At 69.4% G+C, this 41,206-nt stretch carries 44 protein-coding genes; 8 read left to right on the top strand and 36 right to left on the bottom strand.

From position 1 onward, the window contains the following. Positions 1–947: molybdopterin-dependent oxidoreductase (locus RT309_RS01575; protein WP_313354704.1), on the top strand; the 947-nt coding region annotated here is incomplete at its 5' end. Positions 948–964: 17 nt separating this feature from the next. On the opposite strand, the gene rocD is transcribed toward RT309_RS01575, so the two are convergent. From rocD to RT309_RS01590, 3 genes are all read right to left on the bottom strand, one after another. Next, entirely contained in the window at positions 965–2,188 is a 1,224-nt protein-coding gene (rocD, locus tag RT309_RS01580; RefSeq protein ID WP_313354706.1) for an ornithine--oxo-acid transaminase, read from the bottom strand. Between the two features lie 11 nt (positions 2,189–2,199). Beyond that, positions 2,200–3,096 (bottom strand): dimethylargininase, encoded by an 897-nt coding sequence (ddaH, locus tag RT309_RS01585; RefSeq protein ID WP_396654394.1) that lies wholly within the window; start codon positions 3,094–3,096, stop codon positions 2,200–2,202. A 171-nt stretch (positions 3,097–3,267) separates the two neighbouring features. Next, positions 3,268–3,828, bottom strand: coding sequence for an acyl-CoA thioesterase (locus tag RT309_RS01590; RefSeq protein WP_313354707.1), 561 nt, complete (start codon positions 3,826–3,828; stop codon positions 3,268–3,270). A gap of 120 nt (positions 3,829–3,948) precedes the next feature. Between RT309_RS01590 and RT309_RS01595 the strand changes: the two genes are divergently transcribed. Next, positions 3,949–4,458 carry a GNAT family N-acetyltransferase gene (locus RT309_RS01595; protein WP_313354709.1) on the top strand — a complete coding sequence of 170 codons (510 nt, stop codon included), beginning with the start codon at positions 3,949–3,951 and terminating at the stop codon, positions 4,456–4,458. Between the two features lie 129 nt (positions 4,459–4,587). On the opposite strand, the gene pntB is transcribed toward RT309_RS01595, so the two are convergent. Continuing rightward, entirely contained in the window at positions 4,588–5,988 is a 1,401-nt protein-coding gene (gene pntB, locus RT309_RS01600; RefSeq protein WP_313354711.1) for a Re/Si-specific NAD(P)(+) transhydrogenase subunit beta, read from the bottom strand. Next, on the bottom strand, positions 5,985–7,538 hold the full coding sequence (locus tag RT309_RS01605; RefSeq protein ID WP_313354713.1) for a Re/Si-specific NAD(P)(+) transhydrogenase subunit alpha: 1,554 nt from the start codon (positions 7,536–7,538) through the stop codon (positions 5,985–5,987). The genes pntB and RT309_RS01605 overlap by 4 nt, the downstream gene beginning before the upstream one ends. 157 nt (positions 7,539–7,695) lie before the next feature. Here RT309_RS01605 and coaE point away from each other — a divergent pair, with 157 nt between their 5' ends. Further along, positions 7,696–8,304, top strand: coding sequence for a dephospho-CoA kinase (coaE, locus tag RT309_RS01610; protein ID WP_313354715.1), 609 nt, complete (start codon positions 7,696–7,698; stop codon positions 8,302–8,304). Between the two features lie 48 nt (positions 8,305–8,352). On the opposite strand, the gene RT309_RS01615 is transcribed toward coaE, so the two are convergent. Genes RT309_RS01615 through RT309_RS01655 form a run of 9 tightly spaced genes read right to left on the bottom strand, consistent with a single transcriptional unit; the run spans position 8,353 to position 15,792 of the window. Continuing rightward, positions 8,353–9,552 (bottom strand): acyl-CoA dehydrogenase family protein, encoded by a 1,200-nt coding sequence (locus RT309_RS01615; protein ID WP_313354716.1) that lies wholly within the window; start codon positions 9,550–9,552, stop codon positions 8,353–8,355. Next, a complete protein-coding gene (locus RT309_RS01620; RefSeq protein ID WP_313354718.1) occupies positions 9,552–10,556 on the bottom strand; it encodes an NADPH:quinone oxidoreductase family protein in 1,005 nt (334 codons plus the stop codon). Before RT309_RS01620 ends, RT309_RS01615 begins: the two co-directional genes overlap by 1 nt. A 1-nt stretch (position 10,557) precedes the next feature. Further along, positions 10,558–10,962, bottom strand: a complete 405-nt coding sequence (locus tag RT309_RS01625; protein WP_313354720.1) for a MaoC/PaaZ C-terminal domain-containing protein — start codon at positions 10,960–10,962, stop codon at positions 10,558–10,560. Next, positions 10,959–11,408: a MaoC family dehydratase N-terminal domain-containing protein gene (locus RT309_RS01630; RefSeq protein ID WP_313354722.1), complete on the bottom strand. Its 450-nt coding sequence runs from the start codon at positions 11,406–11,408 to the stop codon at positions 10,959–10,961. The genes RT309_RS01625 and RT309_RS01630 overlap by 4 nt, the downstream gene beginning before the upstream one ends. Before the next feature lie 14 nt (positions 11,409–11,422). Beyond that, complete coding sequence (locus RT309_RS01635; protein WP_313354724.1) at positions 11,423–12,208, bottom strand: SDR family oxidoreductase; 786 nt, start codon at positions 12,206–12,208, stop codon at positions 11,423–11,425. Then, a complete protein-coding gene (locus tag RT309_RS01640; protein ID WP_313354726.1) occupies positions 12,201–13,079 on the bottom strand; it encodes an SDR family oxidoreductase in 879 nt (292 codons plus the stop codon). The genes RT309_RS01635 and RT309_RS01640 overlap by 8 nt, the downstream gene beginning before the upstream one ends. Before the next feature lie 36 nt (positions 13,080–13,115). Then, the gene (locus RT309_RS01645; RefSeq protein WP_313354728.1) at positions 13,116–14,201 is read right to left on the bottom strand and encodes a nitronate monooxygenase family protein; all 1,086 of its coding nucleotides are present in this window, start codon (positions 14,199–14,201) and stop codon (positions 13,116–13,118) included. After that, positions 14,198–14,956, bottom strand: coding sequence for a CoA-transferase (locus tag RT309_RS01650; RefSeq protein ID WP_313354729.1), 759 nt, complete (start codon positions 14,954–14,956; stop codon positions 14,198–14,200). Before RT309_RS01650 ends, RT309_RS01645 begins: the two co-directional genes overlap by 4 nt. Beyond that, positions 14,953–15,792 carry a CoA-transferase gene (locus tag RT309_RS01655; protein WP_313354731.1) on the bottom strand — a complete coding sequence of 280 codons (840 nt, stop codon included), beginning with the start codon at positions 15,790–15,792 and terminating at the stop codon, positions 14,953–14,955. The genes RT309_RS01650 and RT309_RS01655 overlap by 4 nt, the downstream gene beginning before the upstream one ends. A 141-nt stretch (positions 15,793–15,933) precedes the next feature. On the opposite strand from RT309_RS01655, the gene RT309_RS01660 reads away from it, so the two are divergent. Both RT309_RS01660 and RT309_RS01665 read left to right on the top strand, forming a co-directional pair. After that, a complete protein-coding gene (locus tag RT309_RS01660; protein ID WP_313354733.1) occupies positions 15,934–16,542 on the top strand; it encodes a TetR/AcrR family transcriptional regulator in 609 nt (202 codons plus the stop codon). Further along, the gene (locus RT309_RS01665) at positions 16,539–17,585 is read left to right on the top strand and encodes a phosphotransferase family protein (RefSeq protein ID WP_313354734.1); all 1,047 of its coding nucleotides are present in this window, start codon (positions 16,539–16,541) and stop codon (positions 17,583–17,585) included. The genes RT309_RS01660 and RT309_RS01665 overlap by 4 nt, the downstream gene beginning before the upstream one ends. 13 nt (positions 17,586–17,598) lie before the next feature. Here the strand turns inward: RT309_RS01665 and RT309_RS01670 are convergent, their stop codons facing one another. Continuing rightward, a complete protein-coding gene (locus tag RT309_RS01670) occupies positions 17,599–18,654 on the bottom strand; it encodes an MBL fold metallo-hydrolase (protein WP_313354736.1) in 1,056 nt (351 codons plus the stop codon). After that, complete coding sequence (locus RT309_RS01675) at positions 18,651–19,061, bottom strand: thioesterase family protein (RefSeq protein ID WP_313354738.1); 411 nt, start codon at positions 19,059–19,061, stop codon at positions 18,651–18,653. The genes RT309_RS01670 and RT309_RS01675 overlap by 4 nt, the downstream gene beginning before the upstream one ends. An 87-nt stretch (positions 19,062–19,148) precedes the next feature. Between RT309_RS01675 and RT309_RS01680 the strand changes: the two genes are divergently transcribed. Together RT309_RS01680 and RT309_RS01685 are read left to right on the top strand one after the other, a co-directional pair. Further along, the gene (locus RT309_RS01680; RefSeq protein WP_313354740.1) at positions 19,149–20,072 is read left to right on the top strand and encodes an SDR family NAD(P)-dependent oxidoreductase; all 924 of its coding nucleotides are present in this window, start codon (positions 19,149–19,151) and stop codon (positions 20,070–20,072) included. A gap of 5 nt (positions 20,073–20,077) precedes the next feature. Next, positions 20,078–20,686, top strand: coding sequence for a TetR/AcrR family transcriptional regulator (locus tag RT309_RS01685; RefSeq protein WP_313354742.1), 609 nt, complete (start codon positions 20,078–20,080; stop codon positions 20,684–20,686). 69 nt (positions 20,687–20,755) lie between these two features. Here RT309_RS01685 and RT309_RS01690 read toward each other — a convergent pair whose 3' ends face one another. The 20 genes from RT309_RS01690 to RT309_RS01785 all read right to left on the bottom strand — a co-directional run bounded on the left by RT309_RS01690 (position 20,756) and on the right by RT309_RS01785 (position 40,142). After that, a complete protein-coding gene (locus RT309_RS01690) occupies positions 20,756–22,417 on the bottom strand; it encodes a class I adenylate-forming enzyme family protein (RefSeq protein WP_313354744.1) in 1,662 nt (553 codons plus the stop codon). Then, entirely contained in the window at positions 22,414–23,133 is a 720-nt protein-coding gene (locus RT309_RS01695; RefSeq protein ID WP_313354745.1) for an ATP-binding cassette domain-containing protein, read from the bottom strand. Before RT309_RS01695 ends, RT309_RS01690 begins: the two co-directional genes overlap by 4 nt. Continuing rightward, on the bottom strand, positions 23,130–23,921 hold the full coding sequence (locus RT309_RS01700; protein ID WP_313354746.1) for an ATP-binding cassette domain-containing protein: 792 nt from the start codon (positions 23,919–23,921) through the stop codon (positions 23,130–23,132). The genes RT309_RS01695 and RT309_RS01700 overlap by 4 nt, the downstream gene beginning before the upstream one ends. After that, complete coding sequence (locus RT309_RS01705; protein ID WP_313354748.1) at positions 23,918–24,928, bottom strand: branched-chain amino acid ABC transporter permease; 1,011 nt, start codon at positions 24,926–24,928, stop codon at positions 23,918–23,920. Before RT309_RS01705 ends, RT309_RS01700 begins: the two co-directional genes overlap by 4 nt. A gap of 17 nt (positions 24,929–24,945) precedes the next feature. After that, positions 24,946–25,821, bottom strand: a complete 876-nt coding sequence (locus RT309_RS01710; protein WP_313354750.1) for a branched-chain amino acid ABC transporter permease — start codon at positions 25,819–25,821, stop codon at positions 24,946–24,948. Position 25,822: 1 nt separating this feature from the next. Then, positions 25,823–27,040: an ABC transporter substrate-binding protein gene (locus tag RT309_RS01715; protein WP_313354751.1), complete on the bottom strand. Its 1,218-nt coding sequence runs from the start codon at positions 27,038–27,040 to the stop codon at positions 25,823–25,825. Between the two features lie 247 nt (positions 27,041–27,287). Then, a complete protein-coding gene (locus tag RT309_RS01720; protein WP_313354753.1) occupies positions 27,288–28,142 on the bottom strand; it encodes an SDR family NAD(P)-dependent oxidoreductase in 855 nt (284 codons plus the stop codon). Positions 28,143–28,186: 44 nt separating this feature from the next. Then, complete coding sequence (locus RT309_RS01725; RefSeq protein ID WP_313354755.1) at positions 28,187–29,191, bottom strand: transketolase C-terminal domain-containing protein; 1,005 nt, start codon at positions 29,189–29,191, stop codon at positions 28,187–28,189. 5 nt (positions 29,192–29,196) lie between these two features. Next, complete coding sequence (locus RT309_RS01730; RefSeq protein WP_313354757.1) at positions 29,197–30,048, bottom strand: transketolase; 852 nt, start codon at positions 30,046–30,048, stop codon at positions 29,197–29,199. Next, on the bottom strand, positions 30,045–30,797 hold the full coding sequence (locus tag RT309_RS01735) for an SDR family oxidoreductase (RefSeq protein ID WP_313354758.1): 753 nt from the start codon (positions 30,795–30,797) through the stop codon (positions 30,045–30,047). The genes RT309_RS01730 and RT309_RS01735 overlap by 4 nt, the downstream gene beginning before the upstream one ends. A gap of 5 nt (positions 30,798–30,802) precedes the next feature. Beyond that, positions 30,803–32,296 carry a TRAP transporter large permease subunit gene (locus RT309_RS01740; RefSeq protein ID WP_313354760.1) on the bottom strand — a complete coding sequence of 498 codons (1,494 nt, stop codon included), beginning with the start codon at positions 32,294–32,296 and terminating at the stop codon, positions 30,803–30,805. Positions 32,297–32,306: 10 nt separating this feature from the next. Further along, positions 32,307–32,882 carry a TRAP transporter small permease gene (locus tag RT309_RS01745; protein WP_313354762.1) on the bottom strand — a complete coding sequence of 192 codons (576 nt, stop codon included), beginning with the start codon at positions 32,880–32,882 and terminating at the stop codon, positions 32,307–32,309. Between the two features lie 38 nt (positions 32,883–32,920). After that, entirely contained in the window at positions 32,921–34,210 is a 1,290-nt protein-coding gene (locus tag RT309_RS01750) for a hypothetical protein (protein ID WP_313354764.1), read from the bottom strand. A 303-nt stretch (positions 34,211–34,513) separates the two neighbouring features. Continuing rightward, a complete protein-coding gene (locus RT309_RS01755; protein WP_313354766.1) occupies positions 34,514–35,257 on the bottom strand; it encodes a CoA-transferase in 744 nt (247 codons plus the stop codon). Further along, positions 35,254–35,979, bottom strand: a complete 726-nt coding sequence (locus RT309_RS01760; RefSeq protein ID WP_313354768.1) for a CoA-transferase — start codon at positions 35,977–35,979, stop codon at positions 35,254–35,256. Before RT309_RS01760 ends, RT309_RS01755 begins: the two co-directional genes overlap by 4 nt. Beyond that, the gene (locus RT309_RS01765) at positions 35,934–36,713 is read right to left on the bottom strand and encodes an enoyl-CoA hydratase family protein (protein WP_313354770.1); all 780 of its coding nucleotides are present in this window, start codon (positions 36,711–36,713) and stop codon (positions 35,934–35,936) included. The genes RT309_RS01760 and RT309_RS01765 overlap by 46 nt, the downstream gene beginning before the upstream one ends. A gap of 10 nt (positions 36,714–36,723) precedes the next feature. Beyond that, positions 36,724–37,548 carry a TIM barrel protein gene (locus RT309_RS01770; protein WP_313354772.1) on the bottom strand — a complete coding sequence of 275 codons (825 nt, stop codon included), beginning with the start codon at positions 37,546–37,548 and terminating at the stop codon, positions 36,724–36,726. A 1-nt stretch (position 37,549) separates the two neighbouring features. Beyond that, complete coding sequence (locus RT309_RS01775; RefSeq protein ID WP_313354773.1) at positions 37,550–38,467, bottom strand: NAD-dependent epimerase/dehydratase family protein; 918 nt, start codon at positions 38,465–38,467, stop codon at positions 37,550–37,552. Next, the gene (locus tag RT309_RS01780; RefSeq protein ID WP_313354774.1) at positions 38,464–39,243 is read right to left on the bottom strand and encodes a MaoC/PaaZ C-terminal domain-containing protein; all 780 of its coding nucleotides are present in this window, start codon (positions 39,241–39,243) and stop codon (positions 38,464–38,466) included. Before RT309_RS01780 ends, RT309_RS01775 begins: the two co-directional genes overlap by 4 nt. Next, positions 39,240–40,142: an SDR family oxidoreductase gene (locus tag RT309_RS01785; protein ID WP_313354776.1), complete on the bottom strand. Its 903-nt coding sequence runs from the start codon at positions 40,140–40,142 to the stop codon at positions 39,240–39,242. Before RT309_RS01785 ends, RT309_RS01780 begins: the two co-directional genes overlap by 4 nt. Positions 40,143–40,254: 112 nt before the next feature. Between RT309_RS01785 and RT309_RS01790 the strand changes: the two genes are divergently transcribed. Further along, positions 40,255–41,206, top strand: a 952-nt coding sequence (locus tag RT309_RS01790) for a nitronate monooxygenase (protein ID WP_313354778.1), incomplete at its 3' end; no start/stop codon positions are given.

Here is a 41,206-nt window from a genome sequence, read left to right on the forward strand (position 1 = left end):
TCCGCCTGCCGCACCCGGCGACGCCGGCGCCGGCCGTGCCGCCGGGCGCCGCTCTCGAGGTGCCGGGCCTGACGCCCCTGATCACCCCGAATCCCGACTTCTACCGCATCGACACCGCACTCATCGTGCCGGCTGTCGACCCGGCCGACTGGCGGCTGCGCATCCACGGCATGGTCACCGACGAGGTCACCCTGACCTGGGATGAGCTGCTCGCGCTGCCGCTGACCGAGCGTGCGGTGACGCTGTCGTGCGTGTCGAACCCGGTCGGCGGCGACCTGGTCGGCACGGCCGTCTGGCTGGGGTACCCGATCCGGGAGCTGCTGCAGCGCGCCGGTGTCGACGCCGACGCCGACATGGTGCTGTCGACCTCGGCCGACGGGTTCACCGCGGGCACTCCTCTCGAGGCGCTCACCGACGATCGGGACGCCCTGCTCGCGATCGGCATGAACGGCGAACCGCTGCCGCAGGCTCACGGCTTCCCCGTGCGCATGGTCGTGCCCGGCCTGTACGGCTACGTGTCGGCGACGAAGTGGGTCACCGACCTCGAGGTGACGCGCTTCGACCGGGCACGCGCCTACTGGACGGATCGCGGCTGGTCGGAGCGCGGGCCGATCAAGCTGCAGTCCCGCATCGATGTTCCGCGAGCGGGCCGTGCCGTCGATGCCGGCGATGCGGTGATCGCCGGCATCGCCTGGCAGCCGGGCACCGGAGTCTCCGGGGTCGAGGTGCAGATCGACGACGGCCCGTGGGAACGCGCCGAGCTGGCATCCGCCCTCTCCGACGACACCTGGGTGCAGTGGCGCATGCCCTGGCGCGCCGAGACGGGCGAGCACAGCATCCGCTGCCGTGCGATCGCCGCCGACGGCACCGTCCAGACCGATGCCGAGGCGCCGCCCGCGCCCGACGGCGCGAGCGGCCGGCACACGATCATCGCGACCGTCTCCTGACGGGTGCGGGCGAGGTGTCAGCCCGCGAGCACGAGGCGCAGCTGCTCGACGGCCCAGTCGAGCTCGGTCGCCCGGATCACCAGCGGCGGCGCGATGCGGATCGTCTGACCGTGCGTGTCCTTGACGAGCACGCCCCGCTCGCGCAGCTTCTCGGCGACCTCGCGACCGGTGCCGAAGGCCGGGTCGATGTCGACGCCCGCCCACAGCCCGGCGATGCGCACCGCGGTGACGCCGTGGCCGATGAGCGGCTCGAGGTCGGTCGTCAGGTGAGCCCCCAGCTTGCGGGCCCGCTCCTGGAAATCGCCGGTGCTCAGCATCTCGACGACCTTCCGGCCGACCGCCGCCGCCAGCGGGTTGCCGCCGAAGGTCGAGCCGTGCTCGCCGGGGCGGATGACGCCCAGCACGTCGCGATCGCCGACGACGGCCGAGACGGGCAGGATGCCACCGCCGAGGGCCTTGCCGAGCAGATACAAGTCGGGAACGACGCCCTCGCGGTCGCACGCGAAGGTCTCGCCGACCCGGCCGAGTCCCGACTGGATCTCGTCGGCGATGAACAGCACGTTCTTCTCGTCGCAGATCTCGCGCACCCGGCGCAGGTAGCCTTCGGGCGGGATGATCACGCCGCCCTCGCCCTGGATCGGCTCGATGAGCACCGCGGCGGTGTCATCGGTGATCGCGGCGGCGATGGCATCCGCATCCCCGTACGGCACCGCGTCGAAGCCGGGCGTATACGGTCCGAAGTCGTCACGTGCCTGCTCGTCGTCGCTGAAGCTGATGATCGTGGTCGTGCGGCCGTGGAAGTTTCCGGCCGCGACGATGATGCGCGCCCTGCCCTCGGCGATGCCCTTGACCCGGTAACCCCATGCGCGCGCGACCTTGATGCCGGTCTCGACCGCTTCGGCGCCGGTGTTCATCGGCAGTACGAGGTCTTTGCCGCACAGTTCGGCGAGCGCGGCGGCGAACGGCTCGAGCTGGTCGTTCATGAAGGCGCGGCTGGTGAGCGTGACGCGGCCCAGCTGTGCGACGAGCGCCTCGACGATCGCCGGATGCCGGTGGCCGAAGTTCACGGCCGAGTATGCGGCGAGCAGGTCGAGGTAGCGCTTGCCGTCGGCATCCGTCACCCACACGCCGTCGCCCTCGGCGACGACGACGGGCAGCGGGTGGTAGTTCTCGGCGACGTGGGGCTCGGGGCTCGCTGCTGAGCCGACCTGGGCCCCTGAGCCTGCCGAAGGGCGATCCATCACGCCGCTCATCATGCACCCCGCAGTTCGAGAGTGCAGCACTTGATGCCGCCGCCGCCGAGCAGCAGCTCGGACAGGTCGACCGTGATCGGGTTGTAGCCGCGCTCGCGCAGCTGCTTCTCGAAGCCCTTCGCCCGCGGCGAGATGATCACGTTGCAGCCGTCGCTGGCGGAGTTCAGGCCGAACACCGCGCCGTCCTCGTCGCTGACGAGGATCGCATCCGGGAAGCGCTCCTCGAGGATCGCGCGGCTGGCCTCGTCGAACGCTCCGGGCAGGTACGCGATGTTCGCGCGCTCGGGCCCGCCGTTCTCGACGCCCTGCACCGGGTCGAGCACCGCGATCGCGGTGTCGAGGTGGTAGAAGCGCGGGTCGACGAGGTTGAGCGAGACGACCTCGCGGCCGAAGACCTCGCCCACTTCGCGGTGGCTGTCGCCGGTCGAGCGGAAGCCGGTCCCGGCCAGGATCACGTCGCCGACGAGCAGGAAGTCACCCTCACCCTCGTTGACCTCCTCAGGCATGACGGTGTCGAATCCGTTCGCGCGGAACCAGTCGGCGAAGGCGGGCGCCTCGCCCTGGCGCTCGACGAAGCGGAACTCGGGCACGTAGGCGCGGCCCCCGATCACGAACCCGCCGTTCGCGGTGTAGACCATGTCGGGGTAGCCGGCGAGCGGCTCGATGAGCTCGACCTCGTGGCCGAGCTCGACGTACAGGTCATACAGCTTCTGCCACTGCGCGACGGCGTTGGCGGTGTCGGTGGGGCGCGCCGGCTCCATCCACGGGTTGATGGAGTAGTTGACCGTGAAGTGCTCAGGCCTGCACATCAGGTAACGGCGGTGGTGCGCGGTGCGGGTGGCCACATCACTGGGCCCCTGAGCCTGTCGAAGGGTGGCGGTTTCAGGCGTGGACATGAGTGCTCCTCAGGAAGGTGCGGCGGACGCTGTCCAGGGGCCTGGCGGAAGTTCGACCCGCTCCTCGACGGGAGCACGGGGAAGATGCGATACAGGCACGCCACCTCCATTTTTGCATCCGGATGCTGGATGCCGCCACCCTGCCCGCCCGAATCGGCGCGACCGGCCCCGTCAGCGCCAGACGCTGGGCGCGGGCTTCTTCGTCGAGGGCAGCGCCGAGGCCGACGCCCAGTCGTGGATCCACGGCTCGACCTCCGGCAGGCCGGCAGGCTTTCCGACGGCCGCGAACAGCTCCTCGTTGCTGACGATGCCGCCTCCGCGGCGCAGCATCCGGGACCTCACGATCACCCGCGCGTACACCTCGCCGTCCACCACGGCTCGGTGCTCGAGGAAGACCGCTTTGTCGTCGTGGCCGACGAAGCGCGACTCGACGTCGAAACGCTGCCACAGCTCCAGCGACTTGCGGAAGGTGACCGTCTCGCTCGAGACGACCGCGTACCAGCCGCGCGAGTTCATCGCGTCGAACAGCCCGGTGCGGATCAGCAGATCCCAGCGCCCGAGGTCGAACAGCGACAGGTAGCGGCCATTGTTCATGTGCCGGAGGATGTCGATGTCGGTGGGCAGCGTCGTGAGCCGGATGCGGCTGACCGCCGACGGCTCGAGCGCGCCGCCGCGTCGCGCGCGCAGCCGGGCCCGGAGGATGACGAGGAGGGTGCGCCAGATCACATTCACAAGGGGCGATAGTAGTGATCCACGATGGATCGCCCAACTTCATTGGCTGATCACCACATGCTCGCGTCTGCGTCGCGGGCCGATTTCATCTCCGCGACAGCGGCGCGTAGAGTCACGCACATGAGCACCGAAGCCCATACCGAGATCATCGTCCGTCCCGTCCGCGATGTCGATGCGGAGGCTCTGGGCCGCGTGCATGCGCAGTGCTGGCACGAGACCTACGACCACCTGATCAGCAAGGCCGCCCTTGAGCGCATCTCACCTCGCCGCATGGCCGAGCTGTGGACCAACTGGGCCCGCCAGGGTGACGACTTCCGCATGAGCGCAGCTCTCGTCGACGGTGAGATCGTCGGCTTCGTGGGCTCGGGTCCCGCCCGCGACAAAGACGCCCCCGCTCTGCGCGAGTTGTACTTCATCTACCTGCTCGACGCGTACCACGGCACCGGCATCGGGCAGAAGCTCTTCGATGCCGCCGTCTACGAGAGCGAGCCGTGCTACCTGTGGGTGGCCGACGACAACCCCCGCGCGCATCGGTTCTACCAGCGCAACGGGTTCGCCCTCGATGGCGAGAGCCACACCGAGCCGTTCCTGGGTGAGAAGCTCACCGAGGTCCGCTTCGTCAGGCCCTGACGGCCTCGTCTCCTTCGCCGAGACCCCTGGTTCGCGCCGAGACCCCCAGCTGTGGACGCTCACAGCTGGGGGTCTCGGCGACTACCGGGGGTGTCGGCAGAACGGACTCCGGAAGGTGTCGCGTCCGTGTCAGAGGGCGCGGATGATGTCCTCCACCCGCTCCTTCGCGTCGCCGAACAGCATCTGCGCGTTGTCGCGGAAGAACAGCGGGTTCTGCACCCCCGCATAGCCGGCCGCCATCGAGCGTTTGAACACGATGACGTTCTCGGCCTCCCAGACGTGCAGCACGGGCATCCCGGCGATCGGGCTTCCCGGGTCCTCCGCCGCGGCCGGGTTCACCGTGTCGTTCGCGCCGATCACGAGCACGGCGGAGGTCGAGGCGAAGTCGTCGTTGATCTCGTCCATGCCGAGCACGATGTCGTACGGCACCTTCGCCTCGGCCAGCAGCACGTTCATGTGCCCGGGCAGGCGCCCGGCGACGGGGTGGATGCCGAAGCGCACGTCGACTCCGCGTTCGCGCAGCCGGGCGACGAGGTCTGCGACGGGGTACTGCGCCTGCGCGACGGCCATGCCGTATCCGGGGGTGATGATGACGCTCGTGGCCGTCGAGAGCATCGACGCGGCGGCTCCTGCGGTGATCTCCCGGTGTTCGCCGTGCTCGTCGTCGGAGGAGGCGGATGCCACGATCCCGAACCCTCCGGCGATGACCGACAGGAACGAGCGGTTCATCGCCCGGCACATGATGTACGACAGGTACGCACCCGACGATCCGACCAGGGCACCGGTGACGATGAGCAGGTCGTTGTTCAGCAGGAAGCCGGCGGCAGCCGCCGCCCATCCCGAGTAGCTGTTCAGCATCGACACGACGACGGGCATGTCACCCCCGCCGATCGAGGCGACCAGGTGCCAGCCGAGCGCGAACGCCAGCGCCGTGACGGCGATGAGCAGCCAGAGCTGCTGATCGACGACGAACCAGACGGTCAGCGCGACGAAGGCGACGAGTGCGCCGACGTTCAGCACGTTCTTGCCGGGCAGCATCAGCGGGCGCGACGACATCTTCGCCGACAGCTTGAGGTACGCCACGATCGACCCGGTGAAGGTCACACCGCCGATGAAGACGCCGATGAACACCTCGGCGTTGTGGATGTCGACGAGCTGCGGCGGGATCGGCGCGTGCGCGAGGTGCCCGTTCCAGCCGACGAGCACGGCGGCCAGGCCGACGAAGCTGTGCAGCAGCGCGATCAGCTCGGGCATCTCGGTCATCTGCACGACCCTGGCGCGCCACAGCCCGATCGCCGCACCGATCAGCACGCCCGCGCCGAGCAGGGCGAGGCCGAGGGCCGCCCCGGGCTCGCCCCAGGCGTCGGCGAGGGTGAGTGCCAGGGTCGCGCCCAGCGCGATCGCCATCCCGGCGATGCCGTAGATCACGCCCGCACGGGCTGATTCGTGCCGGCTGAGACCGGCGAGGCTGAGGATGAAGAGCAGTGCCGCGACGATGTACGCGGCGGCGGCGAAGGCGGCGACGCTCACTTGCCGGCTCCCTTCGTCGCGCCGAGGGTGAACATGCTGAGCATCCGCCGAGTCACCGCGAAGCCTCCGAAGATGTTGATGCTGGCGACCAGCACCGCGATTGCCGCGACGACCTGCACGACGGGGTTGGCGTCGGTGATCTGCAGCATCGCGCCGACGATGATGACGCCGGAGATGGCGTTGGTGACCGACATGAGCGGCGTGTGCAGCGCGTGGTGCACCTTGCCGATGACGTAGAAGCCGATCACGACCGAGAGCATGAGCACGGTGAAGTGCTGCGGCAGCGGTGCGGGCGCGAACGCGTTCACGAGGAACAGCGCGGCGATGCCGGCGACGATGAGACCGGCCTTCTTCCCGGCGGTCATCGGCTTCTTCTCGGGGACGGGTGCGGGTTCGGCCTTCGGAGCGGATGCCGCGGGCGCCGCCGCGACCTGCACCGCAGGCGGTGGCCACGTGATCTGGCCGTCTCGCACGACGGTGACCGAGCGCTGCACGACGTCGTCGAAGTCGATCGTGAGTGCGCCGTCCTTGTTCGGGGTGAGCAGGGCGACGAGGTTGGCGACGTTGGTGCCGTAGAGCTGGGATGCCTGGGTCGCCAGGCGCGATGCCAGGTCGGTGTATCCCAGGATGATCACGCCGTTCTCGGTCACGACCCGTTCGCCGGCGACAGACCCCTCGACGTTGCCGCCCTGGGCGGCCGCCATGTCGACGATGACGCTGCCGGGTGTCATGAGCGCGACGTCTGCGGCGGTGATCAGCCGGGGCGCCGCCCGCCCGGGGATGAGCGCGGTGGTGATGATGATGTCGACGTCGGCGGCCTGCTCGGTGTAGATCTCCGCGGCGCGACGGTCGTAGTCGGCGCTGGTGGCCTTCGCGTACCCGTCGGTCGACTTCTCGACCTGCACGTCGACGGCGAGATACGTGCCGCCGACCGACCGCACCTGGTCGGCGACCTCGGGGCGCGGGTCGGTGGCGCGCACGATCGCGCCGAGGCTGGACGCCGCTCCGATCGCGGCGAGACCCGCGACGCCGGCGCCCGCGACGAGCACCTTCGCCGGAGGAACCTTGCCCGCTGCCGTGACCTGGCCGGTGAAGAAGCGCCCGAACTCGTGCGCCGCCTCGACGACCGCGCGATAGCCGGCGATGTTCGCCATCGAGCTGAGCACGTCCATCGACTGCGCGCGCGAGATGCGCGGCACGGCGTCGAGCGCCAGGGCGGTGATGCCCCGCTGCGCGAGTGACTCGACGAGCTCGGGACGCAGCGCCGGCGAGAGCAGCCCGATGAGGGTGGCGTCGTCGCTGAGGCGGGCGATCTCGGCATCCGTCGGCGGGTTGACCTTCAGCACCACCTCGCTCTCCCAGGCCTCAGCCTGGGAGACCAGTCGCGCACCGGATGCCTGATAGGCGGCATCCGGGTACGCCGAGCGCTCCCCCGCCCCGATCTCGACGACCACCTCGTACCCGAGCGTACTGAGCCTGTGTGCGGTATCCGGGGTCGCGGCGACGCGCGCCTCCTCCGGCCCTTCCCGCACGATTCCGATCCGCGTCATCGCGTTCCTCCTGCCCGACTGCAGCGTCGGTCTCTGCTTCGTTTTGCTCACACTACTGACCAGCTGTGAAGAAACTTCCAGATGTCGCCCTTGCTGGACCTAAAGATCTCCGTTTCTTGCGGACAAGGAAAACCGAGCGGACGTTAGGGTGGGGTGCGTGAAGCTCATCGCCATCACCGGCGGCATCGGCGCGGGGAAGAGCACTGTCTCCCGAGGCCTCGCCGCCCGCGGCGCGTACGTCATCGACGCCGACGTCACTGCTCGGGTGGTACTGGATCCGGCGACTCCGACGGGGCGGCGAGTGCTCGCCGACATCGCGCAGGCGCTGGGCCCGCACGTTCTGCAGGCCGACGGATCGCTGAATCGCGCCCGGGTGGCCGAGCTGATCTTCCACGACGAAGCGGTGCGCCAGCAGTACAACGGCATCGTCCATCCCGCCATCCTGAGCGCCACTGCGGCTGCGATCGATGCCTGCCGCGAGTCCCATGCGCTGGTCGTGCATGAGATCCCGCTGCTCACCGCCGACAGCCCCGCCTTGCCCTGGCGGTACGACCTCATCGTCACCGTCGAGGCGGATGCGGGTGAGCGGCGGCGCAGACTGCAGCGGCATCGCGGGCTGTCCGCCGAGGATGCCGCCGCCCGCGTCGCCGTCCAGGGCGACGAGGAGCGACGAATCGCCATCGCCGACATCATCGTGCGCACCGATGGCACACTCACCGAGACCGACCGCCGGGTAGCGGAGCTCTGGCGTCGGCTCAGCGAGTGAGTCATCGGACATTCGAACGCGGCCACGCCGCGCCCGGCTACGACCGGTTCACCGGTACTTGCGCATCTCCTGGCGGGCGACGGAGCGCAGGTGCACCTCGTCCGGTCCGTCCGCGATGCCGAGAATGCGAGCACTGGCCCACATGCGCGCGATCGGGGTGTCATCCGTGACGCCCATGCCGCCGAACGCCTGGATGGCACGGTTTAGCACCGAGCGGGCGGCACGGGGGCCGACGATCTTGACCGCGGCGATCTCGATCGCCGCACCCTTGGCGCCCACCTCGTCGATCATCCACGCGGCCTTGAGCACGAGCAGGCGGGCCTGCTCGATCTCGAGGCGCGACTCGGCGATCCAGTTCTGCACGACGCCCTGCTCCGACAGCATCCCGCCGAACACCTCGCGCTCGCCCACCCGGCGCACCATCATCTCGAGCCCACGCTCGGCCATGCCGATGCAGCGCATCGCGTGGTGGATGCGGCCGGGGCCCAGACGCGCCTGCGCGATCGCGAAGCCCTTGCCCTCGCCGGCGAGCATGTTGCCGACCGGCACGCGCACGTCGGTGAACTGGATCTCGGCGTGCCCCTGCTGATCGTGGTATCCGAAGATCGGCAGCGAGCGGATGACTTCGACGCCGGGTGTGTCGATCGGCACGAGGATCATCGACTGCTGCTCGTGGGCAGCGGCATCGGGATCGGTCTTGCCCATGAGGATGAGGATCTCGCACCGCGGGTCGGCCGCGCCGGTGGTCCACCACTTGCGCCCGTTGATGACGTATTCGTCGCCGTCGCGCACGATCGACGTCGAGATGTTGCGTGCGTCCGATGAGGCGACGTGGGGCTCGGTCATCGAGAAGCCCGAGCGCATGCGGCCGTCCTTCATCGGCTCGAGCCAGCGCTCCTGCTGCTCGGGCGTGCCGAACATGTGCAGGATCTCCATGTTGCCGGTCGACGGCGCCGAGCAGTTGAGCGCCTCGGGGGCGATGTACGGCGAACGGCCGGTGATCTCGGCGATGTGCGCGTAGTCGAGGTGGGTGAGGCCCGACCAGTCCGGAAGGAAGAGGTTCCACAGACCCTGGGCGCGCGCCTCGACCTTGAGGTCCTCGATGACCTGCGGCACGACGTGGGTGCGCGGGCCGTTGGCCTCGAGCTGCGCCTGATACACGGTCTCAGCCGGGTAGACGTGCTCGTCCATGAAGCGGTTGAGGCGCGCGATGACCTCCTGCGCCTGGGGGCTCGGTGACAGCTGCATCAGTTCTCGTTCCTTTCGATCCGAGCGCCGTCCGCGCGCTCCAGGATGACCTTGCCGAGGGCCCGCCGGCCCATCACGACGTCGAGCGCAGTGGTGGCGTCGGCCAGCGGGTGGACCTCGTTGACGTGGGGCCGAAGGCGCCCCTCCTCGTACCAGCCGAAGAGCCGGTGCATGTTGCGGGCGTTGTCGGCCGGGTTGCGACGCGCCCACGCGCCCCACAGCACGCCGATCAGCGAGCCGGCGCACACGAGCAGGCGGTTCATCCCGACCTTGGGGATGTCGCCTGACGCGTAGCCGATCGTCAGGTGCCGTCCGCCCCAGGCGAGGGCGCGGATCGCCGCGAGGGCGTGATCGCCGCCGACCGGATCGTAGACGACGTCGACGCCGCCGGGAGCGCGCTCCTTCACCATCTGCAGCAGGTCGCCCTCGGAGTAGTCGATCACCTCGTCCGCACCGCGGTCGAGGCAGAGTCGCCGCTTCTCGGGGCTCGACGCCGCGGCGATCACCCGGGCGCCGAGCGCCTTGCCGATCTCGACCGCGGTGAGCCCGACCCCGCCGGACGCGCCGAGCACGAGCAGGGTCTCCCCGGCCTGCAGCCCCGCGCGGTCGACGAGCGCGTGGAACGACGTGCCGTACGTCACCGGGAACCCGGCCGCGTCGACGAACGTCATCGCGTCCGGGATCGGGAAGACCATGTCAGCCGCGACCACAACCTGCTCGGCGTACCCGCCCATGCCGGTGAACGCGAGCACGCGCGTGCCGACCGTCAGACCTGTCACGCCTTCGCCGAGCGCCGCGACGACTCCCGCGACCTCGGACCCGGGCGTGAACGGCAGCGCGGGCTTGGTCTGGTAGGTGCCGGCGACGATGAGGCCGTCGGGGAAGTTGACTCCGGCGGCCCGCGTCTCGACGAGAACCTGTCCCGGGCCGGGCACGAGATCGTCGACCTCGTCCCAGCTCAGGACCTCCGGCCCGCCGAGCTCGTGCACGATGTGCGCGCGCATGTCAGGCCTCCTCGGGGGCGACGAACGTCGCCCAGGCGGTGGCGGCGACGCCGCCGGTCTGGCGCGTGCAGTCGATCTCGACGTCGATCATGGCGACGCCGTCCTTCTCGTACTCCGAGACGACCCGGCCGGTGCACGTCAGCACATCATCCGGCCACACCTGCTCCTTGAAGCGCGTGCGGAACGAGCGGATGTTGTCGGCGCCCAGCCAGTCGGTCGCGTACGTGCCGAGCAGGCCGGCCTGCAGCATCCCGACCGAGAACGGCGACGGGTAGCCCGCGGCCTCCGCGTAGGTCTGATCGTGGTGGATCGGGTTCATGTCGCCCGAGGCCCCCTGATAGCGGACGAAATCCGTACGCGTCTGCGGGGGCAGCGTCCAGGCCGCGGGTGCGGTGCGCTCGCTCATGACTCCTCCTTGGCGGCTCGCGCCGTCTCGACGCCGGTCATCGTGGAGCGCGCGACGAGCACGCCCTCCTCGTCGACGAAGTCCGTGACCATCACCACGAAGGTGAGCGCACCGCCTCGGCGACCCTCCTTCACGTACATGTCCTCGATGCGCGACGTGCACTGCAGGCGCGTGCCCGCGGCGGGCGGCGGCCCGAAGAACTCGTACTGCTGCTCGGCGTGCAGCACGCGCTTGCCGTCGAGCTCGGCCGCCGACCACGGATTGCCCGCGGGCGGCTGCCAGAAGTTCGTCACGGTGAGGAAGGTCGGCGGCGAGACGGGCACCTCGCGTTCGAGGTACGCCGGGTTCGACGACTGCGTCGCACGCGCGAACTCGCGGATCTTGCCGCGCTCCACATCGAGGACGAAGGTCTCGCCCACCGTGCCGACCGCGTTCAGGTTTGCCATGTCATCCCCCGATCTCAGGCGTGCTGGCTGCTGACGGAGACGACCTCGCCCGTCATGTACGAGGCGTAGTCGCTGGCGAGGAAGACCATCACGTTCGCGATCTCCCACGGCTCGGCGGCGCGGCCGAAGGCCTCCTGCGCGCTGAGCTGGGCCAGCAGGTCGTCGCTGGTCACCTTGGCGAGGTGCGCGTGCATCGCGATGCTCGGCGAGACCGCGTTGATGCGGATGCCGTGGGGAGCGACATCCATCGCAGACGCCCGGGTGAGCGCCATCACGCCGGCCTTCGCCGCCGCATAGTGCGCCTGACCTGCCTGCGCGCGCCAGCCGATGACCGACGCGTTGTTGACGATCGCGCCCGATCCCTGGGGGATCATGTGACGCAGCACCGAGCGCGTCGCACGGAACGTGCTGGTGAGCGTGACGTCGAGCACCGACGACCACTGTTCGTCGGTCATCTCCATGACGCTCGCCGTGCCGCCGAGACCGGCGTTGTTGACCAGCACGTCGATGCGGCCGTACCGCTCGGCCGCGCTGTCCATGAGGTGGTCGACCTGGGCCTGGTCGGTCACGTCGCAGGGCACGGTGTACGGGCGCACGCCGAACTCCTGCTCGAGCCGGTCAGCCGCCTCTTCGAGGCGACGCTCGTGACGGTCGCTGATCGTGAGCTTGGCGCCGTTGATCGCGAAGCGCTGGGCCGCGGCGAAGCCGATGCCGGTGCCCGCGGCCGCCGTGATGACGACGGCACGGTCCTGCGTCAGGGCGTTCCCGGGGCCGGGGACGGGGGCGGTCTGCTCAGACAAGGTCCACCATCTCCTCCTGCAGCTCCTCGACGGTCCAGCGGGCGCCCTTGTCGATGATCTTCCCGTAGCTCCACGGCTGGAACTGGCGGATCTCGCCGCCCTTGGCGTAGAACACCTTGCCCGTGGCAGGGCAGCCCTCGGTGAGCAGGTAGGCCACGACCGGCGACACGTTCGCGGGGTGGTAGACGTCGAACGCCTCAGGGTCTTCGGGAACCGCGACGAGCTCCTTGATGCCGGGGACGTTCTCGGTCATGCGGGTGCGCGCGACCGGGGTGATCGCGTTGGCGCGCACGCCGTAGCGCGACAGCTCCTGCGCGATGATCTGCGTGAGCGACGCAATGCCGGCCTTCGCCGCGCCGTAGTTGCTCTGGCCGACCGCCCCGTTGAGCCCCGAGGTGCTCGACACGTTGACGATCGACGCCTTGACGTCGCCGCCCTCCTTCGAACGGTCGCGCCAGTGCGCCCCGAACACCCGGCAGGGGGCGAACGTGCCGCGCAGCTGACCCGTGATCACGTCGTCCCACTCGGCCTCGCTCATGTTCACGAACATGCGGTCGCGCAGGATGCCGGCGTTGTTGACCAGGCCGTGCACCTCACCGAACGCCTCGAGGGTGGCTGCGAGCAGCTTCTCGGCGCCCTCGATCGTCGTCACGTCGTCGGTGCTCGCGATCGCCGTGCCACCCGCGGCGGTGATCTCAGCCGCCACCGCGGTCGCGATCGACTCGTCGCGCCCGCTGCCGTCGGCGGCCGCACCGGTGTCGTTCACGACGACCTTGGCGCCTTCCGCCGCGGCGAGCAGCGCGTGCTCGCGGCCGATGCCTCGTCCGGCTCCGGTCACGACGACCACGCGGCCGTCCAGTTGATTCGTCATTGCTGTCTCCTCGTCGAGTTCGCGCCGGGTGCCCGGCTATGGCTGTGCTGTGGTGCCCGCGGGGGCGTTCAGTCGCGTGAGGACCGTCTCGGCCTCGGCGACGATGCGGTCGATCAGCTCTGCGACGCTGGGGACGTCGTCGATGAGCCCGACCACCTGGCCGGTGGCCATCACACCGAGTTCGGCGTTGCCCTCGAGCAGCGCCGAGCGGTAGAGCATGGGCGCGTTCGCGGCCATGATCACCTGGCTCCACTTGAGCCCCTCGTCCTTGCGCATCGCGAGGCCCTCGCGGATCATGTGGCTCCACGGTGTGCGCGAGATGCGCTGGAACGCGATCGCGTTGCGCGCAGCGCGCAGCATCCGCTGAGGCCCCTTGGTGTTCTCGATCTTGTCGATCGTGCCCGCGCGCAGCACGCGCTGGGGCACTCCGTCGATCTCGAGTGTGACGACGGTGTCGTTCACCGTCTTCGACAGGTAGACGTCCTTGACCGCCTGCGCGACGGGCGAATCCGTCGTCATCATGAAGCGCGTTCCCATCGCGATCCCCTCGGCGCCGTAGGCGAGAGCCGAGACGAGACCACGCCCGTCGAAGTAGCCGCCGGCGGCGATCACGGGGATGTCGACGGCGTCCACGACCTGCGGCAGGAGCAGGCTCGTGGGCACTGCGCCCGTGTGCCCGCCGCCCTCGCCGCCCTGGACGATGACCGCGTCGACGCCCCAGGCCGCGACCTTCTCGGCATGGCGGCGCGCGCCGATCGACGGCATGACCACGAGGCCGGCGTCCTTGAGCTTGTCGATCAGCTCGCGCTTGGGGGCGAGGGCGAACGACGCCACCTTGACGCCGGCGCGGATCAGCAGGTCGACGCGCTTGTCGACGTCCTCCTGATTCGCCCGGATGTTCACACCGAAGTTCTTGTCGGTGTGGTCCTGCACGTAGTCGATCGCCTCGGCGAGCTCCTCGTACGAGAGCATGCCGCCGGCGATGATGCCGAGGCCGCCCGCGCGCGCGGTCGCCGCCGTGAGACGGGCATCGGACACATAGCCCATGCCCGTCTGCACGATGGGGTGCTCCACACCGAAGAGCTCGGTGGCCCTGGTGCGGAGCGCCGGCGATCCGGTCATGCCTTCACCTCGTGATCGCGCAGGTTGCGCGGATCGATGACGGTGCGGATGAGCTCGAGCTCCTCCGCCGTCGGCGTGCGGGTCTCGGGGACCTCGTCGGGGACGATCAGGTCGAAGCCCGTGGCTGCGACGACCTCGTCGACGGTGACACCCGGGTGCACCGACTTCAGGCGCAGGCGGCCGCTCTCGGGCTCGTAGTCGAGCACGGCGAGATCGGTGATGACGTAGCGCAGGTCGTGGTGCTTCGTGACCGACGGGCCCGCGGCGCGCGCGTTGTCGTTGCCGACACCCGAGACCATGTCGACCTTGGGCACGAACACGCGGGTGCTGTGCGAGGGCACCCAGTAGCTCGTCGGGTGGTACACCGAGTTGCCCGGCGCGCCGCGCACGCCCAGCAGCTGCACCTTGGGCTTCGCGTGATCGCCGATCGCCGAGATGTTCGCGTTGCCGAACGGGTCGAGCTGCGTCGGGATCATCGTGATGTGGCGCTTGCCGTTCCAGACGAGCGTGAAGATCTGGTTGAAGGGCAGCCAGGCCTCGACGTCGCCCTCGGCCGGGCCGCCGACGGCCCAGGTGCCGCGCACCGCGGTCGCCTCGCCGTCGGAGATGACGAGGTCGGGCGAGAACGTGTGGCGGGCGAGGCGCACGCCGATCGCGGGGACGATGCCGAACGCGCTCGCGATGACCTCTCCGTTGTCGCGGTACGCGTCGGCGCAGGCCACTGCGCAGATCTCGGCACGGGTGATGTCGCTCATGACTGGGCTCCGTTCGCGGTGGGGGCGGTCTCCGAGAGGTAGCGGTTCAGGAACTCCTGCCACTGCTGCGGGTCCTTGGCTGCCGCGACGTACTCGCGCTGGAACTGCTCGTCGCGCTCGTAGTCGGGGACGCACGAGGTGAAGTGCGCGCCGCCCGGAGCCTCGACGACGCCCGAGACGAGCAGACGGGGGATGCGGATGGTCGCGGGGTGCGCGTTCGCCGCGAGCTCGGCCGTCGGCACGATGCGCTCGGCCGAGACGTACGCGTTCTCGGCGGCCAGGCAGAACAGGTCATCGAAGTAGAGGTCGGGACCGAGGTACTGCGCGTTGCCGTGGATGTCGGCGCGGTTCATGTGCACCAGCGCCGCATCGAGCGGGATGGCGGGCATCGCGACCAGGGTCTCGCCGTCATACGGGTCGACGATCGTCTTGAGATGCGGGTTGACCGTCATCACGTCGGAGCCGAGGCCGGCTCGCGTGGGCAGGTACGGCAGACGGATGCCGGCGGCCTGAAGGCCCCACTGCAGCATCCCCTCGTCGTACTCCTCGACCTCGATCTCGCCGTTCTGCCGCGCAGCGCGGAAGTGCGGGTCGAGCGGGATCGAGTCGAGCGAGACGAAGCCGAAGATGACCTTCTTCACCTTGCCCGCCGCGCACAGCAGACCCACATCAGGGCCTCCGTACGACACGATCGTCAGATCACGCAGATCCGACTTCACGATCTCCTTGATGAGCGACATCGGCTTGCGCCGCGATCCCCATCCACCGATTCCGATGGTCATCCCCGACCGCAGTCGGCTGACCACCTCTGCTTCCGTCATTGTCTTGTCCGACACGTCGATCCTCACCGATCCATTCGCCCGGAGGCCTAGCAAGTGCTTGTTTACAACGAGTGTAGCAAACGCTTGATTGGTTGTATAGTCGAGGTCAGGACACGGCCGCAGAGCGGCCCCGAAACCCCGGAACGGCGGTGCGGAATGGAACGGCAGGATCGCAACGAGCTCATCCTCGAGCACGCCTCGGCGCTGTTCGCCGAGAACGGCATCGCGGGAACGACCGTGCGCGACATCGCCGGTCGCGCCGGCATCCTCTCCGGAAGCCTGTACCACTACTTCCCCTCGAAGGACGCGATCGCCGACCACATCGTGATGCACTATCTCGACGCCCTGATCGCGCGCTACCGCGCGATCCTCGCCGACGGAGACGAGCCGCGCACCGCCCTCACGCGACTGGCGACGGCCTCGATCCGGGTGAGCCGGATGCACGCTCACGCCTCGACCATCTACCAGCGCGAGACCGGATACCTGCGCCAGCTGCCCTCGCACGAGGCGATCCGCGCCGCCGCGCGCACGATCCGCGAGACCTGGGAGAGCGTGCTCGCACGCGGCGCCGCGACGCAGGCCTTCCGCGACGATCTGCCCATCCCCCTGCTCTACGTGCTGATCCGCGACGCGGTCTGGCTGACCCCGCGCGCGGTCATCCCCACGGCGGAGGACGGCCACGACATCGCCGAGGCGATCATCTCGGTCTTCCTCGACGGCATCACCGTGCGCCCCGACGGCACTGACGAAAGGCACTCCCGATGAGCGAGACCGACTCCTCCGCCGACCCCGGCCTGCTCGAGCACGCCGTCTCCGCCTGGTTCGCTGACAACGTCCCCGATGTCAGCGGCGCCGTCGCGTTCGAGCGCATCGCCGGAGGACGCTCCAACCTCACCTACCGCTGCCGCGACGAACACGGCACCACGTGGGTGCTGCGCCGCGCTCCGCTCGGCATGGGCGGCTCACGCTCGCACGACGTGCTGCGCGAGGCGGACGTGCTGACCCGCCTCGCCCCGACCGGTGTGCGCGTCCCCGCCGTGATCGGACGCACCGACGACGCGCGCATCACCGGAGCCCCCTTCTACGTGATGGAGTTCGTCGACGGCATCATCCTGCGCGACCCGGCAGCCGTCGAGGCCGCCGTGCCGCTCGAGCAGCGTCCGGCCTTCGCCCGCTCGCTCATGACGACCCTGGCCGAGCTGCACGCCGTCGATCCCCGAGAGGTCGGGTGGGGCGCCCTCGCCGAGCGCGACGACTACTTCGCCCGGCAGCTGACGCGATGGTCGACGAACTGGGCGGCCGACCGGGTGCGCGTCGTCGACGACATCGGACGCGCGCACGATCGGCTCGTCGAGCGGATGCCGCGACAGGGAGCCCCGGGCATCGTGCACGGCGACTACCGGATCGACAACTGCGTGTACGGGGCCGATGGCGGCATCCGCGCGGTGCTCGACTGGGAGCTGACGACCGTCGGCGACCCGCTCGCCGACGTCGGCCAGCTGCTCACGTACTGGACCGAGCCCGACGACGAGATCCGCGCGCTCGAGAACCCGCCCACCCTGGCGGCGGGCTTCCCCGCTCGCGACGAGCTCGTCGAGATGTACGCGCAGGCGGCGCCGCAGGCCGACGTGTCGAACCTGCGCTTCGCCGTCGCCTACAACTGGTGGAAGGTCGCGTGCATCGTCGAGAACGTCTACACGCGCATGGCCCGGGGCGCCATGGGCGCGAGCGATCGCACGCCCGAGTCGTTCGCGGCGCAGGCCGAGCGGATCGCCGCCCAGGCCTGGCGGCTCGCCCGCGAGCTGTGAGCCGACCTCTGCCCTACCGGCGCTGAGCCCGCTCCGCGCGGTGCGCGTCGATCCGCGCCCGCGAACGGGGGTTCGTCGCATAGTCGCGGTGCAGCTCGGTCTGCCGGAGGGCGGAGTGCAGCCAGAAGCCGGTCATGCCCTCCCAGCCGGCGGTCCAGGTCAGCCGGCGCGCATACTCCCAGACCGTGCGACCGGCATCCTCCTCGAGGAGCGCGGCGAGCTCGGTCGTACGACGCAGGTGATGCCCGATCAGCTGCGCGCGGCGAGCGCCGAGACCGCGGAAGCCGTATTCGTGCCCGGGCAGCACGGTGTGCTCGTCGTAGGGGGCGAGCAGGTCGAGCGAGTCGAAGTAGTCGGCGAGCGGATCGGCGCCGGGCAGCACCCCGATGCCGACACCCGGGAAGATGCGCGGCAGCACGTGATCACCCGAATACAGCAGCCGCCGCTCGTCGTCGACGAGGCAGATGTGGCCGTCGGTGTGACCGGGCGTCGCGATCACGCGAAGTCGATGCCCCGAGAGCTCGAGCACGTCGCCGTCGGCGACCGCGTCATCGGGCCCCGCCGGCGCCACGAGCGCGGGGCGGTCGAACGACGCGAGCAGCTCGTCCCAGCGGTCCGCGGGGACGCCCCACTCGCGCAGCTGCGCACGGTAGACCGCGCTGTCGTATGCCTCCGGCGCGGTCTCCTGCTGCAGCACCGCGTCTTCCACGCCCGAGAAGACCACTCGCGCACCGACCGTGCGCCGCAGCGCGTCGGCCGCGCCGAGGTGGTCCGGGTGGAAGTGCGTCGCGATGACCGTGCGGACGTCGTCGAGGGTGCGGTCGATCACCGCGAGGCCCGATGCGAGAGCATCCAGGCTCTCCGGCGCATCCCACCCCGGGTCGATGAGATGCACGCCGTCGTCGGCGACCAGGGCGTAGCTGAGAGTGTGCGGGATGGTGCCCGCGGGGATCGGCACCGGGATCGCCCAGACATCGGGTGCGACCTGCTCGACGGCCGGCTGGACCCGGGCGTCCCACGCGGCGAGCTGGGCGCGGCTGACGGGGACGAGGCCGGTGTCGTCGGTCATGCGGTGGCCCATTCCTCGAGCTGCGCTCGGAAGTCTGCAGGAATGCGGATCGCGCGCTGCTCGTCGTCCACGAGGACGATCGTCGTCTTCGCACGTGACACGAGCACATCATCGTCGGTGCGCACCATGCGGTAGGCGAGCTGGAACGAACTCGTCCCGATGTGTCCGACGCGCAGCTCGAGGCGGATCTCGTCGAACAGCCGCGCCGCCGCGAGGTACTCGCATTCGGTCGCGCGGGTGACGGTCGTCCAGCCGTGCGCGGCGAGCGCCTGATCCTGGCGATAGCCGTTGCGGTAGAGGAAATCGCTCAGCAGCGCCTCCATCTTCGGGAACCAGCTGGCGTAGTAGAGGATGCCGGCCGGATCGGTGTCGTTGTAGGTCAGGCGGCGGGTGTCCGAGTGCAGCATCTTGCTCCTGTCGACCTTGACGATGTGCCAAGCAAACGCTTGTATGGTAAGCGTAGCGCGATGAGGCCGAGAAACCGAGGAGGACTCATGCACGCAGACGCAGGATCCCTCGACGGCAGAGTCGTGGCCATCACAGGAGCCGGAGGCGGCCTGGGACGAGCGTACGCCCTCGCGGTCGCCGAGTCCGGCGCGCACGTCATCGTGGCAGACCTCGATTCCCGTGCCGCCGATGCGGTCGCCGCAGAGATCGTCGCGGCGGGCGGCGCAGCGACATCCGTCGCCGTCGACATCTCCGCCCCGGGCGCCGGACAGACGATCGTCGATGCCGCGGTCGCGAGCGGCGGGGCACTCCACGGGTTCGTCGCGAACGCCGGCATCCTCACCCCCGGCGCCCTTCTCGAGCAGTCCGACGAGACCGTGCGCAGGGCGATCGAGGTGAACGTCGCAGGCACCGTCGCCACAGTGACCGCGGCAGCGCACGCGATGCGCGACGGCGGCAGCATCGTCGTGATCGTGTCGGGCTCGCTGCTCGGCGCCGAGGACCTCGCGCTGTACGGCACGACGAAGGCCGCGGCGCTGGGGCTCGTGTACGGCCTGTCGCTGGAGCTCGCCGACCGCGGCATCCGCGTCACCGGCCTCGCCCCGCGTGCCCGCACGGGGATGTCGGCGCAGATGGGCGACGCGGGCGAGGACAAGGGCGGGCCCCCGTCCGGCGTGGCACCCGTCGTGACGTACCTGCTCAGCGACGCCGCCCGCGATCTGAGCGGGCACGTGCTCCGGTTCGACGGCATGCGCCTGGCGATCCTCCGCCCTCCGCGCATCGCACGCGAGGTCGTCGCCGACGCCTGGGATGCCGTCGCCGTGGCGGCCGCGATCGACGGGCCGCTGGCCGACGAGGTCGCGCTCTCGCTCCCCGGCGCGGCGCGGCGAGATGGTGACGCCTCGCCGGATGTGCTACACATGAAAATCGCGTCATCAAGCAAACGCTTGGTCGCAGAGGGGGACGGTTGACCGGGATGCCCGCGACCACGAAGACGAAACTGGAGCAGAGCTCCGAGCGGCGCGAGGAGATCCTCGCGATCGCCGCGCGACTGATCGCGAAGCGCGGCTACTCCGCGACCACCGTGCGCGACATCGCCGAGGAGGCCGGCATCCTCTCCGGCAGCCTGTACCACCACTTCGCCTCCAAGGAGGCGATGCTCCAGGAGATCCTGCACGGGTTCATGGGCCGCCTGCTCGCACGCTACGACGAGATCGCCGAGAGCGTGACCGATCCGCGCGCCGGCATCGACGCCCTCATCGAGTGCTCGTTCGAGACGATCGACCGTGAACCCGCGGCCGTCGGCCTCTACCAGAACGAGGCGGCGTTCCTCGCGACGCAGCCCGGCTTCGAGTTCCTCTCTGCCGAGAGCGAGCGCATCGAGAAGATCTGGATCGATCAGCTCCGCGCCGGCCAGGCGTCCGGAGTGTTCCGCGCCGAGGGCGCCCCCGCCGTGACCTATCGCTTCATCCGCGACGCCGTCTGGTCGACCGTGCAGTGGTACCGGCCCGGCGGGCGCCACACGGTCGAGAGCATGACCTCGCAGTTCCTGGGCCTGCTCCACGACGGCCTCGGAGCCCACTGACGTCCGTCGACGGCAACGGAAGAAGGGGGGCGGCGCCGCGGCGCCGCCCCCCTTCCTCGTCATCCCGACTCAGACGGAGACCATTCCGCGCAGGTCGACATCGCTCTGCGTCTGCGCCGCGACGATCTGGCGCACCGCGCCCTTCGCCACCTTGCCGCCGGCCGCGCGCGGCAGCTCGTCGACGACGACGACGCGCTCGGGGTAGAGATGCTTCGAGATGCCCCGTTCAGCGAGGTACTCGGTGAGCGTCGCCACAGTGACGGCGACGTCGCGCACGGTCACCGCCACGCCGATCCGCTCGCCGAACAGGTCGTCCGGCACAGGCACCGCCGAAGCCATCACGACATCCGGGTGCGCTTCGACGAGCTCCTCCACCTCGATCGCCGAGATGTTCTTGCCGCCGCGGATGATGAGGTCGCTCGTGCGGCCCACGACACGCAGGTAGCCGTCGGCATCCACCGTGACAAGATCGGGCATCATCAGGCGCCCGTCGTGGAACAGCTCCTCGTTGGCGGCCGGATCACCGTAGTACCCCATGCAGATCGTCGGACCCGAGACTCCGGGTCGCCCCGGGCCGCCGGTCTCGGTGATGTCGTTGCCCTGAGGGTCGTACAGGCGCAGGTTCATGACGTCGATCACACGCCCGGCCGTGCGGAGCCGCTGCTCAGCAGTGTCGCGCAGACTCGTGTTGCTGATGGCTCCGGACTCGTTCGAACCGTAGAACTGCAGCACCTTCGCACCCACGCGCTCCTCGAACTGCAGCGCGCGCTCGTAGGGGACCGCCTCACCCCCCGTGAACATCGCCCGCAGCGTGCTGAGCGACGCATCGTCGAGCCCCGGAGCATCCAGCATCATCTTGAACTGGGTGCTGACGCACGCGAGGATCGTCACCTGCTCCTCGTCGATCAGACGGATCATCTCGTCGACGGCGAACCTCTCCATCAGCACCGTCCTCATGCCGAGCATCGCGGTGGCGTAGTGCGCGGTCCACAGCCCGAAGCCGAACGGGCCCGGCACGGCACCCAGCATCACGTCATCGGCGGTGAAGTCCGCCGCGTCGAACGCCATCTTCGAGAAGGCGATCAGGCGGTTGGCGAACTGGGTCACGAGCTTCGGCCGCCCCGTCGTCCCCGACGTGGAGTTCAGCATGCTCAGCTCGTTCGGGCCCGACGCGCGCGCACGGGTCTCGTCGAGCGGTGCGCTGGGCACCTCATGCGTCGACACGACGCCGTCGGCGAAGGAGTGCAGCCGCACGGGCCCCCGCGGATCGACGATCACGAGGTCCGACACCGTCCAGCCGTCTGCAGCGAGATCGGCGACGTAGTCGAGCGCCGGACGATCGCGGTGCGACTCGCGCATCACGATCACCTCGGCCCCCGACTGCGACATCAGGTGCCGGATCTCATCGCGACCCGATCGGGCGCCCATGCCGACGGCCACCGTGCCGCTGCGCTCTGCAGCGCACAGGGCCACGTGGAACTCGCCCGAGTCCGGAAGCAGCATCCCGAACCGCGCGCCGCGAGGCATCAGAGCCGTGAGCGCGCGGGCGAGGACGTCGACCTGCCGGTCGTACTCCTTCCACGTGAGCCGGTCGCCGTCGGCGACGTAGGCGACGCGGTCGGGGATCTCCTCGGCGTTGCGCGCCACGTAGTCGGCGACCGTCAGGTCACCCCACCAGCCCTGTGCGACATACTCGGCGGCGGTCGCCGCATCCAGTGCAGGGACGTTCATTCTGCTCCCATCTCGTGGTGGATGATCCCCATCACCCGCTGATATCCGTCGTCGAGCGCGTCGACGTCGTCGTGCGCCTCGCTCAACTGAGCGCGCAGCAGGACATACCCGCGGTCGATGACGCGACGCAGCGGACCGATCGCAGGATCCACGATCAGCACGGATGCTCCCCCGTCGGCGATCTCGCGGATCGCATCCGCGAGTCCGCTGACGATCTTCGGAGCGAGCCCCGTCATCATCTCGTCGAGCACCAGGCAGTGCGGGTCGCCCATGAGCGCCCGGCTGACGACGAGCATCTGCTGCTCGCCGCCCGACAGCACGCCGGCCAGTCGTCCCTCCCGCTCTCGGAGCACGGGGAACCGGTCCAGGGCGTGCTCGACGGCGCTGCGCTTGAGCTTGAGCATCTCGGCCATCACCTGAAGGTTGTCGCGCACCGTGAGCTTCGGGAAGAGCTGGCGTCCCTGCGGCACGATCGCGAGACCGGCCCTGGCCCGCTCGATCGATGTCATCGACGACAGGTCGACATCGCCGAGCCGGATCGAGCCCGTGGCGGCGACCGCCCCGTAGACCCCGAGCGCGAGGCTCGACTTGCCGGCCCCGTTCGGGCCGACGACGGCGGTGATCCGCCCCGCCGGCGCGGTGAGCGTCGCCTTCTCGACGGCCGTGGCCATGCCGTAGCGCACCGTCAGGTCTGTCAGTGAGAGATCTGCACTCATGCCGCCTCCTCCTCGCTCGTGCCGAAGTAGACGCGCTGCATCTCGGGGCTCGCCATGCATTCCGCCGGGCCGCCCTCGAATGCCAGCGCACCCTGCGCGAGCAGCATCACCCGATCGGCGAGCGAAGTGAGCAGATCGACGTTGTGGTCGACGAGGATGACGGCGTGCCCGCGGGCCTGCACCTGGCGGATGGCGTCGATGATTCCCGCGACCGAGTCGGAGTCGGCGCCGGCGAACGGCTCGTCGAGCAGCATCACCACCGGATCCTGTGTCAGAGCGCGGGCGACCTCGACGAGACGCTGCTCGCCCAGCGAGAGGTTGGCGCACGGCTCGTCGAGGCCGGGCACGCCCAGCTCCTCCGCGATGCGGATGACGCGCTCCTGCTCCTGCGAGCGGTGGCGGATGCCGTCGGTGATGACGCCGGCGACCATGCGCCACCACGTCGGGAAGCGCTGCGCGGATGCTCCGACGAGCAGGTTCTCGCGCACCGTGAGCTCCAAGGCCAGGTGCGGATGCTGGAAGGTCCGCGAGAGCCCGCGCCGCGCTCGCGCGGCGGTGGGCCCGGCCAGTCGCTCGCCGTTCAGCGTGAGGGTTCCGGAATCGGACCTCTGAATGCCGGTGATGAGGTCGACGAGCGTTGTCTTGCCCGCACCGTTCGGCCCGACGAGGCCGAGGATCTCACCGCGGCTGACATGGAACGAGACGTCGTCGACGGCGACGAGCCCGCCGTACGCCTTGCGCAGGTTCTCACCGCGCAGCACGACGTCGCCGATGCGCTGACCGGTCATGAGCGCTCCTTTCCGAGGCGGCGCCGCACCCAGGCGATGAGCGCCGTGGCGTAGCCGATCAGGCCCGCAGGGGCCACGAGCAGGATGAGCAGCACGCCGATCGCGAGCACGAGCTGACCGGAGCCCTCGAACTCCGAGGGCATGTTGGCCGTGAGCTGGATGACGATGACGGCGCCGATGACACAGCCCCAGGCGCTCGCCTGGCCGCCGATCAGCGGCACGAAGAGGGCCATGAAGACGATCGAGAGCGTGAACGTCTCGGGGGTGATGCTCAGCATGAACGACACGAACAGGGCGCCGGCGAGCGATGCGACCGCAGCGCCGACCGCCAGGGTGACGGTCGTCAGCGTCGTCGTCCGCGTGCCCATCGCCTCGACTGCCGAGGGCACGTCGCGCATCGTGCGCACGGTCACGCCCCAGGCTCCGGTGCGGATCCGGTCGACGAGCGTCGCGACGATGATCACGAGGGCGAGGGCGATGGCGATCAGCACGACACGCGGCGCCTCCCATCCGAAGATCGTCGGAGAGGGGATGCCGCCGATACCGGCTGAGCCGCCGGTGATCGGCTCGAGCGCGATCAGCCACGGCTCGAACGCCATGCTGAACAGCAGCGTCACGGCGGCGAGGTAGAAGCCGCTCAGGCGTCGCGTCAGCAGACTGAGGATGACGGCGACCGCAGCCGAGATCAGCGGGCCGATCAGCCAGCCGAGCAGCGGCGGCAGGTCGGTGGCCGTGGTGATGATGGCGACGCTGTAAGCGCCGATCGCGGCGTACGCCGCATAGGCCATCGACATGGATCCCGCCATCACGAACGGGATGTACATGCCCAGCGCGATGAGCGCGTACACCGCGACCATCACGAGAAGATCCTGGCGGAAGCCGCTGCCTCCGGCCCACGCCAGGGCGAGGGCGCCGATGCCCACCGCGACAGCGGGAACCATCAGCCGTCGCAGGGGCGACTGCCGAGGGATGCCGAGGGCGGGCGCTTTCGTCGTCGTCGACGTCACGAGATTCTCCTGAGTCGTCATATCCGCACCCGTGTGGAGAAGAGGCCCTGGGGGCGGAAGGCGAAGAACAGCAGCGCGATGAGCAGGACCATCGTGGTCGGGCCCATGCTGCCGAAGTAGAACGGTGCGAACACCTGGATGGCACCGAGCACGAGGCCGCCGACGAGCGGCGCCCAGGTGCGTCCGGTGCCGCCGATCACGAGTGCGAGGAAGCCCACGAGCGTCCACGCGAGCCCGCTGGTGAAGGCGACGCCGGTCTTCGGCGCGTACAGGAGTCCGGCGAGCCCGGCGATGAGGCCGGAGAGCAGGAAGGCGATCAGCCGGATGCGTCCGACGGGGAGTCCGAGCAGGGCCGCGGCGGCACGGCTGTCGCCCACGGCGCGCAGCAGTCGTCCGGTGCGGCTGAAGCCCATCCACAGCGACACAGCGATGAAGATGAGGGCCGTGGAGACCACCAGCACGACCGTCGTGCCAGACAGATGCACGTCGCCGAACTGCCACGGGCCGATCGTGACGAGCACCTGTCCGGGCAGGGCGGGGCGCCCGAAGAGGGTGCCCGCGCCCTGCTGGACGATGAACAGCACAGCCGTGACCGCGACCAGGGCGGGCAGCTCACCCGCACCGGATCGCTTCTGCACCTGACGGACGACGAGCAGCTCGGTGAGCCCGCTGATGACCACGGCGATCACGACGCCGAGCACCAGGCTGATGATCACGGGGATCTTCATCTCGATCGCGAGCCAGGAGGCTCCGAGCGCCGCGACCATCGCGTAGGGGCCGATCGCGAAGTTGAAGAACCCGGCGCCGATCAGCGTGAGCTGGTACGCGAGCGCGATGAGTCCGAAGAAGCTCCCGATCTCCAGGACGGAGAGCCACAGCTGAGGGTCGTTCATGTCACTTCAGCTCGCACGGGACCTGGAAGTCCTGCCAGGCTCCGGTCGGCTCGTTCTTCTCGTCGAAGCCCGAGAGCACGAGTCCGCAGAGCCCGTCCGCGCCCATGTGCTTGTCGGGGGTGAACGACAGCGTGAAGCCCGCCTGGCCGAACGAGGCCTCGAACCCGGTGATCTCGTCGAGGGCGTCGCGCACCGCCTTCGGGTCGTCGGCGCCGCCGGCCGCCTCGATCGCCGCCTTGAGCAGGTAGACCGAGTCGTAGGCCTGCGCGTCGTAGGCGGTCAGGCGGTAGTCGTCGCCGTTGATCTTCTTGAGCTTCTTCTCGAGCTCGACCGTCTTGGGGTTCGACATGTCGAGCGCCCCCATGTAGACGACGTCCGCGAGCGCACCCGGGTTGGTGCGGGCCCACGAGTCGGGCTGGTTGCCGATCGACGCGAGCGAGAAGCGCAGAACGCCCGGGATCTGCTGGTGGAGCGTGTTGTGCGCGAGCACCTCGAAGTTGCCCCCGAGGCTCGAGACGAGGATGACGTCGGGGTCGGCCTGCTTCATGCGGGCGACCTGGGCGCTCAGGTCGGCGGCGTCGACGGGCGCCGTCTCGACCGCGACGACCTCGGCGCAGTCCTCGAGGATCGGGATGATCAGCTTGTTGATGTTGTCGATCGCGGGCGAGGCGTCGCCGAGAACGGCGATCGACGTGTAGCCCTTCTCCTCGATCGCACCGCAGTACGCCTCGGCGAACTGGTCGACGCCGTTCGCGAGCATGTAGGTGAACTCGTTGTCGGGCGGCAGTGCGACGGAGGTGGTGACGGCGGTCGGGGCGATCGCGGGGATGCCGGCCTGCTTCACCACGGACTTGCCCTGGAGCACCGCGCCGCTGCCGGTGTCGAGAAGCAGCACCTGCGCGCCGTCGTCGACGAGCTTGCGCACCACGGTCGGCGTCTTGGTGGGGTCGGACTCGTCGTTGCCTACGACGATGCGGATGGTCTTGCCGTCGATGCCGCCCGCCGCATTGATCTCGTTGACGGCCATGCGGATCGTCTTGCCGGCGATCACCGCGTACGAGGCACCGGGCCCGGTGCTGTCCTCGTCGAGGCCGAGGATGATCTCGCCGCCGCTGCCCGCATCCGCGGATCCTGCATCGGACTCGGCGGAGGAGCATGCCGCGAGACTGACCGCGAGTGTGGCCACGCCCAGCAGGGCGAGCAGACGCTGTGACTTCACTGAAACCTCCATTGGTCTCGTCTGTCCGGCACACCTGTCCGGCGCGCCAAACAAATGCTTGGTTGAGAAGAGACTAATGGCCGATCGTCCGCGCGTCAACGTAAGCGCGGCCACGATCCTCACCGAGCAGCCGTGCACGATTGCACGCAGAAGGGACCGTCGCCCACCGCGGATCGCGATGCCGTGCGACGGCCTCTCCCGGCCGAGTTCAGAGCGTGCCTCGGCCGTGGCAGCGAGCCGGGATCCCCTAGGCGGGCCGACGCTCCGCGGCGACGTTGCCGACCGGCTCCAGCTGCTTCGCCAGGAACTCCGCCCGTCGGTTCGCCAGCACCTGGAAGCGCTCAGGGTGCGTCGTGATCCAGTAGTCGCCTCGGCGCACGCCCTCGATGATCATCTCCGCCGCTCGGTCGCTCGAGATGCCGTGGACGGCGAGATACTCGCGCATCTGATCCAGCTCGGCGACAGCCGCCTCGCTGGCGCTCTCTCCTTCCGACAGCGCGTCGGCGAAGATGTTGGTGTCGACCGCAGCCGGGCAGACGACCGAGACCGACACCCGCGGGAACGCCTCGGCGCACTCCACATAGAGGCACTCGGTGAGCGCCTGCACGCCGTGCTTCGACGCCGCATAGGCGCCGTTCTTCGGCGAGCTGGTGATCGCCGCCACCGACGAGATGTTGACGACGTGCGATGCCTCGGGCCGCTCCCCCATCCGCGGGAGGAATGCCCGGACACCGTGGAACACGCCGGTCAGGTTGATGTCGATGACCTTCGACCACACCTCGGGCGACACCTCCCACAGGGCGCCGACCGATTCGATGCCGACGCCGTTGATCAGGTACTCGACCCGGTCGCAGGCGTCGAACGCGGCATCCGCGAACGCCGTGACGGAGTCCCAGTCGGTGACGTCCACACGCACGCCGACGACGCGGGCTCCTGCGGCGGTGAGATCGCGCACCGTCTCATCCAGCCGCTCCTGCGAGATGTCTCCGACGACGACCGGGTGACCGGCTTCGGCGAACGCGAACGACAGTGAGCGGCCGATGCCGCTGCCCCCTCCGAGGACGACGGCGGCACCGGTGGGGCGGGGATCAGTGGATGACATCGGATGCTCCTCGAAGAGTGTTCTGGCGGAATGGTGAGCGGAGTTCAGCCCAGCGACAGCGCGCGCAGCGCGCTGTCGACGATGCCGTTCGCCGAGATGCCGTAGTGATCGAGCAGGTCGTAGTGGGTGCCGACCTCCAGGTGCTCGTCGGGCAGAGCCACGCTCACGACGGGAACCGACACGCGGGCATCGACCAACGCCTCTGCGACGCAGGAGTAGAGGCCGCCGATCCTGTTGTGCTCCTCGACTGTGACGATCGCTCGGGTGGAACGCGCGGCCTCGACCACGGCGGCGGCGTCGAACGGCGCGATGAACGGGAAGTCGTGCACGGCGGCCGAGATGCCGCGTTCGGCGAGGACTGCTGACGCCTCCAGCGCGAGCCCCGTGCCGATGCCCACACCCATGATCGCCACGTCGGTCCCGGCGCGCAGCGGCGCGCTGCGACCCGGTTCGAGCGTGGGAACCGTCGGGTACACCGTGGCGCGCCCCTCGCTCACCCGGATCAGGGAGGGACGAGCGCGCGCGTGACTGAGCTCGATCGCCGCGACCGCGGCATTGTTGTCGGCCGGGGTCATGATCTCGAAGTTGTTGATCGCCCGGGCGATCGCGATGTCCTCGATCGCGTGGTGGCTCGCGCCGAAATACCCCATCGCCAGGCCCGAGAGCCGGGTGATCAGCGTGACGGGCATCTCGGTGGCGGCCAGGTCCGTGCGGATCTGCTCGGCGCACTTGATCATGCCGAACGGCGCGAAGCCGAGCACGTACGGCCGCAGCCCGGATGCCGCCATACCCGCGGCGACCGAGATGGCATTCGTCTCGGCGATCCCGAGCTCGATGTAGCGCCCGGGGTGCCGTTCACGGAACTCCGTGAGCGAGGACCCGAGGTCGGCGGACAGCACGACGACCTCCGGATGCCGTTCGGCGAGCTCTGCGAGGGCGTGACCCACCAGGTTGATGGACGCCGCCTGCCCCTCGTCCGAGAACACGTCCTCCATCTGGTCAGCCCTGGACTGGCTCTCCGCCTCGGTCATCTCGATCTCCACAGCCATCTCCTTCACATCCTCGAAGTGATCTCGGAGGCCGCGAGGGCCTTCTCGTCGGGTGTCATCCACCCGATGTGCCACTTGCGCGGCTCGGCTTCGGCGAACGAGACGCCCTTGCCCTTGGCCGTCCGGGCGATGATGCACACCGGCTTGTCGCCTGCGCCGCGCTCGAGGCGGTCGAACAGCGCCACCACCGCGGCCACGTCGTGGCCGTCGATCTCGTGCACGTCCCACCCGAAGGCCGAGAAGCGGTCGGCCAGCGGCTCGACGCTCATGAGCTCCTCGATGGGCCCGCTCCCGATGAAGCCGTTGCTGTCGACGATCGCGACCAGGTTGGCGGCCTTGTAGAAGCTCGCCGCCATCGCGGCCTCCCACACCTGACCCTCGTGGATCTCGCCGTCACCCAGGAGCACGTAGGTGCGGTAGTCGAGGTTCTTGATCCGCCCGGCGAGTGCCATGCCCAGCCCGACCGAGAGGTTGTGCCCGAGCGACCCCGAGCTGAAGTCGATGCCCGACGCCAGCCGCATGTCGGGGTGATCGCCCACCTTGCTGCCCACGAACCCGAAGTCGTCGAGGTCCGAGTCCTCGAGGTAGCCGAGGTCGGCGAGGATCGGCCACAGGCCGACCGCCGCGTGCCCCTTGCCCAGCAGGAAGCGATCACGGTCTGCCCACTGCGGCCGCGTGGGGTCGAGGCGCAGGACCCGGTAGTAGAGCACCGAGAGGATCTCAGCGCACGAGAAGACGCTCGAGTAGTGCCCCAGCCCGGCGCGGTCGATCATCTCGATCACCCGCAGCCGGATCCACTCGGCGCGGGTGCGCAGCTCGTCGACGGTCAGAGGCGCAGCATCCGTGCCATGTCTCATGCCGGCACCGGTCCCGCCGTCCAGGCGCCGTCGGCGGTCATCTCGGCCCCGCTGATGTACGACGCCGCGTCCGACAGGAGGAAAGCCGCCAGCCCGGCGACCTCGCTCGGCACGCCGGCACGGCCGGCGGGGGCGCTCGGAAGGCCGCCCGGCTCTGAAGAGACACCGAGCCGCGAGGTCATGTTCGTCTCGATGATGCCGGGGTGCACCGAGTTGACGCGGATCGCATCCTTGCCGAGTTCGACCGCCGCCACCTTGGTGATCCCGCGCACGCCCCACTTCGCCGCGGCGTAGCCGCCGGTCTTCGCGATGCCCATCATGCCCGCGCCCGACGAGATGTTGACGATGGATCCGCCGCCGTTCGCCCGCAGATGGGGGATCACGACTCGCATGCCCAGATGCACGCCGAGCAGGTTGACGCCGATGATGCCCATGAACTGCTCGGCGGTCTCTTCTTCGAGCAGGCACCTCGACGTCGTGACGCCTGCGTTGTTGATGAGGCCGGTGACCTTGCCGAAGCGGGCCACGGCCGCGTCGACCGCGCGGACCCAGTCCTCTTCCTCGCGCACGTCGAGGGTCCGGGTGTGCACGCGATCGCCGAGCTCGGCGGCGAGGCGGTCCAGCCCCTCCTGCGAGACGTCGGTGAGCATGACGCTCCCGCCGGCGTCGAGGATCGCGCGGGCGAAGGCCTCGCCGAGGCCGCCGACCGCGCCCGAGATGATGACGACCTTGTCTTCGAGGGAGTGCATAGCGATTACATCCGATCTGTGAGGAACGTGGAGACTTCGGGGAACGCGATGAGCACGCCGCAGACGACCAGCACGGCGGGCATGAAGAGCCCGATGCCCGAGAACACGTCGCCGAGCTTGATGTCGACGCCGGTGTTGACCTCCTTGCTCTTCGTGAGGTCGTGGAAGATGAACGCCAACACGCCCACGGGCGGGGTGACCATCGCCATCTCGGCGAGGATCACGACGAACACGCCGAACCACAGGGGCGAGATGCCGTACCCCAGCACCAGCGGCATGAGCAGGGGGACCGTCAGGATCAGGATCGAGAGGGAGTCCATGAACATGCCCAGGATCAGGTACACGATGATGATGATCACCAGGAAGCCCCAGCGGCTGAGGTCTGCAGCGGTCACCCAGTCGCTGAACGCGACGCCGAGTCCCGACACTGCGAGCACCCGCGCGAGGATCAGCGATCCGATCAGCAGGAAGAAGATCCCGCCGGTCGCGGCGATGGTCTCGATCGCCGAGTCCTTCACCTCGCGGGTGATCTTCTTGGGGTTGCGGTGGCGCAGGATCACGATGATGAGCGCGCCGAGCGCACCGGCTGCCCCGGCCTCGGTCGCAGTGAAGAGGCCCTGGTAGATCCCCCCGACCACGACCACGATCAGCAGGACGAGCGGGATGATCTCCTTCCACGACGACGAGGGGGTCGCTGCGGCAGCGGGTTCGCTCTGAGCGACGACCGCACCGCGATCCTGCCGCTTCGCGCCCCCCGTCCAGGACGGACGCACCAGGGCGATGATGAGGATCGTCAGCGCGAAGACGATCGCCATCAGGATGCCGGGGCCGATGCCCGCGATCAGCTGCGGCCCGACGGGCACCTGCGCGATGCCCGCATAGATTACGAGGAAGATGCTCGGCGGGATGACCTGCCCGATGAGGCCGGCCATGAGGATCGTTCCCGAGGCGAGCCTCTTGTCGTACCCGGCTCTGAGCATCTCCGGCATGGCGATGCGGCCGATCGCGTAGAGGATGCCGATCGTCGAGCCGCTCGTGGCGGCGAGGCCCGCACCGGCGAGGTTCGTCCCGATGCCGAGCCCGCCCGGCATCCACCCCAGCCCGCGCTTCGCGACGTCGTAGACCGCGCCGGTGATCCCGGAGTGCCACAGCAGCAGCCCCATGAAGATGAACATCGGGATCACCGAGTACTCCCACGATGCGACCGTGGTGAACGGGACCTTCCGCAGGATGTTCTCGAGGGCGGGTGTTCCGTACAGCGAGTAGAGCCCGATCATGCCGGGCACGCTGAGCGCCACGCCGACCGGGATCTTGCAGAAGATCAGCACGAGCATCAGGAGGATGATGGCGACGCCGACGCCCGCTTTGGTCTCGAGATTGAAGATCGCGGCGATGAGGCCGACGATGGCGCCGACGATCAGGATCCGGATGAGCCAGACCCGTGACCCGACGACCTTGTTCTCTGCGGCGGCCCGCACGGGCGCCTTCACATCTGTCACGATGCTCTCCTCAGTCTTCCGGCAGCGCGTCATCGGACGGGACCACGACGTTCTCGGGCTTTCGCGATGCCATGAGGCGCCGCAGATCACCACTGATCCTGCTGAGCCCGATGACGGTCATGAGCGCGAATGCGATGGGACCCGCGAACGTCACAGGCCAGATCGGCAGGCCGATGACGCCGCCGGTGAGCTTCGTCTGGAAGGCGTCGGCCGCCTCGAGGAAGCCGAACCAGCTGAACGCACCGCACAGGATGATGACGATGATCCGGCTCAGCAATTGGAGTTCGGCCTGGATCGCGACGGGCATCTTGTCGAAGACGAAACGCGCCTCGATGTGCTCGTTCCGCATCTCCGTCAAGACGAATCCGCCGAATGCGATCAAGGGCATGTACCAGTATTGTGTCCATTCATTCGTGCCCTCGATCGGCGCATTCAGGAATTTCCTGAGCAGGCCATTCATCACGACATGGAACATCATGACCAATAGCAGCAGAACCCATGCCGCCGATGCCGTCCGCGCCAGAACGGATGCGATTCTCTCGAACGTCTCTCGCATTTCTCCCACCATTCGCGATTGCGCCTCCACGCCTGCGGACGGGCGTCCGCAGGCGTGGAGCGCAGGGCTTACTCCGGGCGGTTGGGGAGCAGGATCTCCTGCTTCAGTCGCTCCATGAACGGCTGGATGTCGAAGTCGTCGCTGCGGACCGCGGTGATGAAGTCCTCGCCCACAGCCTCGGTGTACCCGAGCTCGTCGACCACGATCTTCTCCCACTTCGCGAGAGCCGCCTCGAGATCGGAGACGAGCTTCTGGCCGTCGATGACCTCGGAGTTCTCGACCTTCTCGAGGAGGGTCTTGTTGGCGGCCAGGAGGCTCTTGCGCGATGCATCGTCGAACTGCGTGACCTCGGCGCCGGCGGCGAGGATCTCCTCCTGCGAAGCCGCCATCGTCTCGAGGATGTGGTCGCCGAAGAAGTGTCCGATCCAGACGTCGAGTCGGTCCCAGATGAGCTGTCGAGCGACGAGCGGAAGCTCATCCCAGGTGCTCTTCGAGAACGCGACCGCCGTGGTGGTCTTCGTGAACCCGGCATCGCTGTCGAGCACGTAGTTGGGCGCGAGCGGCAGGACTCCGGTGGTGCGGAAGGACCAGTCGGCGCCGACCAGGCAGTCGATCGTCCCACGTTCGATCGCCGGATAGACCTCGGCGTACGACAGCGAGATCGGCGACATCCCGAGGGCGCGCACCTGGTCGGCGTGGGCGCTGCCGCTCACGCGGATCTGCGTGCCCTCCCAGCCGCCGCCGTTCGCGTGCGGTTCACGGCAGAGGATTCCGGGTGCGGTCTGCGGGGCGTAGGGCAGCAGGGCGACCATGCCCTGCTCGGCGAACTCGGGCTGCAGCACGTCCGACATGCTGAGACCCACTTCGAGGTACGCGGCGAACGTCTGCAGCGATCCTGCGACGGGGCTCTGGTTGCCGAGGAAGGCGGACTCGGCGAAGGCGGCGTTCGCCGGGTACCGCGACGGGTCGTAGAGCGGGTATGCGCGCTCCATGTTGACGCGTCCGTCGGCGAGCGCCTGGGGGATGTCGGATGGCGAGGCGATCGAGTTGCCGTAGGCGATCTCCATCGTCAGCTTGCCGCCGGACCACTCCGAGAGGGACTCCACGAAGTCCAGGTAGTACTGTGCCTCGCGTGCACCCTTGGCCTCGACGGCCTGGGTGGTCAGCGTGATCGGCTCGATGTCGGCGAACGCCGCGATGAAGTCCTCCTTCGACGCGCCGGCGGGCACGCCCTCGGCGGACGCCCCATCAGAGGCCGGGGCACCACCCTGGGTTCCCGCTTTGCCCGCGCATCCCGCGGTGAGCAGGAGTGCGCCGACCATGAGGACGACTGCCGACTTCTTCGATCGTGACAACATTGTCTCGTTCCGTTCTCTCGGGCGCTCCGCACTACGCGCTGCGGTCGCGCGGAGGTACGCGTTCTTACGAACCCATATATCTTCTGAACGCATTCCATGGAGAAACGCATGACGGGTTTTCTTGCATTTCTACCAAGCGCTCGTTAGATGGCTTGGACTTGAGCCAATCAGAGCCCCATCGAGATGTCAATAGTCGATCCGGCCGCCTCTGCGCGCCGTGCCCTCGGCGCGCAGGGTCGCCGAAGGCCGCCACGGCGCTGCGGCTCGTGGCGGCCTTGTCGGCGCCTCAGGAGCGAGTGGGGGTCAGGGCTGGGGCACCTCGCGCTCCCTCAGTCCGCGGGGGTCGAGCACCTCGCGGATGAGGCGCAGCTCATCGGCATCCGGCTCCCGGGTCCGCGCGATCTCCGCGGGCACATGCAGGTCGAACCCGGTCGCCGCGATCACGTCGGCCACCTCCACACCGGGGTGCAGACTGACGAGCGCCATGGTGCCGTCGGGACCCGAGAGGTCGAGCACCCCGAGATCGGTCACGATCGCACGCACATCGTGGAAGCGCATGTCGGCGCGACGGGCGTTGTCGCTGCCGACGCCCGTGACGACGTCGACCGCCGGCACGAAGACACGCGGGGCGTGCCGTGGCACGAAGTAGCTCGTGGCGTGATTGCCCGTGTTGGTCGCCGCGCCGCGAGGCCCGACGAGCTGACGGCTCGGCCGGTCGCGGTCGCCGATCGCCGAGAGGTTCTGGTTGCCGAACCGATCGAGCTGCGGTGCGCCCATGATGACGTGCCGACGACCGGTCGCGATCAGCTCGAACAGCTTCGCGTAGGGCAGGTGCCCCTCGGGCTGTGTGAACGGACGATCGACCGCCGGGGTGTCGGCGAACAGCGTCGCATCGCCATCGCTGAGCAGCAGCTCGGGTGTGTGGGTCAGCCGCGCCAGCCGCGCGCCGATCGTCGGGACGACGCCGAACGAGCTGGCGAGCACGGCGCCGGCCCCGCGGAACAGGTCGCTGCAGGCGGTCGCCGCGATCTCAGAACGGGTGATCACGAGGAGATCTCCTCTCGGAGGAAGTCGGCGACGAACGCGTCCCACGCCTCCGGCGAGGCTGCGGCGTCGGCGTAGCGGCGCTGCGCCGCGTCATCGCGCGGGTACTCCGGGACGAACGCGGTGAACCCGGCGCCTCGCGGCGCCTCGATCACATGGTCGGTCTCGGAGCGGTTCAGCAGCAGCGTCGACGGATGCTGCGACGCGAGCTCCGCGGTGCTCACGATCCGCTCGGCCGACACGACCGTCACCGCGGCAGCGCGGGCCATCAGGTCGTCGAAGAACGGGTCGGGACCGAGGCACTGCGCGTTTCCGACGGCATCCGCCCGCTCGACGTGCAGCAGCGCCAGATCCATGGGGATCGCGGGCATCGCGACGAGCGTCTCGCCGTCGTCGTAGGGCGAGACGATCGTGCGGATGCCGGGGTTGCGGTTCACGGCATCCGAGCCGATCCCGTTGCGCAGCACCTCGAACGGCAGACGTCGAGATGCCGCACGCAGGCCCGCCACCAGCATCGCCTCGTCGAGCTCGGTCGTCGTGACCGCTCCCGCGCGACGCGCTGCGGCGAAGTGCGGGTCGATCGGGATCGAGTCCAGCGACACGAAGCCGTGCATGACGTGGGACGCCTGCCCGGTCGCGCACAGCATGCCGACGTCGGGACCGCCGAAGCTCACCACGGTCAGGTCTTGAGCGCCGGAGCGCACGAGCTCGCGCACCAGCGCCATCGGCTTGCGCCGCGAGCCCCAGCATCGGCGACGCCCGCCAGGTTGAGTTCGAAGGTGAAGCCCTGCTCGAAGCGGTAGCTGCGGTTGACGTCGATGGGGTCGATGCCGTTCAGCGCCTCCTTCGCCGCACGGATGACACGCGTGTCCTTCGCGGCGATCTGGCCGGCGAACTCGAGCGCCGCCTCGTCGAGACGCTCGCGCGGCACGACCTGGTCGACCGAGCCGAGCTCGTGCAGGCGCTGCGCCGTGATCGTGCGGGCCGAGAAGTACATGCCGCGCAGCAGGTGCGGGGGCACGAGGCGCGCGAGGTGCGTCGCCGCGCCCAGCGCGCCGCGGTCCACCTCGGGCACGCCGAAGTAGGCGTCATCCGACGCGATGATGACATCCGAGTTGCCGACGAGGCCGACGCCCCCGCCGAGGCAGAAGCCGTTCACGACCGAGATCACCGGCACGGGGCATTCGTAGATCGCCTTGAAGGCCTCATAGCATCCGCGGTTCGCGCCGAGCAGGCCGCTGAACCCCTCGATGCGCTGCATCTCCTTGATGTCGACGCCGGCGTTGAAGCCGCGCCCCTCGGCCCGCAGGATGACCACGCGCGTCTCGGGGTCGTTCCCCGCATCGCGCATCGCCGCGGCGACGTCGAACCACCCCTGGACCGGCAGTGCGTTGACCGGCGGGTAGTTCATCGTGACGACGCGTACGCCCTTGTCCTGCATCGTGATCTCGATTGCCATGGCAGTGGCCTCACCCTTCTTCTTGTATGACAGATGCTGCGAGACGCTCTCGCAGCCAGGCGACGGACCGCGTCAGCGCGGATTCCGCCCCCTCGTGTTCGATCACCGGGCCGATCAGCTCGACGTCGACGATGCCCTCGTATCCGGCATCCAGCGCCGCCGCGAATAGCCGCTCCAGGGGCAGATCGGCGTCGCCGGGAACCCAGCGGTTCGGGAACGTGGAGGTGCCGACGACGAAGTCCGACACCTGCAGGATCTCGATCAGCTCGTGCTTGTCTGCGATCAGCCGGGCGAGCCCGCGCTCGTACCAGCAGCAGTACAGGTCGAGACACACGCCGATGCCGACCTGCTCGGCGAGCGCGAAGGTGTCGGCCGCGGTGTGCGTGAAGCTGATGTCGGCCCGCACCGGGAGCGTGTTCTCGACCGCGAGGCGGACGCCGAGCCGACGCGCCTCGGCGACGGCGGGCGCGAGCCGTGCGGCGAACCGCGCCGCCGCCTCTTCCCACTCCAGATGCCCCGAGGGCCCGCACGTCAGATACACGACGCCGGCGCCGAGCTCGTGCGCGGCGCGCGTGCCCTCGATCAGAGCGCCCACCTCGCGCGCCCACCCGGGATCGTCATCGGGTGCCGCAGTGAACGCCTGCACGAGGTAGCCGACGCGCACGCCGTGCTCCGCGAGGAGCATGCGCAGCGCCGGGATCCCGAAGGCGACGACCTTGCCGATCGGCAGACCCACGAGGTCCGTGCCGGTGCGGGCGTACATCGCGATCTCGTCGGGCAGCTCCCAGCTGAAGGCGGCCATGCCGCTCAGGCAGACGGGGTTCACGGCGGTCATCTCAGCGCATCCTGCCCACGGCATCCGCGATCTCGGCCAGCGCCCGAGCGACGTCGTCGCGCTCGTAGCCGAGAAGCTCCTGCTCCGCGGCATCCGGCTCGAACGAGATGACCGCGCCGCGGCCCTGCACGATGAACCGGTCGGGCTGGAACGGGTGCTCCTCGTCGCGCTCCTCGATCACCGCACTGCTGCCCGCGGCATCCGCGAGCAGCTGGAAGTACTCGCGGTAGGTGAGGTTCTGGTCGCCGACCAGATAGGCGCGCCCTCCCTCGCCGCGGTCCAGCGCACTCAGCACCGCCTGCGACAGCGAGCGCACCGACATGTAGTTGGTGCCGCCGGGAGGGGCGAACAGGGCGGGCTCGTCGAGTTCGCCGCGGGTCCAGGCGAACATGCGCGCGTAGCGACGCAGGGCGCGCTCGTCGGCACCCACGATCGACGGCGGGTTCAGCGTCATCGATGCGAAGGAGTCGTCGCTCAGCGCCCGGGCGCCCTCGTCGGCGTCGCGACGCGCGGCGACATAGGGCAGCTGCTCGGCCCACTGCGGGTTGAGCTGGTGGTAGTAGCTGCCCAGCTGCACGAATCGGGCGACGCCCGCGGCCTTGGCGCGCGCCGCGAAGCGCGGCACGCCGACGCTCTGCGTGCGCTCCCAGAATGCGGCGTCGTCATCGCCCTCGGCGACATGGCGGATGTCGTTGCCCGCCGCGAACACCACGGCGTCGAAGCCCTCGAGTTCACGAGGCGAGGCATCGGCATCCGTGTAGTCGCCGAGCAGCCGCGGGAGTCCCGCGACCGCACTCGGGTCGCGGTCGAACGGGCCCCGCCGCGACATCACGGTGACCTCGTCGCCGCGCGCGAGCAGGTCGGCGGCGAGGTGGCTGCCGATCATGCCGGTGGCGCCGACGACGAGCACGCGGCTCATGAGAACACCGCCACGCCGTGCGAGATGGCCGGCGCGCCGTCGCGGCGCACCTCGAAGGCGCCGTCGGGCCAGTACTCGAGGTCGAGGTCGTCGCCCGGAACGACGAAGCCGCTGAAGCGCCCCTGCAGCCGCGTGAGGTCGGCGGAGGCCCCCTGCTCATCGGCCAGCACGAGAGTCGACGCGGCGAGCGTGCACAGCCCCTGCAGGATCGGGGTCGGCTGTCCGATGCGCGCGGATGCCTCGGGGTCGATGTGGATGTGGTGCATGTCGCCGGTGAGGCGATAGAGCGCCGCCTGCGTGGGGAAGGTCGACAGGGTGGCCGTCGTGCCCGCCGGGCGTTCGTCGTCAACGGTGCGACCGGGGCCGCGCTCACCGCCGAAGCCGCCGACGCCGGGCGCGAACAGCGACCACATGGCGGTGAACTCGTCGCACTCGACGATGACCTCGAAGATCGCCGCCGCGCCCTTGTCCCACACGTTGCCGACACGCGCCGAGAGCGTCAGCTCACCCGAGCGGGGCAGCGCGCGATGCACCTCGAGCGTCTGCGCACCGTGCACGGCCGTGTTGTCGAACGCCCCGGCGTCCGCGAGCATGTCGGGCGCCCACTGCGACAGCGTCAGACCGAAAGACGGGAGCACCCGCAGGCGATCCTCGAACACGAGGTCGAGGTCATCGGCACGGGCGCCGACCGACAGGGCGTAGAGGATCGCGTCGTTCTCGGTGTATCCGACAGTGCGCTCGCCGAGCAGCTGGCCGGCCCAGTCCCCGGCGATCATGCGCCGTACACCGGCTCAGGGCTGACGCCCTCGGCGACCATGGCCCGGACGGCCTCGCCGACCTCGGCGGCCTCCCAGCGACGGTCGAGCTCGCGGACCGGTCCGTGGTTCCATCCCTCTTCCAGGCACAGGCGTCCGCCCTCGATCTCGAGCACACGGCCGGTGATCGAGCAGTCGGGGCTGGCGAGCCACGCGACGATCGGCGAGACGTTGGCCGGGTTCATGCGGTCGAAGCCCTCTTCGGGAGCCGCCATCGCCTCGGCGAACGGCCCCTCGGTCATGCGGGTGCGCGCCGACGGGGCGATCGCGTTGACCATGACGCCGTAGCGGCCGAGCTCCTGCGCGGCGACGAGGGTGAGTGAGGCGATGCCGCCCTTGGCCGCGGCGTACGCCACCTGTCCGACGCTGCCCTGCAGGCCCGCGCCGGACGAGGTGTTGATCACGCGGGCGACGGGCGTGCGGCCCTCCTTCGCCTCATTGCGCCAGTACGCGCTCGCGTGGCGCAGGGGCGCGAAGTGCCCCTTCAGGTGCACGCGGATGACGGCATCCCACTCGCTCTCCTCGGCGTTGACGAGCATGCGGTCGCGCACGAAGCCGGCGTTGTTGACGAGGATGTCGAGGCGGCCGAACTCCGAGATCGCCTGGGCGACGAGTTCGCCCGCCTGGGTGAAGTCGGCGATGTCGGCGCCGTTCGCGACGGCTTCGCCGCCGGCGGCGCGGATCGTCTCGACGACCTCCTGCGCAGGGCCGACCGAGTTTCCCGCCCCGTCGAGCGTGGTGCCGAGGTCGTTGACGACGACCTTCGCTCCGTGGCGGGCCAGCTCGAGCGCGTGCTCACGACCCAGTCCTCGACCGGCACCGGTGACGATGGCGACGCGACGTTCAAGAATCCCTGTCATGTTCGGCTCTCCCTTGAGACTGCGCAGCGCGCGGACGGAATGCTGGCCAGCATACAACCAAGCAAACGCTAGGGCAAATGCGGTACACTGCCGGGGATCGAGAGGTGACGACATGACCACTCCCCCGCTGTTCTCCACCGCACTGACGTCGCTCACGGGCGTCGACCACCCCATCGTGCAGACCGGCATGGGATGGGTCGCCGGCGCACGCCTCGTCTCGGCCACCGCGCAGGCCGGAGCGCTCGGCATCCTCGCCTCCGCGACCATGACGGTCGACGAGATGAAACGCCAGATCATCGAGGTGAGGGAACGCACGGATCGTCCGTTCGGCGTGAATCTGCGGGCGGATGCCGGCGACGCGGCCGAACGCGTCGAACTGCTCATCCGCCACGGCGTGAAGGTGGCGAGCTTCGCGCTCGCGCCCCGCCGCGAGCTGATCGACCGGCTGAAGGAGCACGACATCGTCGTGATCCCGTCGATCGGCGCGGTGCGCCATGCCGAGAAGGTGGCCGCCTGGGGCGTCGACGCGGTCATGGTGCAGGGCGGAGAGGGCGGCGGCCACACCGGCGCCGTGCCGACCTCGATCCTGCTGCCCTCGGTGGTCGAGGCCGTCGACATCCCGGTGATCGCCGCCGGAGGCTTCCACGACGGGCGGGGACTCGCCGCCGCCCTCGCCTACGGCGCCGCGGGCGTCGGCATGGGCACGCGGTTCCTGCTCACGAGCGACAGCGCGGTGCCCGAGGCCATCAAGCAGCGCTACCTCGACTTCGGCCTCGACGGCACCGTGGTGACGACGAAGGCCGACGGCATGCCGCACCGGCTGCTGCGCACCGAGTTCGTCGAGGGCCTCGAGGGCCGCAGCGGCCTGTCGCGCCTGCTGCCCACCGTGCGTCGCTCGCTCGAGTTCAAGAAGCTCTCGGGGTTGAGCTGGCCTGCTTTCCTCAGGGACGGACTGGCCATGAAGAAGGCCACCGGGCGCTCGTGGGCGCAGATGAGCCTTGCCGCGAACACCCCGATGCTGCTGAAGGCGGGCCTGGTCGACGGCGACACCCAGGCCGGCATGC

Source organism: Microbacterium sp., from assembly GCF_032084865.1.
Lineage (GTDB): Bacteria > Actinomycetota > Actinomycetes > Actinomycetales > Microbacteriaceae > Microbacterium.

Bases quoted from the DNA above. Each gene is read 5' to 3' on its own strand.
- rocD (WP_313354706.1), bottom strand. From the start codon at position 2,188: ATGGATCGCCCTTCGGCAGGCTCAGGGGCCCAGGTCGGCTCAGCAGCG.
- ddaH (WP_396654394.1), bottom strand. From the start codon at position 3,096: ATGTCCACGCCTGAAACCGCCACCCTTCGACAGGCTCAGGGGCCCAGT.
- RT309_RS01595 (WP_313354709.1), top strand. From the start codon at position 3,949: ATGAGCACCGAAGCCCATACCGAGATCATCGTCCGTCCCGTCCGCGAT.
- RT309_RS01605 (WP_313354713.1), bottom strand. From the start codon at position 7,538: ATGACGCGGATCGGAATCGTGCGGGAAGGGCCGGAGGAGGCGCGCGTC.
- RT309_RS01615 (WP_313354716.1), bottom strand. From the start codon at position 9,552: ATGCAGCTGTCACCGAGCCCCCAGGCGCAGGAGGTCATCGCGCGCCTC.
- RT309_RS01620 (WP_313354718.1), bottom strand. From the start codon at position 10,556: ATGCGCGCGCACATCGTGCACGAGCTCGGCGGGCCGGAGGTCCTGAGC.
- RT309_RS01625 (WP_313354720.1), bottom strand. From the start codon at position 10,962: ATGAGCGAGCGCACCGCACCCGCGGCCTGGACGCTGCCCCCGCAGACG.
- RT309_RS01630 (WP_313354722.1), bottom strand. From the start codon at position 11,408: ATGGCAAACCTGAACGCGGTCGGCACGGTGGGCGAGACCTTCGTCCTC.
- RT309_RS01640 (WP_313354726.1), bottom strand. From the start codon at position 13,079: ATGACGAATCAACTGGACGGCCGCGTGGTCGTCGTGACCGGAGCCGGA.
- RT309_RS01645 (WP_313354728.1), bottom strand. From the start codon at position 14,201: ATGACCGGATCGCCGGCGCTCCGCACCAGGGCCACCGAGCTCTTCGGT.
- RT309_RS01650 (WP_313354729.1), bottom strand. From the start codon at position 14,956: ATGAGCGACATCACCCGTGCCGAGATCTGCGCAGTGGCCTGCGCCGAC.
- RT309_RS01660 (WP_313354733.1), top strand. From the start codon at position 15,934: ATGGAACGGCAGGATCGCAACGAGCTCATCCTCGAGCACGCCTCGGCG.
- RT309_RS01665 (WP_313354734.1), top strand. From the start codon at position 16,539: ATGAGCGAGACCGACTCCTCCGCCGACCCCGGCCTGCTCGAGCACGCC.
- RT309_RS01670 (WP_313354736.1), bottom strand. From the start codon at position 18,654: ATGACCGACGACACCGGCCTCGTCCCCGTCAGCCGCGCCCAGCTCGCC.
- RT309_RS01675 (WP_313354738.1), bottom strand. From the start codon at position 19,061: ATGCTGCACTCGGACACCCGCCGCCTGACCTACAACGACACCGATCCG.
- RT309_RS01680 (WP_313354740.1), top strand. From the start codon at position 19,149: ATGCACGCAGACGCAGGATCCCTCGACGGCAGAGTCGTGGCCATCACA.
- RT309_RS01685 (WP_313354742.1), top strand. From the start codon at position 20,078: ATGCCCGCGACCACGAAGACGAAACTGGAGCAGAGCTCCGAGCGGCGC.
- RT309_RS01690 (WP_313354744.1), bottom strand. From the start codon at position 22,417: ATGAACGTCCCTGCACTGGATGCGGCGACCGCCGCCGAGTATGTCGCA.
- RT309_RS01695 (WP_313354745.1), bottom strand. From the start codon at position 23,133: ATGAGTGCAGATCTCTCACTGACAGACCTGACGGTGCGCTACGGCATG.
- RT309_RS01700 (WP_313354746.1), bottom strand. From the start codon at position 23,921: ATGACCGGTCAGCGCATCGGCGACGTCGTGCTGCGCGGTGAGAACCTG.
- RT309_RS01710 (WP_313354750.1), bottom strand. From the start codon at position 25,821: ATGAACGACCCTCAGCTGTGGCTCTCCGTCCTGGAGATCGGGAGCTTC.
- RT309_RS01720 (WP_313354753.1), bottom strand. From the start codon at position 28,142: ATGTCATCCACTGATCCCCGCCCCACCGGTGCCGCCGTCGTCCTCGGA.
- RT309_RS01725 (WP_313354755.1), bottom strand. From the start codon at position 29,191: ATGGCTGTGGAGATCGAGATGACCGAGGCGGAGAGCCAGTCCAGGGCT.
- RT309_RS01730 (WP_313354757.1), bottom strand. From the start codon at position 30,048: ATGAGACATGGCACGGATGCTGCGCCTCTGACCGTCGACGAGCTGCGC.
- RT309_RS01735 (WP_313354758.1), bottom strand. From the start codon at position 30,797: ATGCACTCCCTCGAAGACAAGGTCGTCATCATCTCGGGCGCGGTCGGC.
- RT309_RS01750 (WP_313354764.1), bottom strand. From the start codon at position 34,210: ATGTTGTCACGATCGAAGAAGTCGGCAGTCGTCCTCATGGTCGGCGCA.
- RT309_RS01760 (WP_313354768.1), bottom strand. From the start codon at position 35,979: ATGGCGCTGGTGCGCGAGCTCGTGCGCTCCGGCGCTCAAGACCTGACC.
- RT309_RS01765 (WP_313354770.1), bottom strand. From the start codon at position 36,713: ATGGCAATCGAGATCACGATGCAGGACAAGGGCGTACGCGTCGTCACG.
- RT309_RS01770 (WP_313354772.1), bottom strand. From the start codon at position 37,548: ATGACCGCCGTGAACCCCGTCTGCCTGAGCGGCATGGCCGCCTTCAGC.
- RT309_RS01775 (WP_313354773.1), bottom strand. From the start codon at position 38,467: ATGAGCCGCGTGCTCGTCGTCGGCGCCACCGGCATGATCGGCAGCCAC.
- RT309_RS01780 (WP_313354774.1), bottom strand. From the start codon at position 39,243: ATGATCGCCGGGGACTGGGCCGGCCAGCTGCTCGGCGAGCGCACTGTC.
- RT309_RS01785 (WP_313354776.1), bottom strand. From the start codon at position 40,142: ATGACAGGGATTCTTGAACGTCGCGTCGCCATCGTCACCGGTGCCGGT.